This window comes from Pontiella agarivorans, assembly GCF_034531395.1.
In the GTDB taxonomy this organism is placed as follows: Bacteria; Verrucomicrobiota; Kiritimatiellia; order Kiritimatiellales; family Pontiellaceae; genus Pontiella; species Pontiella agarivorans.
Window position 1 is genome coordinate 1 of the sequence record NZ_JARVCO010000002.1, and the last position, 57,671, is coordinate 57,671.

41 protein-coding genes (1 of these 41 running past the window's edge) are annotated in these 57,671 nt (G+C 51.4%); 37 read left to right on the top strand and 4 right to left on the bottom strand.

The window, feature by feature from the left end:
• From P9H32_RS00025 to P9H32_RS00090, 14 genes are all read left to right on the top strand, one after another.
• Window positions 1-508 (top strand): hypothetical protein (locus tag P9H32_RS00025; RefSeq protein ID WP_322606802.1); only part of this gene is annotated, 508 nt, incomplete at its 5' end.
• A gap of 128 nt (window positions 509-636) precedes the next feature.
• Window positions 637-2,196 carry a sulfatase family protein gene (locus P9H32_RS00030; protein ID WP_322606803.1) on the top strand — a complete coding sequence of 520 codons (1,560 nt, stop codon included), beginning with the start codon at window positions 637-639 and terminating at the stop codon, window positions 2,194-2,196.
• A gap of 21 nt (window positions 2,197-2,217) precedes the next feature.
• Complete coding sequence (locus P9H32_RS00035) at window positions 2,218-3,681, top strand: sulfatase family protein (RefSeq protein WP_322606804.1); 1,464 nt, start codon at window positions 2,218-2,220, stop codon at window positions 3,679-3,681.
• A complete protein-coding gene (locus P9H32_RS00040; protein WP_322606805.1) occupies window positions 3,678-5,165 on the top strand; it encodes a sulfatase family protein in 1,488 nt (495 codons plus the stop codon). The genes P9H32_RS00035 and P9H32_RS00040 overlap by 4 nt, the downstream gene beginning before the upstream one ends.
• A 43-nt stretch (window positions 5,166-5,208) precedes the next feature.
• The gene (locus P9H32_RS00045; protein ID WP_322606806.1) at window positions 5,209-6,726 is read left to right on the top strand and encodes a sulfatase-like hydrolase/transferase; all 1,518 of its coding nucleotides are present in this window, start codon (window positions 5,209-5,211) and stop codon (window positions 6,724-6,726) included.
• Window positions 6,727-6,769: 43 nt separating this feature from the next.
• Window positions 6,770-6,979, top strand: a complete 210-nt coding sequence (locus P9H32_RS00050; RefSeq protein WP_322606807.1) for a hypothetical protein — start codon at window positions 6,770-6,772, stop codon at window positions 6,977-6,979.
• Between the two features lies 1 nt (window position 6,980).
• On the top strand, window positions 6,981-8,546 hold the full coding sequence (locus P9H32_RS00055; protein ID WP_322606808.1) for an alpha-L-fucosidase: 1,566 nt from the start codon (window positions 6,981-6,983) through the stop codon (window positions 8,544-8,546).
• 115 nt (window positions 8,547-8,661) lie between these two features.
• Complete coding sequence (locus P9H32_RS00060; RefSeq protein ID WP_322606809.1) at window positions 8,662-10,221, top strand: sulfatase family protein; 1,560 nt, start codon at window positions 8,662-8,664, stop codon at window positions 10,219-10,221.
• Between the two features lie 11 nt (window positions 10,222-10,232).
• A complete protein-coding gene (locus tag P9H32_RS00065) occupies window positions 10,233-11,792 on the top strand; it encodes a sulfatase family protein (RefSeq protein ID WP_322606810.1) in 1,560 nt (519 codons plus the stop codon).
• A 26-nt stretch (window positions 11,793-11,818) separates the two neighbouring features.
• A complete protein-coding gene (locus P9H32_RS00070; RefSeq protein ID WP_322606811.1) occupies window positions 11,819-13,285 on the top strand; it encodes an arylsulfatase in 1,467 nt (488 codons plus the stop codon).
• A 134-nt stretch (window positions 13,286-13,419) separates the two neighbouring features.
• Entirely contained in the window at window positions 13,420-15,090 is a 1,671-nt protein-coding gene (locus tag P9H32_RS00075) for a sulfatase family protein (RefSeq protein ID WP_431311687.1), read from the top strand.
• A gap of 79 nt (window positions 15,091-15,169) precedes the next feature.
• On the top strand, window positions 15,170-17,269 hold the full coding sequence (locus tag P9H32_RS00080; protein ID WP_322606813.1) for a glycoside hydrolase family 2 protein: 2,100 nt from the start codon (window positions 15,170-15,172) through the stop codon (window positions 17,267-17,269).
• 5 nt (window positions 17,270-17,274) lie between these two features.
• A complete protein-coding gene (locus P9H32_RS00085; RefSeq protein ID WP_322606814.1) occupies window positions 17,275-19,569 on the top strand; it encodes a carbohydrate-binding protein in 2,295 nt (764 codons plus the stop codon).
• Between the two features lie 122 nt (window positions 19,570-19,691).
• Window positions 19,692-21,581: an arylsulfatase gene (locus P9H32_RS00090; protein WP_322606815.1), complete on the top strand. Its 1,890-nt coding sequence runs from the start codon at window positions 19,692-19,694 to the stop codon at window positions 21,579-21,581.
• Window positions 21,582-21,786: 205 nt separating this feature from the next.
• Here P9H32_RS00090 and P9H32_RS00095 read toward each other — a convergent pair whose 3' ends face one another.
• Entirely contained in the window at window positions 21,787-22,596 is an 810-nt protein-coding gene (locus P9H32_RS00095; RefSeq protein WP_322606816.1) for a helix-turn-helix transcriptional regulator, read from the bottom strand.
• A gap of 182 nt (window positions 22,597-22,778) precedes the next feature.
• Between P9H32_RS00095 and P9H32_RS00100 the strand changes: the two genes are divergently transcribed.
• The 8 genes from P9H32_RS00100 to P9H32_RS00135 all read left to right on the top strand — a co-directional run bounded on the left by P9H32_RS00100 (window position 22,779) and on the right by P9H32_RS00135 (window position 31,816).
• Complete coding sequence (locus P9H32_RS00100; protein WP_322606817.1) at window positions 22,779-23,798, top strand: L-idonate 5-dehydrogenase; 1,020 nt, start codon at window positions 22,779-22,781, stop codon at window positions 23,796-23,798.
• On the top strand, window positions 23,795-24,748 hold the full coding sequence (locus P9H32_RS00105; protein WP_322606818.1) for an aldo/keto reductase: 954 nt from the start codon (window positions 23,795-23,797) through the stop codon (window positions 24,746-24,748). Before P9H32_RS00100 ends, P9H32_RS00105 begins: the two co-directional genes overlap by 4 nt.
• A complete protein-coding gene (locus tag P9H32_RS00110; RefSeq protein WP_322606819.1) occupies window positions 24,721-25,599 on the top strand; it encodes an amidohydrolase family protein in 879 nt (292 codons plus the stop codon). Before P9H32_RS00105 ends, P9H32_RS00110 begins: the two co-directional genes overlap by 28 nt.
• Window positions 25,586-26,341, top strand: coding sequence for an SDR family NAD(P)-dependent oxidoreductase (locus P9H32_RS00115; RefSeq protein ID WP_322606820.1), 756 nt, complete (start codon window positions 25,586-25,588; stop codon window positions 26,339-26,341). Before P9H32_RS00110 ends, P9H32_RS00115 begins: the two co-directional genes overlap by 14 nt.
• A 19-nt stretch (window positions 26,342-26,360) precedes the next feature.
• The gene (locus tag P9H32_RS00120; protein ID WP_322606821.1) at window positions 26,361-27,038 is read left to right on the top strand and encodes an RraA family protein; all 678 of its coding nucleotides are present in this window, start codon (window positions 26,361-26,363) and stop codon (window positions 27,036-27,038) included.
• Window positions 27,039-27,040: 2 nt separating this feature from the next.
• Window positions 27,041-28,156, top strand: coding sequence for an enolase C-terminal domain-like protein (locus P9H32_RS00125; protein ID WP_322606822.1), 1,116 nt, complete (start codon window positions 27,041-27,043; stop codon window positions 28,154-28,156).
• 28 nt (window positions 28,157-28,184) lie between these two features.
• Window positions 28,185-29,909 (top strand): sodium:solute symporter family transporter, encoded by a 1,725-nt coding sequence (locus P9H32_RS00130; RefSeq protein ID WP_322606823.1) that lies wholly within the window; start codon window positions 28,185-28,187, stop codon window positions 29,907-29,909.
• A 281-nt stretch (window positions 29,910-30,190) separates the two neighbouring features.
• Window positions 30,191-31,816 (top strand): glycoside hydrolase family protein, encoded by a 1,626-nt coding sequence (locus P9H32_RS00135; RefSeq protein ID WP_322606824.1) that lies wholly within the window; start codon window positions 30,191-30,193, stop codon window positions 31,814-31,816.
• A gap of 172 nt (window positions 31,817-31,988) precedes the next feature.
• Here the strand turns inward: P9H32_RS00135 and P9H32_RS00140 are convergent, their stop codons facing one another.
• Window positions 31,989-34,055, bottom strand: a complete 2,067-nt coding sequence (locus tag P9H32_RS00140) for a serine/threonine-protein kinase (protein ID WP_322606825.1) — start codon at window positions 34,053-34,055, stop codon at window positions 31,989-31,991.
• Window positions 34,018-34,617 (bottom strand): RNA polymerase sigma factor, encoded by a 600-nt coding sequence (locus P9H32_RS00145; protein ID WP_322606826.1) that lies wholly within the window; start codon window positions 34,615-34,617, stop codon window positions 34,018-34,020. The genes P9H32_RS00140 and P9H32_RS00145 overlap by 38 nt, the downstream gene beginning before the upstream one ends.
• Window positions 34,618-34,920: 303 nt before the next feature.
• On the opposite strand from P9H32_RS00145, the gene P9H32_RS00150 reads away from it, so the two are divergent.
• The 15 genes from P9H32_RS00150 (at window position 34,921) to P9H32_RS00220 (ending at window position 57,296) form a co-directional block, all read left to right on the top strand.
• Window positions 34,921-37,083, top strand: a complete 2,163-nt coding sequence (locus tag P9H32_RS00150; protein ID WP_322606827.1) for a DUF4838 domain-containing protein — start codon at window positions 34,921-34,923, stop codon at window positions 37,081-37,083.
• A gap of 476 nt (window positions 37,084-37,559) precedes the next feature.
• Complete coding sequence (locus P9H32_RS00155; protein WP_322606828.1) at window positions 37,560-39,005, top strand: sulfatase family protein; 1,446 nt, start codon at window positions 37,560-37,562, stop codon at window positions 39,003-39,005.
• A 121-nt stretch (window positions 39,006-39,126) separates the two neighbouring features.
• Entirely contained in the window at window positions 39,127-40,626 is a 1,500-nt protein-coding gene (locus P9H32_RS00160) for a sulfatase (RefSeq protein ID WP_322606829.1), read from the top strand.
• 44 nt (window positions 40,627-40,670) lie between these two features.
• Window positions 40,671-42,026 (top strand): sulfatase family protein, encoded by a 1,356-nt coding sequence (locus P9H32_RS00165; protein ID WP_322606830.1) that lies wholly within the window; start codon window positions 40,671-40,673, stop codon window positions 42,024-42,026.
• A 1-nt stretch (window position 42,027) separates the two neighbouring features.
• On the top strand, window positions 42,028-43,545 hold the full coding sequence (locus tag P9H32_RS00170; RefSeq protein ID WP_322606831.1) for an arylsulfatase: 1,518 nt from the start codon (window positions 42,028-42,030) through the stop codon (window positions 43,543-43,545).
• A 10-nt stretch (window positions 43,546-43,555) separates the two neighbouring features.
• Window positions 43,556-44,953, top strand: coding sequence for a sulfatase family protein (locus P9H32_RS00175; RefSeq protein WP_322606832.1), 1,398 nt, complete (start codon window positions 43,556-43,558; stop codon window positions 44,951-44,953).
• Between the two features lie 24 nt (window positions 44,954-44,977).
• Complete coding sequence (locus P9H32_RS00180; RefSeq protein WP_322606833.1) at window positions 44,978-46,399, top strand: sulfatase family protein; 1,422 nt, start codon at window positions 44,978-44,980, stop codon at window positions 46,397-46,399.
• A gap of 453 nt (window positions 46,400-46,852) precedes the next feature.
• The gene (locus P9H32_RS00185) at window positions 46,853-47,140 is read left to right on the top strand and encodes a hypothetical protein (protein ID WP_322606834.1); all 288 of its coding nucleotides are present in this window, start codon (window positions 46,853-46,855) and stop codon (window positions 47,138-47,140) included.
• Window positions 47,141-47,611: 471 nt separating this feature from the next.
• Entirely contained in the window at window positions 47,612-49,042 is a 1,431-nt protein-coding gene (locus tag P9H32_RS00190; RefSeq protein WP_322606835.1) for a sulfatase family protein, read from the top strand.
• Window positions 49,043-49,052: 10 nt separating this feature from the next.
• Window positions 49,053-50,582 (top strand): sulfatase, encoded by a 1,530-nt coding sequence (locus P9H32_RS00195; RefSeq protein ID WP_322606836.1) that lies wholly within the window; start codon window positions 49,053-49,055, stop codon window positions 50,580-50,582.
• A gap of 57 nt (window positions 50,583-50,639) precedes the next feature.
• Window positions 50,640-51,605, top strand: coding sequence for a family 43 glycosylhydrolase (locus tag P9H32_RS00200; RefSeq protein WP_322606837.1), 966 nt, complete (start codon window positions 50,640-50,642; stop codon window positions 51,603-51,605).
• A gap of 2 nt (window positions 51,606-51,607) precedes the next feature.
• Window positions 51,608-53,017, top strand: a complete 1,410-nt coding sequence (locus tag P9H32_RS00205) for a sulfatase family protein (RefSeq protein WP_322606838.1) — start codon at window positions 51,608-51,610, stop codon at window positions 53,015-53,017.
• A 118-nt stretch (window positions 53,018-53,135) separates the two neighbouring features.
• Window positions 53,136-54,185 (top strand): glycoside hydrolase family protein, encoded by a 1,050-nt coding sequence (locus tag P9H32_RS00210; RefSeq protein ID WP_322606839.1) that lies wholly within the window; start codon window positions 53,136-53,138, stop codon window positions 54,183-54,185.
• Between the two features lie 223 nt (window positions 54,186-54,408).
• On the top strand, window positions 54,409-55,632 hold the full coding sequence (locus tag P9H32_RS00215; RefSeq protein WP_348534446.1) for a DUF6786 family protein: 1,224 nt from the start codon (window positions 54,409-54,411) through the stop codon (window positions 55,630-55,632).
• Window positions 55,633-55,739: 107 nt separating this feature from the next.
• Window positions 55,740-57,296 carry a sulfatase gene (locus P9H32_RS00220; RefSeq protein ID WP_322606841.1) on the top strand — a complete coding sequence of 519 codons (1,557 nt, stop codon included), beginning with the start codon at window positions 55,740-55,742 and terminating at the stop codon, window positions 57,294-57,296.
• A 146-nt stretch (window positions 57,297-57,442) separates the two neighbouring features.
• Here the strand turns inward: P9H32_RS00220 and P9H32_RS00225 are convergent, their stop codons facing one another.
• On the bottom strand, window positions 57,443-57,671 hold the 3' portion of the coding sequence (locus P9H32_RS00225; RefSeq protein WP_322606842.1) for a response regulator transcription factor. It continues 416 nt past the right edge of the window; 229 of the gene's 645 nt are visible here — the last part of the coding sequence; its start codon lies off the right edge, out of view — the gene reads right to left on this strand; the stop codon is at window positions 57,443-57,445.

Genomic DNA, 57,671 nt, shown 5'->3' on the forward strand with positions numbered 1-57,671 from the left:
ACTGTTTGGTCACGGCGTTGTGAATTATACGATCAATGAGGATAAAACCCTGACCATTGACCTTCCTGAAAACGCGCCGAATCCGAACTGTAACGGCTTTAAGATCAGCAATATGAAACTCAGCTGGCAGCCGTTTGGGCACTATCTGATTGCGAATGCCACGCGTATTGATGTGTCGACGTTGAAGAAAACCCACAAGGGCGAACTCAGTGTAAACTTTACTGCGGGGCCGATTAGTCCGGGCAGCATTCTGATCGGAAGCAAGGTGGATGCACAGGGTACGATTACGCTGTTTGACGGGGATAAAAAACTGACGGAAGCGGCGTATTCCGTAAAAGCCGGGCAGAAGGTCGAAGTGGGCAACTTCAAGTTAAAGCTGCCTCATCGCGTAGCAAGCAAAAGCTTCCGCATGGTCCTGACAGGGATCGATAAGGATGCGGTAACGGATCTTGCTGTGGGCATTCAGCGTGATCACACCATTCTTCAACTGGGTGGCGGATATTTTTGACGGGCTGTACTACAATATTTCGTAGTCTCTGCTGTGAAAAGACTACGATACCTCTGTTTTGCTTTGGAGGAGGTCTCGTGTTTCACTCTTGGTGTTAGATTCTGAAAATAATGCGAAAGTGAATCGTGATGAATAAGCAGTGGCTGTTTTTGGTTTTTTTGGGGGTTTGTGCACAGGGAATTGCGGCAAGTAAGCCCAATATTGTCTATATTCTGGCTGATGACATGGGGCCGGGGGATGTGTCCTGTTATAACGCAGAGGGTAAAATTCCGACGCCGCACATCGACCGCATGGCACGCGAAGGTATGAAGTTTATGGATGCCCATACCGGTTCCAGTGTCTGTACGCCGACGCGTTACGGGATTATCACGGGGCGCTATTGCTGGCGGACCAGGAAGAAGGAGGGCGTGCTGGGGGGGCATTCGAATCCGTTAATTCCGCAAAGCCGCGAAACGGTCGCGTCATTTCTGAAAAAAGAAGACTATGCAACCGCGATCATTGGCAAATGGCATTTGGGCATGAGTTGGGAAAATGATGCGGCTCCCAATGCCAAGCGGGTAACGGCAAAGAACGTGAAAAACCCAAAAGCGCCAATTAAAAACGGACCGACGACGCTGGGGTTTGATTATTATTTCGGACTTTCCTCCTCGCTGGATCATGACCCGCATGCCTATGTGGAAAATGATCAGTTGCTGGGAGAACTGGAACTGGAAACCGGCAAACGTTATGGGCCGGAAATGGTGGCTCGCGGGTTGCCGAGCGGGCATCCGGGCTGGTGCGCAAAAGGATTTAAAAATGAGATGGTGCTGACGGATCTGGCGCGGAAAACGGACGAGTGGATCACGGCAAATCGCGACCGGCCCTTTTTCGTTTATCTGGCGCTCACCTCTCCGCATATGCCGATCTGTCCGCGAAAGGAATTTCAGGGAAAAAGCGGGATCGGGAAACATGGCGATTTTGTGATGGAGACCGACTGGGTGGTTGGCGAAGTCCTGAAAACATTGGATAAACTGAACCTCGCAGAAAATACGCTGGTGATCTTTACCTCTGACAATGGCACCAGCGGAAAGGCCGGAATTCCCAATATGGAAAAGCTGGGGCATTTTCCCAGCGGAATTTATCGGGGCCAGAAAAAATCTATTTTTGAAGGCGGGCACCGCATGCCGTTTGTTGCCCGTTGGCCGAAAACCATTAAACCGGGGACGGAATCGACAGATCTGATCTGCACGACCGATCTGCTGGCTACGCTGGCGGATCTTGCCGGGAAGACGCTGCCGGATGATGTGGGCGAGGACAGCGTCAGTTTTCTTCCGGCATTGCAGGGAAAACGGATCCCGGGTGCGCAGGAACGATTGGTGGTGCACCATGATTCGGCGGGATATTTTGCGGCTCGCAAGGGGAAGTGGAAGCTGGTTCTGGATGCTTATAACGGGAAAAAAACGGGGACGATTAAAGGAGCTCCTATCAAAAACGAGTCCCGTACCATGCTTTTCGATATGAATGCTGATCCTCGTGAAACGGATAATCTGATCCAGCAATATCCGGAGGTGGCCGAGGCGTTGAAGAACGAGCTGGCCGGAATCATTCAGGCCGGGCGCAGTACGCCCGGCAGCGCCCAGGCGAACGATCCGTTGCGCAAGGGGGAATCCTGGAAACAGCTTGAGTTGCTAGCGGAGTATTTGAAGTAAAAAAAAGGATGTTTCTGAAGTATGAAATGGATAAAGCTAATCAGCACAACCTTGTTGCTCGCTGGTGCGGTACAGGCGGCAAACAGGCCGAATTTCATCATGATGATGTGTGATGATATGGGCTATGGTGATGTTGGTTTTAATGGCCATCCGTATGTCCAGACTCCGCATCTGGATAAATTGGCGGCGGACGGGGCGAATCTGACGCATTTTTATTCCATCGGCCCGGTCTGTTCCCCGACACGGGTTTCTTTAGTGACCGGCCGCCATCATTATCGGATGGGCGTTTTCAGTGCCAACCGCGCGCATCTGCCGAAGGAAGAATACACGATTGCCCGCATGCTGAAGTCGAAGGGATATACCACCGGGCATTTCGGCAAGTGGCATATGGGCACGCTCAGCCGGGAAATTTCGCCCAAGGGAAAGGGACGTAAACCTGAGCTGAACTATGCCCCGCCGTGGGAGCGTGACTATGATCACTCCTTTGTGACCGAAGTGGCCGTGAAAACATGGAATCCGACCGAGGGCCGCCAGGCACCGAACAATTTTTATTACGAAGACGGAGTGGTAACCACTGAAAATCTGCGTGGCGGCTCATCACGCATCATTATGGATCGCGTAATTCCGTTCATTGATCAGGCTGTCGAAAGCGATACGCCGTTTCTTTCGGTCATTTGGTTCAACGCGCCGCACAAAGATGTGGAGGCCGGGCCGGATTATCTGAAGCGTTATGAAGGTTTCGGCGGTGCTGCGCATTATTTCGGCTGTATTTCTGAAGTGGATGATCAGGTTGGGCGCCTGCGGGCCGAGCTGGAACGGCTGGGTGTTGCCGATAATACGGTGATCTTCTTTACCAGCGATAACGGGCCGCTGGGCGGAGTGTTGAAGTCGAAGGAAACCTACGGCAAAAGCAAAAACCGGCTGACGGGTAATTCAGGCGGGTTCACCGGCGGCAAGCGTGATGCCACAGAAGGCGGTGTGCGTGTTCCGGGGCTGGCCTGCTGGCCGGGACAGATTGAGCCGGGAAGCGTGATCGATGTTCCGATGTCGGTACTTGACTATCTGCCGACGCTGGCCGGAGCTCTGGAGGTTGAGTTGCCGCAGGATCGTGTGCTGGACGGTGAAAATGTCCTGCCGATTCTGCGTGGCAAAAAGCAGGTGCACGACAAGTCGATCCCGTTCCGTTATGAAAATGATGCCTGGATCGTAAAGGGCAAAATGAAGCTGATGATTCAGTCACCGACGGATCCTTCCAAGGATCGTATGTTTGACCTTTCAACGGATAAAACGGAGGCCGATAACGTCTTGAAACACTATCCGGAACAGGCAGCCGAAATGCGCAAGGAGCTGCTGGCCTTTCTGGATTCGGCAAAGTACAGCCATGCCGGAAGGGAGTACGGTACGGATTTCCGGCCGGTGGAGGAGTGGCATGCTTTGGGGATGTTGAGCCGTAAGATGAAAAAGAAAGCGAAGGAAGAGCAATGAATCTTTTAAAAAAGTATCTCGTCGGGGCCGTCGTGGGTCTTCTTCCAATCATTGGAAATGCGGAGAGCCGGCCGAATATTATTTTCCTGATGTCGGATGACCAGAGCTTTTATACCCTGGGCTGCTACGGCAATCCCGATGTGCAGACACCGAATCTGAATCGGCTGGCTGCGGATGGTATGGCATTCGATCGGCACTATGCCACGACAGCGATCTGCATGGCCAGCCGCGCCACGGTGATGTCGGGGATGTTCGAATTCAAGACCGGCTGTAACTTTATGCATGGCGATATGATGGAGGATATCTGGAAAAAGTCCTATCCGATGCTGCTGAGGGAGGCGGGATACCGCACCGGGTTTGCCGGAAAATTCGGGTTCAGCATCCGGAAAAATCTGAAAAGTAAGGCCATTAAAAATCTCGATCAGTATTTTGATGTCTGGGCCGGGGGACACGGTCAGACCAGCTATAAGACCGCAGCGAATGAAGGGCTTAAAAAATATGTCAATGAGTATCCTCACTCCACCTTGGCATATGGCGCATTCGGCCGTGATTTCATTAAGGAATCCGTCGGAGGAGAGCAGCCGTTCTGTCTTTCCATCAGCTTCAAGGCACCGCATCGGCCGGCAACACCCGATCCGCGGTTTGATGAAATCTATAAAGGGAAAACGTTTACAAAACCCGGCAATTTCGGGCGTGAAAACGGGGCGCATTTTTCCAAACAAAGTCAGGCCGATCGGCAGTATGAGCGGTTCCACAGCTGGAACTACGCAACGAAATATGACCAGGTCATGGCGACGTACCATCAGCAGGTATATGCCATAGATCAGGCGGTTGGTATGATCCGCGAGGCCCTGCAAGAGACCGGGGCGGATAAGAATACGGTGATTATTTATACAGCTGATAACGGGTATTTCTGCGGTTCGCATGGATATGCTTCCAAGGTGCTTCCCTATGAGGAGGCTTCGCGCGTTCCCCTGATTATCTTTGACCCGCGTGAGAAAAACAGTGGAAAACAACTTCGGTCGGGTTCGCTGAGCGGGCTCTGCGATATTGCGCCGACACTGCTGAAACTTGCGGATTTGCCGGTGCCCGATAATATGGATGGCCGCGACCTGATGGAGCTCTACCGCGATCCGTCCGCAGAAATTCACGATGCGCTGCCGCTGATTAATGTCTGGAATGAACCGGCAACCCATGCGCTTTCCGTAGTGACCAAAGATCAGAAATACATTTACTGGGGCTATGCTGGTGACGGCTATGCGGTTACCGAGGAACTTTATCATCTGGGAAAAGACCCGCTGGAGCTGGTGAACCTTGCCGCCAATCCGGAAAATTCAGATATGCTGAACAGTATGCGGAAAAAATACGACCGTTTCCTGGATCAGTGGAAAGCGGAAGCGGTTTCTTATAACGATTATGAACGGTTTGGAACCCTCTTCGATCGCAAGGTTGAGTGGAAAGAAAAAGCAAAGTTGCTGGACTAATCTGCAAAAGGCACGAGGCCGTTTTATGAGCAATACGAAATTCATGAAATTTAATATCCTGGCAGGTTTATTTGCGGGAGTCGCGAGTTTGATGGCTCCTGCGTCGCACGCTAAGCGCGCGGTGATGGATAAGCCGAATTTGCTGATTGTGGTGACCGATGAGCACAGCCTGCGTACGTTGACCATTTACAAAGAGCTGTTGATCGAGCGCGGGCAGCCGGAACGGGCGAATCCGTGGGGTGTGATTGATGGGTTCTGCACGCCGCATATCGACCGGATCGGGCACGAGGGTGCCGTGTTGACTAGCATGTACGCGAGTGCTCCGTCGTGCGCTCCTTCCCGCAGTTCTATGTTTACCGGGAACTTTCCGCATACGGCCGGCGTGCCGACAAACGGGAACGGTATTGCTGAGGATTCGCAGACCATCGCGAAGGTGCTTCGCAAGGTCGGTTATAAAACCGGTTATGCGGGGAAGTGGCATCTGGAAGAAGGCGATCCGCAACCCGGCTGGTCTCCGGCGAAATCTTTTCATGGGTTTGATGACAACCGTTATATGTTTAACAGTGGTCACTGGAAACAGCTCGGATTCGAAGCCGACGGAACGACGGGGTGTGTGCCGATAAAAAACGGGAAGAAGGCCGTTCAGTCAGCGACTGAAAAAACGTATACCACCGACTGGCTGACGGATCGGGCGCTGGAATTTATTGAGGAGAATCAGGAAGACCCGTTCCTGTATGTTCTGAGTATTCCTGATCCGCATACGCCGGATACCGTGCGGGCACCGTACGATACGATGTATGACCCTGCCGCGTTTCATATGCCGGAGAGCTTTACGACTACCGGGATGCGTGACGATTTCTATCCGCATTGGATTCGGACCAAACAGCGGCTCCCTGAAGGAACCACGGCGGAAAGCATGCTGCCAAAAGTCGCGCAATATCACGGCATGGTGAAGTGCATTGACGATAACGTCGGCCGCATTCTGAGCAAGCTGGAGAGCACGGGGATTCTGGATGATACCATTGTGGTTTTCTCTGCTGATCACGGTGAAATGTTCGGTGAATTCGGGCATCAAAATAAAGGGGTTCCGTATGAAGGATCGGCCTGCATTCCGTTTGTAATCCGCTATCCGAAGCGGATCGCCGCGGGAACGGTGGTGGACAAAGCAGCAAATACGGCTGACTGGATGGATACATTTTTATCGCTGATGCAGGTGGGCGCGTCCGACTTTGATCCGTCCACGACTGAGGGGCGTAATGTCGCGCCGTTGCTGACCGGCGGCGGGGCGGATTTTGAAGATATGACGATTTCCCGGTTTCAAACGTGGGCGGCGGCGATTACGGATCGGTATAAGCTGATTTTTGATACGAGCAAGACGCAGCCGTGGTTGATTGATCTGGAATTGAATCCGGGGGAGAGTCGGAACTATATCGACGATCCGGGCCACCGGGCGGTGGCGGTTAAACTGGCGAAAGAGCTGCTGGCATATGGTCACCGTACTAAAGATGATCTCGTTACGGTGAAGCTGGAGCCCCAAATTCAGAAGATTATTAAGCGCTGATTTTTCCGATGATTCCGCAATGTCGCAGAAAACGAGAAAAGTGATGAATAAGAACGTATGCATCCTGTTGATACCAGGATCGGCGGAGCTGTCTGCTGCATCTGAAACGTTGAAGGGCTTTCTGCGCCAGTGGAAAGCGGAGGCGGTTTCGTTTAATGACGATGAGCGCTTCGGCTCCCTGTTTGATCGTGTGGTTTCCAGGAAAGAAAAGGCCATGTTGCAACAGGTTCCAATCGCTGGAAAGAGGCCCTGATATGAAGTCAACGGTTGTTAGAACGCTTCTGCTTGCGGCATTGCTGAATGTCCCTTCTTTTGCGGAGAAGCAGTATGATGCAGACTGGGCGGATTTGAATCGTCACGAAATCCCGGACTGGGCGCTGGACGCCAAGTTCGGCATTTATGCGCACTGGGGGCCTTATTCGGTGATCGGTTCATGGGAAGACAATCCGACCGTGCCGCAGGATGGAAACTACTACACGGTCGGCTATCGGGGAATTTACAGCCGTAATGCCGACGATCCGCGTCGTGTGGCGTTTGAGAAACGCTATGGTTCTGTGAAGGACGGCAATGGATACCGTAAGGTATGCGAGGACTTTACGGCCAGGGAATTTGACCCGGTTCAGTGGGCCGAGCTGGTTTTGGAATCAGGGGCCAAATATGCCGGGACCTGCGCGGTGCATCACGATGGGTATCTGATGTGGGACAGCGCGATTACGGACCATTGCGCCGGTAAAACCGGTCCGAAACGCGATCTGATAGCCGAGCTCTTCGCTGAGCTGGAAAAGCGCGATATCAAAACGATTGCTTCATTTCATCATGCTCGAACATATAAATTTTTCAGCGGCTGGCAGAAAAATTTTTCAAAAGGGACGGAGTATGCCGGGGTGGATCTGCTTCAGCCGGATGCGGGGGATTATTACTGGTTTCTCGGCGAAGAGCAGCAGTTTGCTGAAAAGCGGCTGGCGATCACTGAAGAGTTTATCAATAAATACCACCCGAGTGTTATCTGGTTCGATGGCGGGGCCAAAGACAACCCGACGGATATTCTGGCCACGTTTTTCAATATGGGCCTGCGCGAAAATATCGAGACCTGTCTGCATAACAAAGACCGGCAGTTCGGCGATACCATGGGGGTCTATTCCTATGAACGCGGCTATCTCCGCCCGCCGATGCTGACCCATCCCTGGGAAGACGATGCAACGTCATCGGTGAGCGGCAGCTGGTGCTGGTGGCACGGCTGCACCTATAAGCCGGCCAGTGACTTGATCCTGCGCCTTTGTCATTTGACCGCCAATAACGGTGGATTGCTGCTTTCGCTGAATCCGCGGGCCGACGGATCGTTTGATCCGGAAATGGTCGAGCAACTCAAAGGCATTGGAAAATGGCTGAAACAGAATGGCGAAGCAATACACGGTTCCAGACCCTGGAAAATCCAGGGGGAAGGGCACGTGGATCGTACGGATCTGCGCTACATTTGGACGGAAAAAATGCCGCATCGTTATGCCACGCCGGATGTAAGCAGGTTTGATCACACGGATGTGCGCTTTACAACGCAGGGCAATACACTTTACGCCATTCAGCTGGGCATTCCGTCAGAGGGAATAACACGTATTAAATCGCTTTCCTTTAAAAACAGGGTGGGTTCCGAAAACCGCATTTCGGCTGTTGAACTGGTGGGCCACGGTCCGGTGGCGTTCACGCGGACTGATGATGCGCTTGAAGTTGCTTTGCCTAAACAGCTGCCTAACGACATTGCGCTGGTTTTTAAAATTTCAGTCAAAGGGCAGCTGGAGCGCCTTCTGTATCAGGGAAAACGATAAACCTGTTTCTGGGGAAGAAGAGAACCGAAAAAATAGAAGTCAGCAACATCCTTTCGGGGTCAGAACCGGGGATGAACAGAGCTGATCTGTGAATTAAATTCGAAGGTTGAATGTTATGGGAATCAGTAAATTTTTTGTGATGGCTGTGATTGCCGGTATGGTTGGATCGGCTCAGGCTGCTCCGCCGAATATTGTTTATATTCTGGCCGACGATATGGGGCCGGGCGATGTGAGCGCTTATAACACGGCCGGCAAAATCCCGACGCCGCATATCGATCGGATTGCGCAGGAAGGGGTCCGTTTTACCGATGCACATTCGAATGCGAGTATCTGTACGCCGACGCGATATGGAACGATGACCGGCCGCTATACGTGGCGGACACCTAGGAAAGAGGGCGTGGTTGGCGGATATACACCGTTAATGATTCAGCCGGGCCGCATGACTGTGTCCCTGTTTTTGAAAGAGCAGGGCTATCGGACGGCGTGTGTCGGCAAATGGCACATGGGCTTGGACTGGGCGTTGAAGCCTGGCGCAAAAGGGATGAAAGGAAAAAAGATTCCCGGTAAGTTTGTCGATTTGACCCGGCCGATTACACGGGGTCCGCTGGATGTGGGCTTTGATTATTTCTTCGGGCTGACCGGATCCATGAATATGTTCCCTTATGCGTTTATCGATGGTCGGAATTTACAGGGAACGTTGGAGTACCTGCCGGATATGGATGCGGTGAATGCACGGGGATTTGAAGGGGCCAAGCCGGGTTGGGGCGCAAAGGAATTTGACCGCGAAAAGACACTGGGAATTTTGACGAAGAAGGCCTGCAGCTGGATTCGCCAAAATGCGGAGAAACCGTTTTTTCTCTATTTTCCGCTGACCTCGCCGCATTCGCCGATTGTTCCCAGTGAAAATTTCAAAGGAAAGAGCGGGCTGAATGGGCACGGCGACTATGTGCTTGAGACCGATTGGGCGGTGGGGCAGGTGTTGAAGACGCTGGACGAGTTGAATCTGGCGGAGAACACCCTCGTCGTCTTTACATCGGACAATGGTACGTCACCGCAGGCGGGACTGAAAACGATGCAGGCGAAAGGCCATTTTACGGAAATGCAGTATCGCGGGTTGAAGGGGACCACGTGGGAAGGCGGGCACCGTGTGCCGTTTGTGGTGCGTTGGCCTGCAGGCGCGAAGCGCGGAATCGTGTCGGAACAGCTGATTTGCTCCACGGATTTACTGGCAACGTGTAACGCGCTTTTGGGGAAGACGCTGCCAGCCGATGCGGGGGAGGATAGTGTGAGCTTTCTGCCGGCATTGAAGGGCGAAAAAATTCCGGGTAACAGCTCCCGCATGATCGTGCATCATTCGGATAAGGGCTTTTTTGCAGTTCGTAAAGGGAAATGGAAGTTGCTGCTGGATGATCGGGGCGGCTCGAGTCGCAAAAATCCGAAAGATCAGCCGGTTGTAAATGCTGAAGAGATACTCCTGTTTGATATGGAACTGGATGAAGAGGAATCGACGAATCTTTCGCGGCAATATCCGGAAGTGGTTATGCAGATGAAAAAGGAGCTGGCTTCGCTCATTCGCACGGGCCGCAGTACCCCCGGTGCCGCGCAGCCGACGGATTATGCGGATCCTTCGGTGAAGTGGAAACAGCTGGCTCCGATTCGTGAATATTTGAAATAAGGATGAATGAAATGAAGATGAAAGTTACAGCAACGGCCGTACTTTTTCTGATGGGCGCGGCGCAGGCCGTTCCGCCGAATATTGTTTATATTTTAGCCGATGATATGGGGCCCGGGGATGTTTCCTGTTACAACGCGGAGGGCAAAATTTCGACGCCGAATATCGACCGTCTGGCGCGGGAGGGTATGAAATTTATGGATATGCATACCAACTCAAGTGTTTGTACCCCGACTCGATATGGCATTCTGACGGGACGGTATGCATGGCGCACATCGCAGCTGAAAATGGGTGTGCTGAATGGATACAGTCAGCATTTGATTGAGCCGACGCGCGAGACTGTGGCATCCCTGCTGAAAAAGCAGGGATATGCGACCGCATGCATCGGCAAATGGCACCTGGGTATGGATTGGCAGCAGACGCCGGGGAGTCATTTGACCGGCAAAAAAATCTCCTGGAAAAAAGTGGACCCCAAGGCTCCGATAAAAAACGGCCCGAACAGCGTTGGCTTTGATTATTTTTACGGTATTTCCGGCTCCTTGAATATGAGTCCGCATGCCTATATCGAAAATGATCGGATGCAGGGCGAAATCGAGAAGTTGGCCAAAATGGATGACGTGAATGCGCGCGGATTTACGCAACCTTCAACCCCGGGATACGCCGCCAAAGAATATGTCCAGCAAGAGGTTGTTCCCCGGTTCACGCGCAAGGCTACGGATTGGATACGGGAAAACAAGGACGGACCGTTTTTTCTGTATTTCCCGCTTCCGTCGCCGCATTCCCCTCTGGTTCCGAATGCAGCGTTTAAGGGGAAAAGCGGACTCAATCTGCATGGCGACTTTTGTCTGGAGACCGACTGGGCCGTGGGCGAAGTCCTGAAAACACTGGACGAACTCGATCTGACGGATAACACACTCGTTGTGTTTACCGCGGATAACGGAACCTCGCCGCGAGCCGGATTTGAGGAGCTGGCCGCCAAGGGGCATCATCCCAGCTGGATCTATCGCGGCATGAAGGGCACCACCTGGGAGGGCGGGCATCGGGTGCCGTTTGTTGTGCGCTGGCCACAGCAGGTTAAAGCGGGGGCGGTGTCTTCTGCGCTGATCTGTTCCACCGATTTTTTTGCGACGTGCGCCGAGCTGACCGGAGTGAAACCAGCCCCCGATGCCGGAGAAGACAGTGTCAGTTTTCTTCCTGCGCTTCAAGGCAGGCCGCAGCCGGGAAGTGACGACCGGTTGGTGATACATCATTCAGATAAAGGTATTTTTTCGATCCGGCGCGGAACGTGGAAAGTGATGTTTGATGCGTTTGGCGGATCGGGACGATATGATCCGCGGGCGAGTGAGCCGATCAGGAATATTGCCAGTCTGCAACTTTATGATATGGCCTCGGATGCGACTGAAAATGTCAATCTTGCGGCGCAGTACCCGGAGATTGTTCAGAGTCTCCGTAAAGATCTGGCGGGGATTATCCGGCGAGGCCGCAGTACTCCGGGGCCGAACCTTCCGAGCGATTATAACGATCCAAACGTTGCGTGGCCACAACTTGAGCCGGTCCTGAATGAGTTGAAATAAGTGGGCATGAATAAGGAAAAGTGAATATGAAGACAGGATATTTTGTACTCGCCGCCACATTGTTTGCAGGGGCCGTCGCTGCGGATTCTCTGAAGAATGCGCGGCCGAATATTATTTTTGTGATGACGGATGACCAGGGGTCAAATCTTTCTTTTATGGGACATCCATATATTGAAACGCCGCATATTGACCGGTTCGCGAAACAGTCGCTTTATTTCAAGGAATATCACGTCAGCCCAAGCTGCGCGCCAACGCGCGCCGCGCTGATGAGCGGGCGTCATGAGTTTCGAAACGGCGTCACTCATACCGTACATGAACGGGAGCTGATGGCGCTTTCAACAACCACGTTTCCGCAGTTGTTGCAACGTGCGGGATATACTACCGGTATTTTCGGGAAGTGGCACTTGGGGGATCAGGAGGCCTATCTGCCTGTAAACCGGGGATTCGATGAGGTGTTGGTCCACGGTGCCGGGGGAATTGGGCAGGCCTATTCGGGAAGTAATTTTGACTTTCCGCCGAATCGGGGAAAAGGGTCGAAGGCAAAATATTTCGATCCGGTTTTGCTGCATAACGATACCATTGTTCAAACAAAGGGATATTGCACCGATCTGTTTTTCAACGCCGCGCTGGGCTGGATTAAAAAGAATCATGAGGCGGATAAACCGTATTTTGCATATATCTCTCCAAACGCACCGCATTCTCCGTTGATTGCTCCAAAAGAATCATATGATCGTATTGCAAAGCGTCACCCGGAGTTGAAGAAGGTGTCGGGCCGGTATGCGATGATTGAGAGGATCGACGACAACTTCGGGCTGATGATGAAGAAGCTGAAGGAATGGGGTGCGCTGGATAATACGCTGATTATTTTCACCACGGACAACGGGGCGCCGTATCGGGGTCCGGAAAGCAACGAATTCAATGCGGGCTATAAAACCGGTAAGGGAAGTCCTTATGAGGGCGGGGTTCATGTGCCCGCGTTCTGGTACTGGAAAGGGGTTCTTCAGGGAGGGAAAACCGTGGATGCACTGACGGCGCATATTGATTTGTTTAAAACGTTCTGCGACCTGGCCGGGGCGGAAATTCCGGCGGATATTCAACCGTTGGATGGCCGCTCGCTGTTGCCGCTTTTGGAAAATCCGGATGCCGAATGGGAAAAACGTCAGTTGTTCACACATCGTGGTCGATGGGACAAAGGCGCAAAACCGGAACGCGATGCCAACTGGGCCGTGAGAACCGAACGCTGGCGACTGGTCGGCCGGGAACTCTATGATATCGCGCATGATCCCTATGAAGATCAGGATGTTTCGGCGCAATACCCGGAGGTCGTCGAGCAGCTGAAAAATGCCTACTACAAGTGGTGGGATGAAACCGTGCCCTACATGATTAATGAAGATCGCGAGTGTGAGTTGGAGGATCCGTTGGGCAAGCGCTATTACAAGCAGCTCGAGGAGCGCGGTATTCCGGATTGGGTGCCGTACGATCTGGACCTCTGATTGAAGTCGGATTCCCTCTGAGCAAGACCTGAGACCGTGTTCTGAGACGTGATGGGATCAATTAAATTTTAATATTGAACGGCGGGCCTGAACTGATCGGTGAACCGCTGAATAGAATGAGATGTAAGGAAATGATGATGAATACTAAAATGAATATTTTTTCTGCGATGATGGGAGTCGGATTGCTGGCCGGTGCCGCCGGTGCGGCAGAGCTGTCGAAACCGAATATTCTGTTTGTGATGTCGGACGATCATACCTCGCAGGCCATTGGTGCGTATGGTGGCCGTTTGGCGGTGCTGAATCCGACGCCGACGATTGACTCGATTGCGGAAGAAGGCATGGTGATGGAAAATGCATTTTGCCAGAATGCGATCTGCACGCCGAGCCGCGCCAGCATCATGACCGGACAAAGCAGTGCGGTGAATGGTTGTCCAACCTTGGCTGACACGCTGCCGGCCGAGCGGCAGTATCTTCCGATCGAACTGAAAAAAGCCGGATATCAAACCGCAGTGATTGGCAAGTGGCATCTGCATGCGCTTCCTGAAACGTTTGATTATTATAAAGTGCTGCCGGGGCAGGGCCGTTATTTCGATCCAATCTTTTTCGAACTGGGTGCCACGGGCGTGAATAAATTCCGTAGAAATGTTTATGAGGGTTCCGTGAAAATGACGGGGCACTCTTCGGATTGTATTGCCGACTCTGCATTGGATTGGTTCAAAAATAAACGGGATCCCAAAAAGCCGTTTTACCTCAGTATGCACTTCAAGGCGCCGCATGATTATTTTCAGTATGCACCGCGCTATGAAGACTATCTGGCGGATGTCACTATTCCGGAACCGGAAAATATGCGCGACCGTAAAAACCATGGTTCCATTGCCACCCGTGGCGATCAGGACGAACTGGTTCCATACATTGGAACATCGGTTGGGCGGCGCAATCCGCGCCGGAATTATTCCCAGGCGGAGGGTCGGGGCAAGTGGGCGAAAAAGCTGGATCAGTCTCGCAGTGATGAAGAGATTCTGGGGGACACCTATCAGGAATATCTGAAGGCATACCTTCGCTGTGTTAAAGGCGTCGACGATAACCTGAAACGCGTTGTGGATTATCTGAAGGCCGAAGGACTTTATGACAACACGATTATTTTCTACACCGGCGACCAGGGATTCTACCTCGGTGAGCATGACTACATTGATAAACGCTGGGCCTATGAAGAATCGATGCGTATGCCGTTCATCGTGCGTTACCCGAAGCAGGTAAAAGCCGGCCGTTCAGACGCCATCGTTGAAAACATCGATTATGCCCCGACGATTCTTGACTTTGCAGGGGCTGAAACGCCGGATTATATGCACGGGCGGAGCTTTAAAAAGATTCTGGAAACGGGGACGGCTTCCAAAGACTGGAAAGATTCCGCCTATTATCACTATTGGATGCACATGGCCTCGCACGATAATCCCGGTCACATTGCCATTCGCACTAAACGCTATAAACTGATTCTGTTTTACGGCGCACCGATGGATTCCGATCAGGCCGAAACTCCGCCGGCCTGGGAGCTCTATGATCTCAAGAATGATCCGACAGAAGATAATAACGTCTATGACAATCCGGAATATGCCGGCGTCATCGAAAAGCTGAAAAAGAAGCTTAAAACGCGTCGTGCTGAACTGGGCGAGGACGATCCGAAATTCCCCTTCAATGCTGTGATCAATGAATTCTGGGATTACGATCAGGCGGATCGGGCGAAGGCGATTCAGCTTTCACACACCTATCGTCAGCAAAGAGCTGCTGAAGCCAAAGTGGAAAAATGACATGGAGTCAGTTCAAGCCGGTTTTTGCAATTAGAGTTGTAACGGGACAGCGAACGAGCTGAATTATAAGGCGAAAATGATGAATGGTGTGAAAACAGCGTTGGCGGTTTTATGTGTTGCTGCCCAGATTGCAGCGGGTACTGAAAGCAGGCGCACGATTATTTCTCTTAATGGAACCTGGCAGATTGAAGAGACTGCTTCGCCGGATGTCCTCCCCGAAAGCTATTCTGGAACTGTTCCGGTTCCGGGACTGATTGATATGGCGGGGCCGACGCCGTTTGAGGACGTTGGATATGAGACGGCATACAAACGCTATTTCTGGTATCGCCGCGAGTTCACGGTGGGGGACAGCATTCCGGATACGGCTTTGTTGAAAATCAATAAAGCCAAATTTATTTCCCAGGTTTATGTGAACGGAAAGTTTGTGGGCGAAAATCCGCATAATTTCACGCCCGGAATTTTCGATGTCAAACGCTGGCTTAAAGCGAAAAAAACGAATGAGCTGGTTGTCCGGATCACGACCTATGAAAACACACCGCCAACCATCATGAACGGGTTCGATGCGGAAAAGAAACGCTACATTCCCGGAATCTATGACGATGTGAGCCTCATCCTGTCGGGGCAGCAATTTATTGAAAATGTGCAGGTGGTACCCGATGTGGAACATAAGGCTATGCGCGCTGTGGTTCAGCTCAAGAGCGGGGCGGGAGAGGCTGCCGTCACGTACCGTATTCGTGAATGCAATTCCGGGAAGGTTGTGGCATCCGGAGAGGCCGACGGACTCGATTTTACGGTTCCGATTCCCGGTTGCAAACTCTGGTCTCCGGCAAGTCCGTTTCTTTATACGCTGGAGCTGGAAACGGAATCGGACAGTTATTCAACGCGTTTTGGAATGCGCAGCTTCCGACTGGATCATAAAACCGGAAAGGCCTATTTGAATGGTAAGCCGTTCTACATGCATGGAACCAATGTGTGCATTTTCCGCTTCTTTGAAGATCCGGACCGCAACGGGCTTCCCTGGGATGAGGCCTGGGTACGGAAACTCTTTCGCAAGATGAAAACCATGCATTGGGATTCGATCCGCTTCACCATCGGATTCCCGCCGGAGCGCTGGTATGAGATTGCCGATGAAGAGGGCTTTCTGATTCAGGATGAATATCCGATCTGGTACAACAACGAGCGCAGGATTTCCCTGTTTAAAAAAGATCTGTCGCTGATCCATGTGGAGTTTGAAAAATGGATGCGCGAACGTTGGAACCATCCGTGTGTGGTGATTTGGGATGCGCAGAATGAAACCACAACGACAAAGACCGGTGACGCCATTCGAAAGGTCCGTCATCTGGACCTTTCCAACCGTCCGTGGGATAACGGGCGGGGGGCGCCGGTGGATATCAATGATGTCGCGGAAGTGCATCCCTACCTCTATAATAAATTCCGTAAAGACGAGAATCCTATTCCCGAGGAAGGGCTGCTTAAATACGCCCTGTCGACCGTTCGGATTCCGGACAACGGTCCGGCCCAGTTTACGCCTCCTGTTTCGGGAGCGGAACAGTATCCAAATCCTTTCATCATTAATGAATATGCCTGGCTCTGGATCAACCGGAACGGTACACCGACCAGCCTGACCGAGGTGCTGTATCCGAAGGCATTCGGAAAACTGACTAAGGAACAGCTCTATACCACCTACGCGCGTCATCTGGCCATGAAGACCGAGTATTGGCGGGTGCACCGGAAATGCGCAGGTGTTCTGCAGTTTTGTGTGTTGAGCTATTCCCGCCCGGAGGAACCCAAGGGAGAGACGAGTGATAACTTTGTCGATATCAAAAATCTCATTTTTGAGCCGACGTATGAACGCTATGTCAAAGATGCCTTTTCGCCGGTTACCCTGATGATCGATTTCTGGGAGTCCGAAGTCTCCAAAGACCGGGACGAAGAAATTCGGATTATGATCATCAACGACACCTATACCGATTGGGCGGGAAAGTTAAAGCTGACACTGAGAAACGCTGAAGGGGTTGTATTCAAAAAAAGAAAACGGGTTGAAGTCGATGCGCTGGGTAAAATTTCAGTGTCCATCCCGGTGCAGTGGGGTGTTGAGCCCGGAGCCTGTTCGTTGACGGCTGAATTGAAGTACAACGGGGACAAGGTTCAAAGTATTCGGGAATTTGAGGTTCGCTAATAGAAATGCTGAAAATGATGATGAAGGCTGGTTTCAGGATTTTACTTGCGGCATGGGTTGCAATCCCGGCTGCGGCGAAGGAGTTTCACGTTTCCAAACGAGGAGATGACCGTTCCGCCGGGAGCTTGCAGGAACCGCTGTTGACCATCGCTGCCGCCGCCGCGAAAGCACAGCCCGGCGATACGGTGATTGTGCATGAGGGGGTGTATCGCGAGCGGATCAATCCGCCGCGTGGCGGAGTGTCGGATGCCCAGCGAATCACATATCAGGCATTTTCCGGGGATAACGTGGTGATTAAAGGTTCCGAAGTGATTTCGGATTGGACGCAGGTTGAAGACGATGTCTGGAAAGCGGTGATTCCGAATTCATTTTTCGGCGATTACAATCCGTTTGCGGATGTGCTTTCCGGAGACTGGTATGTTGACGACAACTGGGATCACCATCAGGGGGCAGTTTATCTGAATGGAGATTGGCTACATGAAGCGCGGAGTCTGGACGATGTCATGCAACCGGTGGGTGCCGTTGCGGATCGATATTCGCCGACGTGTGTGCGGCACTTTTTCGGTAGAAAGGTGACCGACTTTCTGCGCTTGAAAGAGATCGCCTTGTCGAATGGCGTGTCGATTGATGTGTTCGATTTTATCGGCGCGTCCGGCGTGGACCAAGTGGTTGATAAAAAAGAGAAGAGCACGTTCTTGGGTAACTTTCATCCGGGCGATTGGGTACTGTATGACTCCGTGGATTTGACGGGGGTGGATCAGATTGAATTGCTGGCAACCACCGAGCGGCACGGTGCGATCGTGGAGGTACGTTTGGGTGGACCGCGAGGTAGGTTGATCGGAAGTGCGCGTTTGCCATCCGTTCGATTCTGGAGCCAGTGGTTTACGTTGCCCGTCTCTTTGGAAAACGTTTCCGGAACCCATGATGTATGCATGGTCTGCCGTGATCCGCAGGAATCGGCGTGGGCGGATATCCGCCTTTGGTACGCGAAGGTTGATGAAACGAAGACAACGATCTGGGCCCAGTTTCCGGGAAAAGATCCGAACCGGGAGCTGGTGGAGGTCAACGCGCGCCGGACGGTTTTTTATCCGGATAAACCGGGGCGGAATTATATTACGGTGCGCGGTTTTACGCTGGAACATGCGGCCACGCCGTGGGCGCCGCCGACGGCTGAGCAGGTCGGGTTGATCGGCACGCATTGGAGTAAGGGCTGGGTGATTGAGGATAATACGATCCGCTACGCCACCTGCACCGGCGTGACACTTGGTAAATTTGGCGATGAGGGTGACAATCAGGCGGAGTCGGCGCCGGGCTACGTCGAAACCATTAAACGCGCACTTTCCAAGGGTTGGAATAAAGAATCGGTGGGGTCTCATCTTGTGCGGAATAACCATATTTCGCATTGTGAACAGGCTGGCATTGTCGGGAGTATGGGTGCGGCTTTCAGCCGGATTGAGGGGAATCATATTCACGATATTCATGTGAAGCGGCAGTTTTGGGGCGCAGAGATGGCGGCTATTAAGTTCCACGGTCCGATCGATACGCAGATTATCGGCAACTATATTCATCACAGCGAAAAGGGCATCTGGCTGGACTGGATGACACAGGGTACGCGCGTCAGTGGAAACCTGCTGCATGATAACCCGACTTGTGACTTGCATCTAGAAGTGAATCACGGGCCGTTTCTTTTTGATAATAATATTTTTCTGTCGGAAGTCTCTCTGTGGGACTGGTCGAATGGCGGGGCCTATGTGCACAACCTGTTTGCAGGAACAATTCAGCACCGTTCCATCACACGCAACGTTCCCTATCATCCGCCACATAAAACCGACATTGTGGCACTTAAGGCCAATCCGGGAGGAGACAGCCGGTTCTATAACAATATATTTGCAGGACGTCGTGGAACGGATTTGCCGTATGGGTTGAGCGTTTATGCCGCTGCCAGGCTGCCGATGTTTGTGAAAGGCAATGTTTATTATAACGGAGCACAGCCATTCCCCGGTGAGCAATGCAGTCATGTCGTTTCGGCCTTTGATCCAGAAATGAGGGTTGCTCAAAAAGGCGGAACCGCCGTGTTTAACTTTCGACTGGATGATGCATTCGGTTCGGTGGAAACGCAGCCGGTTGATACTGAAATGCTGGGCAAGGCGCTGATTCCGAATCAGGGATTTGAGCATCCGGACGGCTCTCCGATTACGATCGATCAGGATATTCTGGGTGAAGCTCGTAACCGGAAGCACCCGGCTGCGGGGCCGTTTTCGATTTCCAGGCCGGGCAAACATTCGGTGCGGATGAACTGAAGGTTTATCCGTCGAAAAAAAGAAGTCGAAGTGATTTAAGACAGTGCGGAAAAATCCATCGGGTGGTTCGGCCAGTGCAACAGGCTGACACGGAAAATGGAATGTTGATACAGGAGAAAAAAATGAATTGGAAAATAATGATAGGTTTGGGGCTTTCGGTGGGGGCTCTGGTAGCAGGCAGCTACGCGGAAAAGCAACCGAATGTGATTATTTTGTTGGCGGATGACCAAGGCTACGGCGATTTGTCGTGTCATGGAAACCCGGTTTTGAAAACACCGAATCTGGATAAAATGCATGCCGAATCGGTTCGGTTTACAGACTTTCATGCCTCGGCCATCTGTACGCCGTCGCGTGCTCAGTTGATGACCGGAATTGATGCGGTGCGTAACGGAGCCTACAATTACGGTTTCGGAAAAACGCAGATCTTTGAAGCCATTCCGGCGGCGGATGGCAGCGAGCATGCAGTGCATCTGATGTCTGATTATTTTAAGGCAAACGGTTATCGCACCGGGCTGTTTGGAAAATGGCATTTGGGCGATTTCTACCCGTATCGTCCGCAGGATCGCGGATTCGAAGAGGTCTTCAGTTATCCGGGAGCTTCGGTGTGGCAGACGCCGAACCACTGGAATAATGATTGTTTTAACGATGTCTATTTACACAATGGCGAACCGGTTCAAACAGAAGGCTATTGCACCGATGTTTGGTTCGACAAAACGATTTCGTTTATTGAAGACAACGTGAAGGCTGAAAAGCCGTTTTTCGTCTATCTGCCGACGAGCTCCATGCATACGCCGCAATTTGTGCCGGAGAAATATATTGAGCCGTATAAAGATCAGGATGAGTTGGTGGCTTATTTCTTCGGCATGGTAGCCAACTTTGATGACAATGTGGGTCGTCTGGATGCTGCGCTGCAGCGTTTGGGGGTCAGAGATGATACGATCGTAATCTATATGAGCGACAATGGCGGAACGCTGGGGAACGACGTCTATAACGCCGGCATGACCGGTAAAAAATGCCAGATCCAGGACGGGGGGCATCGTGTGCCTTGTTTTGTGCGCTGGCCGGCCGGCATTCCCTCGCCCGGCAGAGATGTGGATGATCTGACCATTATTCAGGATATTTTACCGACACTTATCGACCTGTGCGGTCTCAATATGCCGTGGCCGCAGAGCTTTGATGGAGTCAGCCTGAAGGAAGCCATTCTGGCCGAAAAACAGGAGCTGGGTTCGCGCATGTCGGTGGTACAGTTTTCCACGAAACGCGTGGGGCTGAAGGGCTATTCGGTACTGTGGAATAAATGGCGTCTGCTCGATGAGACCGACGGGGTTCAGCCGGGCGAAGAAATCAAACTCTATAATGTCGCCAATGATTCCGCCCAGAAGAACAATGTGGCCAATCAGCATCCCGAAGTGGTCAAGGAGATGCAGGATTATTATATCCAGTGGCGTAAATCGGTTGAGCCGTCGATGGCAAAGAATTCCAAAATAACAATTGGATATCCGGGGTTTGAATCGCTTGAGCTGACCTGCTTTGACTGGCTGACTGTTGACGGGAAAGGCAATCCGTCCCAGCAGGTTGATGTTCGTCTGGGTATGGAAATGCACGGGGCCTGGAATGTTTATGTTGAAACGCCGGGGAAGTATGAGCTGACATTCCGCCGCTGGCCGAAGGAAGCGAATACCGAAATCAGTGGTGGACTTCCGCCGCACGTTTCTGACTTTTCAAAAGAAATGGGTCGTACTGATGAAGTTCCGGTTCGTGGGAAATACCACAATTGGAAAACCATTGTTCCGGCGGGGGTTTATCCGGCGGGTGAAGCGCTGCCGATTACAGAGATTCGTTTGAGTTGCGGTGAAATCAACAAGACGAAAGCGGTAAAGGCCTCTGATAAAGCCATGCGTTTTGTGGTCGATCTTCCGGCCGGACCGATTCGGCTTCAGGGCGATTTTCTGGACAAGCAGGGTGAAGTCGTCTGCGGCGCATATTATGCAGATATCAAACTGATGGACTAGCCGCGTGATTATTCGGGGAGCCGCCACATAGTGCAGGCTGTATCAGTAGAGCCGCCACTATGTGGCGCTGGGCCTTTGCGGTCTTCCAGGATGCTTTGTGCCCTTTGTGTTTAAATCCATCTATCCCGGTGGGATCGAATCAGGTCTTGGTGTTGATTTGAAATCGAGGTTTTTCAGGTCCGATTCGTTTAAATCAGGACCGCATTTACGGTCCTATTCGGGAGGCCTGTGTGCGGTAGCTGGAAGGCGATATTCCTGCCATCCGTTTAAATGCTTTCGAAAGATGAAAGGCATCGTAGAACCCCAGTGCATCAGCAATCTGTTGAATGGTTTCATTGGTTTCCCAGAGTAGTAGCTGAGCCTGATTGATGCGCCGACGCATGATGTAACGCTGTGGTGATTCCCCAAAGAAACGCGTGAATTTTCGAGAAAAATAGGAGGGCTCTAAACTGGTTAGGCGGGCCAGCTCTGCCACACTGAGTGGATCAGCTAAAGTTTGCTCGATCGCTTTTAGCACCGGCTGAAAGCATTGCTGCTGTTTCAGCTTTAGCTGAATGGCCTCGGAATCAATGGTATCCATGAAGAAGGCCAGTAGCTGCATCAGAGTTCCGTTGGAATAAAATGCCTTACCTTTTCGATCACTTTGCTGCGCCGAAAAAAGATCAAGAAACATTTTTTTACATTCCATTTGATTGTCAGGAATCAACTTCCGCTCACAGTCAATATAGGCAAATAGGTCTATTCCGCCGAGCAAGGTGGCCGAGAATCGTACCCAATGGATCACGACCTGCTTCTCACACGAATACTCAAAGCTGTTGTTTGAGGGGATCAGGTGTAGTTCTTTTGCTCTGAGTGGCCTGTCCTGATTATTGTAGTGTATATGACCGGATCCCGATTCAATCCAGTACAAACGGGTGTAGGGGTCCGGCATTTGAATGCCCCTCCATTCGGTGCCTAGTTCGGACCGGTCTCCACCAACAATATCGATTTGAATGGTTTTTAATACATCGAGCATCTGTCCGGATCCTGATTCTGTGAAATTAAGCATAGCGCAGGGTTAATGTCAGATTCATACATGTATATCTCAGGTCTGTCCATTGAAACATTCTTCCTGATACGATTAGATATTTAACTGCCTCAGAATAGTTGAGGAGAGGATCTGAACCGTTGTTGAGGCCCCGTCAGGAGAAATAGAATATGGATATGCAAATATGGAATCTACATGGCGCACGTGATTTGCGTCTGGAAACGGTCGCCCTTCCTGTTCCGGGAAAAGGGCAGGCTCTGGTCCGTGTGGAACGCACGGGTATCTGTGGTTCTGATTTGCACTATTTTATGCATGGCCGCTGCGGTTGTTTTATTCCCAAGAATCCCTTTGCTCTCGGGCATGAATTTTCCGGAACCATCGAGGCTGTCGGAGAGGATGTACATCGTGAAATCGGAGAACGCGTTGCCGTCGACCCTTTACAACCGTGTTGCTCCTGTTCGTTTTGCCTGACGGGTCGTTACAACTTATGCCCGAACCGTAAATACATCGGTTCCGCCTCCACCATTCCGCATCAAAATGGTGCATTTGGTCAATTTGTTGTTGTGAAGTCGGAAAATTGTCTGGAATTAGACGATAGGATTTCCTTCGAAGAGGGCGCCATGCTTGAACCGCTTTCAGTGGCATTGCATGCGCTTAAGCAAAGTGGGGGTGTGACAGGCAGGCGTGTATTAATTAGCGGCGGCGGGCCGATCGGTCAGCTGATTGCTTTGGCCGCCCGTGCGTGGGGTGCTCTGGAAGTGACAATGAGTGATCCCCGTTCGTTTCCTCAAAACTATGCACTTCAACACGGGGCAGATCGGTCCATTGATCCAACGGATGGAACACCTGCCGACATAGACTTTGATATCGTGATCGAAGCATCGGGGACAGCACCCGCTTTGAAGAGTGCGTTTGAATGGGTGCGGCGCGGGGGAACCATTGTGCAGGTCGGGACGCTCCCCGATCAGGTTGAACTTCCGGCTAATCTGATTATGGCGAAGGAACTGACCATCCGTGGCTCGATCTATTCGCTCAATACTTTTGCACTCGGTATGGAAATGATAGCCTCAGGACGGATCAATGTTATGCCGCTGGTTACGGCTTCAGTTCCGTTCGAAAATCTCCCCGAGGCTCTTGCGCTTGCGGAGTCCAAAGGAGAGCATATGAAAATTCAGGTGATGTACTCATGAAAAGACGACCACTTGGCAAAACGGGAATGGATGTTTCCATTCTAAGTTACGGCGCGTCAGCTCTTGGAAGTGTTTACCGCGAGATTAACGACGAGGAAGGAATTCGCGCGGTACATATGGCTTTTGACAGAGGTGTAAACTATTTTGATGTGGCACCTGCTTATGGAAACCTCAAGGCGGAAGTTGTGCTGGGAAAAGCATTGGCCGGTTTGCCGCGTGATCAATACCTGCTCTCAACCAAGACGGGGAAATGGTGCTCCTATGATGGGGTCGGCGATCATATCTACGATTTTTCAGAGGATAGAATACGCGCGTCCCTGCAGGAAAGTATGGATCGGCTGGGTACGGACTACCTCGATATCGTGCATCTGCATGATATCGAATACGATCGCGGTTGCTACATTGATCAGGCGTTGGGAGAGGGGCTGACTGTTCTCCAGGAATTGAAGAAAGAAGGAGTGATTCGTGCCGTCGGAGTGTCCAACTATGATATGGCCGTTTGGCATCAGGTTCTCGCCCGGGCAGAGCTTGATACGATCATGGTACATAATCATTATTGCCTGAATGATACCTTGCTGCTGGAGCTGTTTCCGGAAGTCAGGAAACAGGGGATCGGGATCATTAATGCCTCGCCTTTTGCCAGTGGTCTGCTTACTCAGCGCGGCCCGGCCGATTGGCATCCGATTGGAGAAAAGGAAAAGGCGATTTTTCGCAAAGCAGTTAAGTTCTGCGCCGATGCGGGAAGTTCCATCGAAGAAGTGGCAATGCCCTTTGCGCTGGGGAACGATGAGATTCCGACGACATTGGTGAGCACGGCCTCCGCCGATCGGATGGCGCAGAACCTTGATTGGTCTGAACTGCCGTTGAACCCTGCGTTGGTTGAAGACGTGCAACAGATACTCGCTCCGGTCATGAACCGGGATTGGGCTTTTGCAAAACACTGTACTTGAGGAATCTTTTTTTGAGAATAGATGCACATCAACATTTCTGGAAATACGATGCTGAAATCCATTCATGGATGGAGGGTCCCTGGGCGGTTTTGCGTCACGACTTTCTGCCGGCTGACTTTCAGCCTGTTCTTCAAGAGTCAGAATTTGATGGAAGCATAGCCGTACATGCTTCGCAGACAGCTAGCGAAACGCATTGGCTTCTGGAGCAGGCGGAACAGCATTCCTTCATTCTTGGAGTCACGGGATGGATCGACCTGCTTGGTGATGTGTCAGCTCAACTGACTGCGTTACCCAATTCCGGGAAGCTGCGGGCCCTTCGTCATTTTTTACAATTCGAAGAGGAAGCATTTTTTCAAAATGAGACTTTTCGTGAAAACCTCCGTCTGCTGGGCGAAAAAGGGCTTCCCTTCGAACTGCTCATCACGCCCGACCAGTTGCAGACGGCCACGGAACTCGTTCAGGCCTGTCCGGAAACCACGTTTGTGCTGGATCATCTGGCAAAACCAGACATTGCCGGAGGAGAGTTCGCGTGCTGGCAGACGGGATTCGGGAAATTGGCGGCGTGCACGAATGTCCATGCAAAGGTCAGTGGGCTCGTAACGCAAGTGAATTGGGAAAGCTGGAAACCTGCTGACTTGATTCCCTATTTGGATGCCGCTTTTGATGTATTCGGCCCGGAACGCTTAATGGCCGGTTCGGACTGGCCCGTTTGCAGCTGCACTTCTTCCCACGCAGAAGTGATGAACATTTTAAAGAACTACATGAAAAATTATTCAGAAAAAGATCAGGCTGCTGTCTTTGGCTGTAACTGCGCCCGAATATATGGAATCGAAGAATATGAATCAGTTTAAATTAGATAATGAGCGCGCATTGATCACAGGCGGAGGAAGCGGCATCGGCCGAGCCATTGCCGAATCTTTTATTGAAGCCGGTGCCGAAGTGGTCATCACGGGACGCCGTGCCGAGCTGTTGGAAGAAACGTGTTCGGAACTGGGGGCTAAATCCGCCTATTATGTCAGCGATGTAGCCGATTACGATGCGAATGCCAAACTGCTTGAACGAATTGAAAATGAACTCGGTCCTATTTCAATTCTGGTCAACAATGCGGGAGTTCATCAGAAAAAGGATGCGTTGGAGACCTCGGAAGAGGAGTTTGAACAACTCATGTCGGTTCATGTTACCGGCGCATTTTCGCTGGCACGTCATGCGGCCAAAGGCATGATTGAACGTGGGCATGGCTCCATCCTCTTTATCGCCTCCATGAGCTCCTTCATGGCTATTCCGTCGATTGTGAGTTATAGCAGCGCGAAGACTGCTGTCTTAGGCACTATGCGGGCGTTGGCCGCGGAATGGTCCGCTCAGGGGGTGCGAGTGAACGCCATTGCTCCGGGCTGGATTGAAACCGCCATGTCCCGCAAAGCGCTGAACAACGCGCCGGATCGTAAGCGCAAGATTTTGGAACGTACGCCGATGAATCGGCTAGGGCAGGTAGAAGAGATCGGCACTGCCGCCACCTTTCTATGTTCACCCGCTGCGGGATTTATCACAGGAGCCTGCCTCCCGGTAGACGGTGGTGCCAGCGTCGGATTTTAACGTTTAAGAGGAATAATCGATGGAAAATATTAAAGTAGAATGGGCAAGCGATGAGGCCCTGTTTGAACTGATGAAGCACGAGCTCTATACACCGGTGCTCGGGGATATTCTGGATGATCTCGGGAACTATCATCATTTCCTGCCACAGCCGGTGCAACCGGCGCGTGAAGCCATGAAAATTGCAGGGCGTGCCATGCCGGTGGTTCAGGCTGATGTATACGGGCCACAGGAAAAACCGTTCGGCCTGTTGACGGAAGCATTGGATCAGTTGGAAGCCGGCGAAGTGTACATTGCCTCCGGTGGCGATATGCGCTGTGCGTATTGGGGCGAAATTCTCACGGCAACGGCGCGAATGCGCGGTGCCGCCGGAGCGGTCGTCAACGGATTCCATCGGGACACTCCGCAAATGCTGGAGCAAAATTTTCCGGTTTTCAGCCGCGGGCGCTATGCCGCTGATAGCGGGGTGCGGACCATTATTCAGGCTTACCGCGTACCGATCGAAGTCGGCGGGGTTTGGATTAATCCCGGTGATCTGGTTTTTGGTGATCTTGACGGGGTGTTGATTATTCCGAAAGAAATTGAGACCGAGGTGGTGTGTAAGGCGTTGGAAAAGGCGCGCGGCGAAAAAATGGTGCGCAAGGAAATCGAGAACGGCATGTCGAGCACCGATGCGTTCGCTAAATACGGAATACTCTAACGATGAAGATCACTAAAATAGAAACCTGGGTTTGCGAGCGGCCGGATAACTTTTTTGACAGTGCTCGTACGGGACGCAGCCCGATGCGCTGGGACGTGGTGGTGCTTAAACTGCATACGGATACCGGACTCCACGGAACCTGCACCTTTTTCGGGGCACGGTCGGGCAGGATTACAGAAGCCATGATTCACGACATCATTGTTCCGGTGGTTCTTGGGCGTGACCCTACGGACCGCGAAACGATCTGGCATGAATTCTGGAATATTGATCGTCATGGAGCTTTTTTTCCCGTATTTCTACCGGGCCCAATTGACGTTGCACTATGGGATATCTGTGCCAAAGCGGCGGGTCTGCCGTTGCACCGTTACATCGGCAGCTATCGTACCAGTCTGCCGGTCTATGCCAGCAGTCTCTTTCTGCCAAGTACAGAAGCATATGTGGAGCAGGCGCTGGACTATCAGAAACGCGGCATAAATGCCTATAAGGCTCATCCACCGGGACCGTGGAGAAAGGATATGGAAGTTCATCAGGCGCTGCGCGATGCGCTGGGAGCTGAAGCGGTGTTGATGAGCGATCCTGTTGCCGAATATACCCTGGAGGAGGCCATCCGCGTTGGACGCCATTTGGAAGAGCTGAACTATCACTGGTTCGAGGAACCCTTCAGGGACTTTGAATTGGAAAAATATCGTAAGTTGTGTAATGCGTTGGATATTCCGATTGCGACGACCGAGACCACGCGCGGCGGCCCGTGGGGCGTGGCGCAGGCCATCCAGCAGGGGGCGGCGGATATTGTGCGTGCCGATGTTTCCTGGAAAGGCGGCATTACCGGTACGCTGAAAGTTTGTCATTTGGCGGAAGCCCACGGCCTGCCGTGCGAGATTCACACCACGACAATGGGGCTGATGGATATGGCCAATCTCCATGTTTCCTGCGCTGTGCGTAATTGCGAATATTTTGAGCTCTTTGCCCCTGAAGATCGATTCCAGTTTCCAATGAAGGATCCGTTGCCAGTGGATAAAAATGGACGAATTAATGTTCCGGAAGGGCCCGGCTTAGGTATGGATCTGGATTGGGATACTGTAGACAACTCAGCAATCAGCTATAAATCATTCATCTAAAATTCATAAATAGAACAAAGGGACGGGCATGTTAAATATTTTGGATTTCGGAATTTTGATCGGATACGTGCTGATGGTTATTGGTGTCGGATGCGGCGCGGCCTGGTTTCAGAAACGCAAAGCGGCGCGGCTGGGGAAATCGCAGGATGACGGGGCTTACTTTCTGGCAGCCCGCACGCTGGCCTGGCCGATCATTGGACTGTCACTCTTTTCCACCAACATTTCCACGGTGCATATTGTCGCGCTATGCGAGGAGGGCTTCCGCAGCGGGCTTGCCTATGCAAACTTTGAACTGGCGGCCGTTTTCACGCTCGTCATTCTGGCCGTCTTTTTTGTTCCGTTCTATCTACGTTCAAACATCACTACGTTGCCCGATTTTCTTGAAAAACGGTTTAACCGTAATTGCCGGGATTTTCTCGCGTTCATCTCAATTATCTCCGCCATCTTTATTCACATTGGTGTTTCGCTCTATGCCGGTGCCGTGGTGATCAATGCCATGCTCGGTCTGGGCACAGAGGTTGCGCAGTTGATGCCCACGATGATTGCGATCGCCGTAGCGACAGGACTCTATGTCGTGGTCGGCGGTCTGCTGGCGGTTACATTGACCGACGCGATTCAAACAACGACACTGTTGGTTGGCTCTGCCGTTGTTACCTATTTTGCCTTCACGAAACTTGGTGGATGGAATGCCCTGCACGACTCGGTGGGGCCGCATATGATTTCTGTACTTCGTCCTTCCGGTGATTTCAGCGGGATGCCGTGGCACGCCGTGGTATTGGGCTATCCGGTAATCGGAATCTGGTATTGGTGTACGGACCAGACGATCGTTCAGCGTGTACTCGGTGCCAAAAATGAAGATCACGGAAAGGCGGGCGCTTTGTTTGCCTGTTTCCTTAAACTGCTGCCCATGTTTCTTTTTGTTCTGCCCGGTCTGCTTTGCCTCGCACTGATCAATAATGGCCTTCTCCCGGAACTGGCAGATACTAAAGAAGCATTCGCTCATATGGTGATGAATCTGCTTCCTGCCGGAATGAGAGGGCTCATCGTTGCTGCGCTGCTGGCGGCGCTCATGGGCACAATTGCCGGTGCGCTCAACTCCATTGCGACGCTGTTCGCATTTGATCTCTACAAACGGTTTAAGCCCGGGACGTCCGATAAGAAGCTGGTCCACATTGGACGGGCCGCTACCATCGGCGGTGTGATTCTCGCCATTGTGTGGTCTCCAATCATTGGACAGTTCGATTCCATCTACGGTGCCATTGCTTCGATGATCTGCTACATCTCACCGCCGATCACCGCCGTCTTTATGATTGGTATCTTTTGGAAGCGAGCCACCGCAAAGGCCGCAGCCATTACGTTATGGTCTGGTTTTGCCATGGGCATGATTGTATTTGCACTCGACCTCTTCAAAGAACATACCGGCTGGAGCATGCTCTTTATGCACGCGGCCGGTATGCTCTGCGGAATCTGTATATTGGTTATGATCGTGGCTTCTTTGCTCGATAAAGATACGAACACCGAAGCGAACCTTAAATTGGTGTGGGATTCCCCGATGACTCCGTTACGCATCAAAGGTGCGCCCGGCCTTTTAAACTATAAGTTCCTGTCCATTTTGGCGCTGGTGGTGGCATCGCTCATCTATTTTGTATTCCGTGCTCCATCCGCAGAAAAGATCAATGCATGGAAAATAGCCAATCCCGAAAATGCCGCTAAGATTGAAGCACATATACATCCGGCACCTGAGGCTCCGTAAAGGTATTGACCAATGCGTATTACATCTATCTCCGGTAATTATATGGATTTTAATGTTCTGAATGCCATGCACAGTGAAATGGGTTTACGTAAAAGGAGAAATTTATGAGCCGAATCAAAATTAAATCTTATAGGAAGCCTGCTTACAGTTGGAGTGGCAGTCTCTCTTTGTGTCTATAGGGTAGAATGCAGTGCAATATGTATAATTTTATAAAGAAATAATGGGAGTTAACGATGTCTGGTATTAAAAAAATGCGATCAGTTTGTTCAGTTATGGCTTTAGTGGCTATATTCTGTGGGCAGGCCGACGGGCAAGTGGTGGATCGGGAACGTCCGGCAGAGTGGAAAAACTTAGTTCCGGGTGCTCAGTTTAAGGATCATATCCTGCCGATGCCGGTGCGGAAGGGGCTGACTTCCAACTGCTGGGGCGGTGAGAATGTGACGCCGCGTGATATTGATAACGGGATCGAAGATCCTGAGTGGACCTATTGGGGCGGCGATGCCCATAAGGACGAAAACGGACTGTATCATCTGTTTGTGACCCGCTGGCCGGAAAGTCATCGTGATGGACATTTCGGATATTTCGATTCCGAGATTGTTCACGCTGTTGCTCTGGATCCGATGGGGCCGTATCGGTATCAGGATACGCTGGGCGAGGGTAATAATCCGGAGTTACTGATTCCGCCGAAAATGAAGAACGGAAAATATGTCGTTTATTCTGTGTATGGCCGTTATTTCATTTCCGACAGTTTGAACGGGCCGTGGAAACGTCGGGCCTATGATTTTCACAAGCGCGAACGCTATGTGTTTAACGGCTATTTGAACTTTTCTTTTGCGCCGCGTGATGACGGTTCGTATCTCGCGGTGTCGCGCCGCGGTCATATCTGGGCGAGCCCGGATGGGGTGGAAAACTGGTATAACACCTCCGCAGAATCGGTGTATCACAAATTGGAGGGAATTTTTGAAGATCCCGTTCTGTGGAAGGACGATATTCAATATCATATCATCGTGAATGACTGGAAGGGGCGGATCGCATACTACCTGCGCTCCAAAGACGGTTTCCACTGGAAGCCGGAAGCGGGCGAAGCGTACGTTCCGGGGATTTCAACGTATGAGGATGGAACGAAGAGCGAGTGGTACAAATATGAGCGCATTCGTTTTTTGTTTGATGAGCAGCAACGCCCGTCGATAGTCTTTTTTGCCGTGGCAGATTGCATTAAGCATGATGACCTGGATAACGATAACCACAGCGGAAAATTGATTGCTTTGCCAATGCGTAAAGCCCGCCTGTTGGAGATGTTAAACACCTCGCCCGTTACCGCGACTACGCAGGAAATTCGGGTGAAGGTTAAAGCTGAAGAAGGTTTCAATCCCCATACGGATCTGGATTTGGCATCGCTTCGTTACGGATCGTCCGATGAGGTTAATTTCGGGCGCGGCAGTCAGCTGGTCCGCAGCGAAAAGTCGGGCGAGGATTTGATTCTCGTCTTTAACGGAAAAGATTGTGGTTTTACGGCGGAAAACTTTGCCGGCAAGTTGCTGGGTAAAGATGCCGCGGGCGAGCTGATCTTCGGTTGGTCTTCGCTGCCCGGCCCAAAAGAACAGGTTCAGTATTTGTCGACTTTGTCGCCCAAGTTTGAATTTACCAATGATGGACTGGTTGCCTATATCGAGGTTCAGAATTTCGGCGAGCTTGTTTCAAAGCCATCCAGCGTTCGCCTTCTGCAAGGGGACGAAGAAATCGGACTGGGCTCGGTCCGTCCACTCAAGCCCTTTGAAACGTCGATTGTTCAGGTGAAGGTCAAAAAGAGACTGAAGCCCGGCAGTCAATCGAAGTTTACCGTGACGGTTGAGAGCGAGGGATATCCTTCCGAATCCTTTACGAAAGCGGTTCGTTTGCCGTTATAAATCAGAGTGGGGCAAAGGCCGGTCGCTTTATGTCAGATTCGGCTTTTTGCCCTTTTCGGCATCTGTGCCGCTCATCCTTTGGATGGTGCGTGAAGTTCTGGAAGTTATTGCTTTTCCACCTGTTTGTGCAGGGGATGGTTCACCGGATGAGAAGCCCGGTTGCAGAGGCGCATCATTTCTGAATAACGACGTTCAGCCATTCAGAAAGGGCTGAAATTTGTTCCGGAGTGAACTGGCCGGGCGAGATGATGAGGGTTTTGAGGCGGGGAAACATTTCTTCGGTGGGCGGTGTGGAGATCAGGGTGCCGCTGATATTGAACGTTTCCAGCAGGAGCAGATGCTGGAAATGTGCAAGGTTGTAAGCGTCTGTGTTGCTGATATCGAGGGATCTCAGTTTGATGTAGGAAAGAAGGGATCGATCTTCGAAGCGCAGAAAAACGCCCAGAGTGGTGAGGTTTTTTCCGCCGAGTTTCAGGTGTTGGGTTTTGGGGGTGTAGAAGAATTCAATATCAGACCACTCCGGGTTGTAAAAATGAACGACCTCTCTGACTACGCGTTCGTATCCCTTTTTATTTTTCCGGATTGCGGCATCATAGATCAGTATTTTATTAACTAGTCGATAGTTGCTGAAACCAACTTTGCGCGCAGATTTGATGACTTCCACCAAATCATCTTCCGATGGATTTTTTAAAAACCGGGGGTCATTCGCATAGATTGCGCAGAGTTCAGCGAGGCCTTGCGGTGCAGGTGTTCGGAGGTTGGCCAGGCACTTCGCCGCTTCGGTGAAATCGAGTTTAATGATTAACGTGTAAGCCTGATTGATTCGAACCTGGTTATCGTTCGGGTTTTTCTGCAGGAACTCATTCTGGGATTTAATCTGTTCTTCGAGTGCCCGTTGGGGTTTCTGATAAAAATAGGAAAAGCTGCGGAGCTGATTCATATTGCGAAGGGAAGAGAAATAATCCTCATTCAGTTCGCTGAGGGCCTGTTTTTCCGCTTCATAGAGCTGTAGCGCCTTCTTGGCCCGAAATTCAGATTTTTCTGCCCGAAGCCGGGATTGCAGTTCCATTTTTCGACTTTCAATCAGGTGGAAAATAAAAATGGATGTGCAGAGTGCGAGTGTAATGAAACTTGCCGTGATCACGAGGCACAGCTTGCGGTTCCGCAGGAAGAACAGGCCCGCCTCTTTAAAGAATCCGGTTTCCTCGGCGGCGGGAGAATACCCGTTCTGATATCGCCGGATATCCTTTAAAAGATCGACTACAGAGGCATAGCGAGCATTCGGCGATTGCATGGTGCACCGGGAAATGATGGCTTTAAGCGGTTTGGGAATGTGGCGGTTATGGCGAAGCTTTTCCTGCAGATCACCGGCCAAGGTGTGTTTCATGATTTGATCATACGAACCGCCAAAGGGCGGTTTTTGTGTCAGTAGAAAATAGAGAATACAGCCCAGACCGTAGATGTCGGTTTGAATGGTTTTCGGCTCATCCTGCCGGATTTGTTCCGGCGCCATATATCCGGGAGTTCCTTTGATCTGCCCATGGATGGTCCCGGTTTGCTTAGTGGACTCATTGTTCAGATCCCAACTGCCGATTTCCGGTTCCGGGGTGAGATCTTTTTCTGAAAATTTGGCTAAGCCCCAATCGCAAACCACCACGCCGCCGTACTGACCGATTTGAATGTTATCCGGTTTCAGATCGAGATGGAGGATGCCTTTGGAGTGGGCAAAGGCAATGGCCTCGCAAATTTTTGAAAAGGTTTCCAAGGGTTGGAAGTTGGAGGGAGCTGAGAAGATCTGAGCAAGGGATTGCCCGGATTTTAAATCCATCGTGAAGAACGGGCGCCGATCTTCATTCACGCCCAGGTCATGAATGCGAATGATATTGGGGTGATCGAGTTGGGCGGTAATCCAGGCTTCATGAATAAACGGGTCGAAGTATTCCTTGGGGGCATCGTCAACCAGAACGGCCATGGCGACTTCGCGCCGGGTGAGGCGGTCGTAGGCTCGAAAGATTTTTTTCATGCCTCCCGCAGCAATCTCTTCGATGAGGTCATATCGTTTATCTTCGCGTTCAATTGAGGCGAATGAGGGGTTGAGTTCATCCGGACCAAGAGCGCTTAAATCGTCGGTCAGATCATACAGGACTTTAAAGGCCTGATGGCGTCCGGGAGAAGACGCGGCATTGGAGGAATCGGCCATTTTAAAACTCGTACTGTTTCCGCAGGTGTTGAATTTCACGGAGAATCCGGGCCTTTACCCGCTTGCGGGAGGAATAGACTGTTTCTACGGCAATGTTCAAGCGTTTCGCTGTATCCGCCGCGCTGACTCCATCCATTCCTTCTAAAAAGCACTGGATGGTTTTTTTGCCGAAAGCGTCTTCAATGCGTTTAAGGGCGAGCATGGACAGATGTGCTTTCCACTCTTCATCGATCATCTGATTGAGCTCTGTTTCAGAACAAAGTTCACTCACCTGTTGCGCTTCATGGTTGAGGATTATTTCCTGTGCTGAATTAACTTTTTTACGCCGGGAAAAATAGTCGGATGCCTCGTTGCGAACCACCGTTCGGAGCCAGGTTCTGAATTTTCCTTTATCTTTTTTATAGCAGTCCAGCCGTTTCCAGAGGGTGATCAAAACCTCTTGAGTCATATCTTCAAAATCGGCAGAGGGAATCCGGATGCGGTTCAGCAGATAGATGATAAACGGCCGATAAACAGCAGTGAATTCGGTCCAGGCTTCCTCGTCGTCGCGCTTGAGGGCCCCTTCAAGTAGGGTATACCGAGTCTTCCACGTGTTATCCATTCTTCTCCTTTGTATATATGAGAGTGAATATAGGCGAAAATACCTGTTTTTTCCGAGTTTTATTGGCGTAATTAAACAATTAAAAAAACGGATTTGAATGCACCGATAAGGGGATGGGCGGAGGTATATCATATAGACGGCTTTCTCTCTGGAGAATGTATGGGGTGGCCTCGTGGGCGGATCGTGTCGTTCGAGCAGATGAACAGGAGAGGATTCTGTTGACTCACTTCTCACCTGAAACGGCAGAGTAAGGCTCCGTCGACTCAGCAAAAATAATTAAAAAAAATGCGGCAGGGAAGTGTAATGCAACTAAATTTGAAGAAACGAAATTTGCTGATTTTCAGCGCGTTGCTTTTGGGGAGTGGGATTGCTGCGGCAAATCAGATTGAAATGCATCTGAAGTGTCCGGCTCCGCCCCAGGAGCAGGTCCTTTGGGATGACGCTGATTCGTCGGATGATACGGCGTGTACGGTTGCTTTTGCCGCCTCTGAACTGCAGTACTATCTCCGGTTGATCACCGGGGAGACTTCAAATTGGGCGATCGTGAACGATGAACCGGGTGACGATCAAAAACAGATCGTATTTACCCAGCTTGACTCGTCTGACACCAGCGAGTTGCTGGGGGATGAGGGTTATATTCTGGTGACGAAAAATACGCAGGCCGGGTGGCGCGCGGAAATCAAATTCGCTCATCGCATCGGAGCCCTCTACGGAGCCTACGATCTTCTCCACCGACTGGGCGTCCGGTGGTTTGCTCCCGGCGAGGCGGGGCAAATTGTGCCGCAGTCCAAACTGGAAACCATTCCTGAAGTCAACGCGGTTGAGCGTCCGGACTATCTCCTGCGGGGCTTTCACGCGTGGGAAGACCGCGGCGGGACGGACTTCCTGCTTTGGATGGCGCGCAATCGACTGAATTACTGGTGCATCGAGGAATCAAATAAGCCTCTGATTAACAAACTGGGGATCCAGCTTGCGGGCGGAGAACACCTGCTTCATGACTGGTATCTGGGGGCATTCAATGCGTATCCGTATAATCATTCCGGGTTTGATGGAGACGAGCAGCTTCCTGCAGATCCCTATCAGGTGAGTCCGTCGTTCCTCGGCGATAAGAACGCGGACGGGCGGCTTAGTTATTATGAAGCCCATCCGGAATGGTTTGGACTCAATAAAGGAAAGCGCGTTCCGGGACCGAACTCACCGACGGGAAAAGGGCGGCGGCACGGGGTCAACTTCTGCACCTCGAATGCGGATGCGCTGGCTGAGTTTGTAAAGAATGCGGTAACGGATTTCGAAAGCGGACGTTTGAAAGATGCATCAATTGTCAATGCCTGGTTGCTGGACAATGCGACCTGGTGTTCCTGCGAGGAGTGCCGAAAACTGGGGACCCCGACCGATCGCAATCTGTTGGTGATTTATGCAATGGATCAAGGCGTCAAAACCGCTCAAAAAGAAGGACGGATTCATCGGCCGATCCGCTTCCTTTTTCTAACCTATAATGATGTGATTGATCCTCCGACGCGCCCATTGCCTGCCGACTTTGATTATGAGTCCTGTATCGCGACTTTTTTCCCTATTCGCCGATGCTATGTCCATGATCTGCAGGATACATCGTGCGACATCAACACCCGTTTCGATGAGATTTTTAGAGGATGGGTTTCTTCGCCTGATCGTTTTTACAAGGGGCAGATGTGCGTCGGGGAATATTATAATATCTCCCGGTTTAAGTGTTTGCCGATGTCCTTTATGAACACCATGACGCCTGATATTCCGTATTATCATAAATTGGGGGCACGTTATTTTCACTACATGCATGTCTCAACTGAAAACTGGGGAAATAAGGCGCTCACAAACTGGCAGATGGCGCGGCAGTTGTGGGATGTCGACTCGGATGTGGAGGCGCTGTGGACGGATTATTTTTCAGCTCGGTATGAAAGTGCTGCAGACGATATGCGGAACTTTTACGAAGGGCTGGAACCGATGTTGAGCAATATCACCTTGCTGAAATATACCACCGGCCCCGCCATGGAAAAGGGAGGCAGGAATGCGTTTTCTGCAGGCTCTCACTTGAGCTACGATCAGCCCGGTGTTGCACCCAGTTTACTGGAGATGCGTGAAGCAGGATATCGATGTCGTGAACTCATCGATCGTGTACAGGCGCAAGAGCTGACGGAACCGGTGCGCCGTCGTATTGAAGAAGATGAACGCATGTTTGTTTATGGGGAACGCACGCTGGAGTTCTACGACTTGGCCGAGCAGGGATTTCGAGCCGTGCGAGAAAAAAATAAACCGGAGGCCGAACGCATTTTGAAGCGTTTAAAGGTTGTTGAAAAACAGTTGAAAGACGACACGGTTTCCGCGTCGAATGCCGGCGAGCATGCCAGCTCACCGAACGCGTTGGATGCAACGTACGGACGCCGTGCAGTCAAGACGCTGGAACGGAAAATGAAGGTTTTTGATGAGGGGTAACGTGCGTTTATATCGATTTCTATTCCGCTTGGGCGTGTGCGCTGTAGGGGCATTACACGCAGAAGCGCAAGCAACATAAGCTCCGGTATCTCGCCCCAGCATCATCTACATTCTTACCGATGATCGAAGATCCGTGGGCAGAAGGACATTCGGTATTCGCCTGTTTTAAGAAGGCCCAAACGGTCCGCACGGATACCCATCGACTGGTGTTGCATAACGATGGCTTTGTGGAATTGTACAATCACCGCACGCCGGCAAGCAGGGTATATCGGGTATTCCACGTGTTATCCATGTTGTTCCTTTGCATGTACGCATTGAATATAGGCGAACTCCGGAGCTTTTCCAGTTTTCTTGGCGTAATATGAATTCTGAAATTTTCGTGCACCGAAGGACGGTTGGATAGGGGTATAATTTATAAATGGATCCTCTCCATCCCGCCCTCGGGATTGCCAGAGGAATTGTGGCAGGAGATTGCGGTGAGAAGTTCAGTTCTGTGTATTTTATTGTTTGTCGGATTGTCGGTTGCGGCACGTCCTAATGTGATCATTATTTTAGCGGATGATCAGGGCTACAACGATTTGGGGTGCTACGGCTCGAAAACGATCAAGACTCCGCGCATTGATCAGATGGCGCGGGAAGGGATTCGACTGACCGACTATTATGCGGCGGCACCGTTGTGCGGACCGAGCCGGGCGGCTTTGCTGACCGGCTGTTATGCGCAGCGCTTGGCGGAATACGGAAAAGAAAAGGAGTGTCATACGGTCATTGATTCAGGTGAAGTATTGATTTCCGAGCTGCTCCAATCGGCGGGCTATAAAACCGCCTGTATTGGAAAGTGGCATGTGGCCGGCAGTAAAAAGACCTGTATAAAGACGGCGAAAAACGGGAGCGGGCTGGAGCGGTATTCTATGGCCCGCCCGGAAATTATGCCGATGCAGAAAGGATTCGATGTCTACTTCGGCACGCCATATAGCAACGATATGGATCCAACGGTGCTGATCCGCGGTAATGAGATCGTGGAAGAGCTTGGACATGGAGAAAAACAGGCCGGTCTGTCAACGCGCTACACCGATGAGGCGCTCAGTTTCATTGAATCGAATAAAGATGCGCCCTTTTTCCTGTATCTGGCCTTTAATATGCCGCACAAACCGCTGTGGCCGGGTAAAGAATTTGAAGGCAAGTCGGCTTATGGGCGCTACGGGGACTGCATTGAGGAGATCGATTGGAACACCGGGCGCGTGCTTGATAAGCTGACGGAATTGGGGATCGATGAGAATACTTTCGTGGTGTACATGTCGGACAACGGTCCGTTTAAAGCGCATAAGGCGGGCATTCCGAAATTCCTGAAACGGGTACCCGATGCTTCGTACATTCAGGGCGGATGTGCCGATCCGCTGAAAGGACATAAACTCACGTCCAATGAGGGGGGACTGCGCGTTCCGGCCATCATTCGCTGGCCGAAAGGAATTTCGGCCGGGCGGGTGAGCAGTGAATTGGTTTCTGCGATTGATCTTTTTCCGACGATTGTCCGTCTGGCCGGAGCAACGCTTCCGGACGATCGGGTGATCGACGGCGTAGATTTGACTGAATTTCTGACGGGAAAACGCGTTCAGTCCGGGCGGGACCATTTCTATTATTATAAATGGCTTTATCTGTATGCCGTGCGTGACAGCGAGTGGAAATTGGTGATGCCGCGCCCGGCAGTCTATAAAGATATGGCCTGGTATTGCCGCGGCCAGGAGGCCGTCAAAGAACCGACGCTTTACAACCTGAAAAAGGATATCGGCGAGACGGTCAACGTTGCCGCACAGCACCCGGAGGTGGTCAGCCGATTGATGAAGGTGGTTGAGCAGGCTCGGGAAGATCTCGGCGACCGGGCGACCGGACTCGACGGTTCAGGAATCCGACATAACCATAACTAGGTGAAAACAAATGAAATCAAGAACATGCTATGTTGATTTGACGGACACTGACTACGAAAGACACCGGATACCCGAAAGGGGAACGGGCGGTCATTTTTTGTGTATCAGGTGCCTTTGGGGGTTGAAATTTGCTGTGACGGTGCTCATCGTTCTTTCTGCTTTCACGGCTTCAAGTTTCGGCGAGAACCCATCGCGCCCCAATGTATTGTTTATTCTGATCGATGATTTCGGGTGGAAGGATGTTGGCTATAACGGCAGCACATTCTATGAAACGCCGCAAATCGATAAGTTGTCGAAAGAGTGGATGCGGTTTGATTCCTGTTACACGCCGAGTCCGATGTGTTCTCCGACCCGCGCCAGTATTCTGACAGGTAAAAATCCGGCGCGGCATGGCATTACGCAATGGCTGCCGGGGATTGATCGGGCCTATGCGCGGCGGGGGGATACTCCTCGTGTGTATTGCCCGGGGCCGCAATCTCCGACGATTAAGGAAAGTGAAGTGACTCTGGGTGAAGCATTTCAGGAAGCCGGGTACGAAACGGCGTTTTACGGTAAGTGGCATATGGGGGATTTTCCGTTGAGCGGCGGTCCGAAAAATCATGGGTATGATTCGCAGGTCGCGGTGATTGAGCGGAATGGATGCGCTCAGTTTTCCTTTAAGCGTTATTTCAAGCAGGCAAAGCCGGGGCAGAGTTTTAATGATGCTCTGACGGATGCGGCGATTGATTATGTGACGGCCAAAAGGGATAAGCCCTTTTATCTGCATTTGTGCCATTTTGCCATGCATCTTCCAATTTCCACGTCGCCGGAATTGCGTGCAAAATTTGAGGCGAAAAAGAACGCATTGGGCCTGACCACGGCTGAGACGAAACTGGATGATTATGCTCATCATCCGTGGAAACTTCAGCAGGACAGCGCTGAGTATGCAGGTGAGTTATATAATCTGGATTCGAATATCGGCCGGTTGGTGGATGCGCTGAAGAAAAGCGGGCAGTATGAAAATACGATCATCGTTTTCACCGGGGATAACGGTGGCCGTACGTCCACAAAGAGTGAACATGCGACGGCTGTGGCTCCGTTGCGCGGTGGAAAAACGTATGTGTTTGAGGGCGGTTTGCGGACGCCGACATTAATCTATTGGCCGGGGCATACGAAGGCCGGGATGCATACGGATACGCCGATCAATAGTATGGATTTTTATCCGACGCTGCTGGAGATGGCGGGCCTGCCGCTGAAGCCGGAGCAGCATCTGGATGGGCTCAGTATCGTACCGTTGTTTAAAGGTCAACCCGTGGAGCGTGGTGCGCAATATTGGCATTTTCCGCACTACCAGAAGGACGGCAGTTATCCATCCAGTGCGATTCGCGTCGGCGATTATAAACTGATTCATAATTATCATCATGACGATCTGCTCCTGTTCAAGATTTCGGAAGATCCCCATGAAACTAAAAATCTAGCGAAGTCGATGCCTGAAAAAGCGGCGGCGCTGAATAAACAGCTGATGGACTATTTGAAAGAGACCGGGGCCTATCTTCCGCAGCCTCCGACACCGGAGCAGCGAATGAGAAAAAACAAGTCCAGAAAGAGTAAGAACAAGAAGGTTGAAAATCCCATAAAATGAGAGACAGAAGGATGAACTATTTTTTAGCGTTATGGATTGGATGCGTGTTATGGACAGCTTCTGCTGCTGAGCGTCCAAATGTTGTTTTGATTATGGCGGATGATGTCAGTTGGACGGCTTTCGGAAGCTATGGCAATGAAGATTGCAAGACGCCGGTATTGGACCGCATGGCCGAGCAGGGCATTCGTTTTACGCAGTGTTACGGTACGCCGATCTGCACGCCTTCGCGGGTGATGTTGATGACTGGAAAGTATAATTTCCGAAACTACACGCATTTCGGCTATATGAGTCCAGATGAAAAAACGTTTGGGAATCTGTTGCAGGATGCCGGATATAAAACGGCGATTGCGGGTAAGTGGCAGCTGAACGGCCTTTATAATCAGAAACCGGGCTGGGATGACCATACCCGTCCTTTCAAGGCCGGGTTTGATGAATATTGTCTGTGGCAGCTTACAAAAGGTAAAAAAGGGGGCGCGGGGGCCGGTGAGCGTTTCTGGAGTCCGCCGATCGAGCATAACGGGACGTTCATCTCCTCGAAGGAGAATGCGGGTAAATACGGGCCGGATATTTTTGTCGATTTTATCTGCGACTTTATGGAACGCAGCGTGGCCGAGGATCAACCCTTCTTCGCGTATTATCCGATGGTGTTGGTGCACAGTCCATTTGTGCCTACGCCGGATACTATCGGCGATGCGCCTCGAACACAGAAGGCGAATAAGGCCAGGAGGGGATCGAATGAATTCCCGGCCATGGTGAATTACATGGATCAAATCGTCGGCCGGATTTTGGAAAAAACAGAGGCGTTGGGTATCGCAGAGAATACACTCATTATCTTTACCGCAGATAACGGAACCAATACGCGAATTACCACGCGGTGGAACGGGCGGAAAATCAAGGGTGGCAAGGGCGGTATGACGGATACGGGGACGCATGTGCCGCTGATTGCTTATTGGAAGGGGCATACACCGAAAGGAAAAGTACTGGATGATCTGGTGGACTTTACCGATTTCTATCCGACGCTGGCGGAGTTGGCCGGTATCGGGTTGGACGGGAGCGATCCGTTTGACGGCACGAGTTTTCTGCCGCAGATTCAAGGGTTGGAGGGAACGCCGCGAGATTGGGTGTTGTGTCACTATCAACCGTACTGGAACAAAGAGCCGGGCCAGTTTGTGCGTACGGCTGAATATAAGCTCTATGCGGATGGCCGTTTTTATAAGCCGGCCGAAGATCTGGACGAGAAGAACGATCTGGCTCATTCGCTGAAGAGTGAACGGCAGATGGAGATTCATCGCCGCCTGCAGTCGGTGCTGGAAACGGCACCGCCTGCTCCGACTGAATGGGGTTCAGTGAATACAAAAGAGGAAGACCGTGTGATCTATCCTGAGTGGAGAACGCTTTAGTATGAAACTGCGTATAACATTGGTGGCGGCTCTGTCGGCTGTAGGGATTCAGTTGACCGTTCCGGCCGCGAATCAACCGAATATTATCCTGATTATGGCGGATGATATGGGATATTCGGATATCGGTTGCTATGGGGGAGAGATTGATACGCCGAATATTGACCGTTTGGCAGCTGAAGGCATGCGGTTTCGTCAGTTCTACAACAATGCCAAATGTACGACGACGCGGGCTTCATTGATGAGCGGGCTTTACCCTCAGCTGGATAAAAAGGGAAAACCGTTTCTCTCCGACGACATGCTGACCTTGCCGCAGGCGATGAAATTGGCGGGGTATCGTACGATTTTGAGCGGAAAGTGGCATCTGGGAAACAGCAGCGGCCACCTGCCGATCGATCGCGGATTTGATGAAAGTTACGGTCTGTTTGACGGCTGCTGCAACTTTTTTGATCCAGCGCGTCCGATTCCGACATCAAAGAAAAAAAAGGTCCGTTGGTTTGGTCGGAACCGGACGCGGATTACCGAGTTTCCCGCCGACTTTTATGCGACTGACGCATTTACCGATCATGCGCTGAATGAGATCCGCCAGGCGGTTGCGGCGGATCAGCCTTATTTCCTGCATCTGGCATATACCGCACCGCATTTTCCGCTGCATGCCAAACCGGTGGATATCGAAAAATATAAGGGGCGGTATGCGGCCGGTTGGGCGGCGCTGCGCAAGGAGCGTCATCAGCGGATGATTGAGCTGGGAATTATTGCTCCGGATGTAAAACTTTCCGATGCAGATCCTGAGGCGACTGCGTGGACCGGAAGGGCCGAAGATCAGCGATTGATGGAGGTCTATGCGGCGATGATCGACTGCATGGATCAGAATATCGGTCGGGTATTAAGCCTGTTGGATGAAACGGGAACGGCCGAGAATACCGTAATCTTTTTTTTGTCGGATAACGGTGCCAGTGCCGAAGATTATGATGCGGACTACGTGAAGGGGGCCGAGATCGGTTCGGTTGATTCGTATCGAGTGGTCCATCCGAGCTGGGCGAATGCGCAGAATACGCCGTTTCGCAAATTTAAACTGAATGGGCATGAAGGCGGCATTTGTACGCCGTTTATTGTCCGTTGGCCGGGCAACGTTCAGGCGGGCAGCTGGAATGATTCGGTGGCACACATCATCGATATTGAGCCGACTTTGATGAAGCTTGCCGGACTGGATCCGAATACTGATGTTCCTGCCGGTAAACGTCCGCTGGAGGGTGAGGTTTTTCTTGCTGCATTTTCCGGTGAACGGATTGAGCGGAGCAAGCCCTTCTTTATGGAGTTTAAGGGTAATCGTGCCGTTCGGGATGGCGATTGGAAAGCGGCCTATTTCAACAAGACGAAGAAATGGGAACTGTTCAATCTGGCACAGGACCGTTCGGAGTGTGTCGATTTGGCGGCGGACTATCCTGAAAAACTAAAAGCGTTGACAGGCGCCTGGGATCAGTGGGCTGAAAAGCACGGCCGCACCGGGAAAAAGAAATAATAGACGCATCGTGAAAAAATATTGGAATTCAGGTTGGGTTTTTGCGGGGCTGTTGGTGCTTGGATGCGGGATAGTTCAGGCCGCTCCGCGTAAGCCGAACGTGATCATTATTCTGACGGACGATCAGGGGTATGGTGATTTGAGTTGTTACGGCTCGACGAAAATCAAGAGTCCTAATCTGGATCGGTTGGCTGAAGAGGGGCTGCGGCTGACGGGTTTTTATTCGGCCTCCTCCATTTGTTCGCCCTCGCGGGCCGCGCTTTTGACCGGTCGGATGCCGAAGCGAGTCGGTGTGCCGGATGTCTTTTTCCCGTATTCCAACGACGGATTGCCTGAAGAGGAAATTACGCTGGCGGAAATGCTGCGGGCGCAGGGCTATCGCACGGCGTTAATCGGGAAGTGGCATCTGGGCCATCAAAAACGATTTTTGCCGCTGAATCAGGGCTTCGATTCCTACTTTGGGATTCCGTACAGTAACGACATGTCGGTTTCCGCTGATCTGGAAATTTCGCCTCACGTGAAGCTGAACCAGGGCTATACGATGGCTAAATTGGAGCAGGACTGCGCGACGGTTGAGAAAAACTACAAGAAGCTGAAAAACAGGGTGCCGCTGATGCGGGATAATCAGGTGGTTGAATATCCGGCCAACCAGGAAACGTTGACGAAGGTTTATACGCAGGCGGCCGTGGAATTTATTCGGTCTGCTTCTGAACAGCAGCCGTTTTTTCTCTGTCTCGCCCACAGTATGCCGCATCGTCCCTGGCACATTGAAAAGCAGTACCAAGGCCAAAGCGGGGGCGGTCTGTACGGCGATGTTATCGAACAGCTGGACTGGAGCGTGGGTGAGGTTGTTGCGGCACTGAAGGACCAAGGGCTCGATCAAAACACTATTGTCTTTTTTACGTCGGATAATGGCCCGATCGCCAGCGGCGGTTCAGCCGGGCCCTTCAGCGGCACCAAGGCCTCGACCTATGAAGGCGGGCATCGCGTGGCGGCCATTTTCTGGGGGCCGGGGTTGATTCCGCCGAACCGGGTGAGCGACGTCCTGATGACTTCCATGGATATTTTCCCGACTCTGGCGCATTATGCCGGTGCGTCATTGCCGGGCGATCGCATCTATGACGGCGTGAATTTTTCGGCGCTGCTGGAAGGGCGGGAGGCATCAGCGGCTCGGTCTGAGTTTGTCTATTATGTGGCCAAAACGGAGCTGGTTGACGGGATCCGTGTCGGCGATTGGAAATATCTCCTGCGCGGAAAAAGAAGGCCGAAACCGAAGGATATCAAACCACAGCTTTTTAATCTAAAAAATGATCCAGCTGAACAGAATAATCTGATCGGCCAAAATCCGGAAAAGGCGCAGGAACTTGCGCAAAAGATGAAGCAATTTGATGCGCAGTTTAAACCGTAATCGCGGGGTTGTAGGGAGAAGGGTGTGAATATTCGGGTTGCCGTGAAAGTTTTACTGATCAGTGCATTGTTGTTTGCGGGCGGGGCACCGGAAGCGGTTCCGGTTGAAAGGCCTAATGTGATCCTGATTCTGGCCGATGATATGGGCTATGCCGATATCGGCTGTTTCGGCTCCACCAAAAACCGCACGCCGGTGCTGGACCAAATGGCGGAAGAGGGGATGCGCTTTACCTCTTTTAATACGCATGCTGTCTGCGGGCCGAGCCGCGCGGCGATTATGACGGGATGCTACGCGATGCGTGTGGCAGAAACTAAAAATCTGAAAAGGCATCATCCGGATATTCACCGCGATGAAATCATGATTCCAGGATTGCTGAAGCCCGCGGGGTATGCCACAGCCGCGATCGGTAAGTGGGATTTGAACGGGCATAAGAAGGATTATAAATCCAAGGTTTATCCGAGCGATTTTGGTTTCGACTATTCATATGGTCGCCTGGTCGGGAGTAAAGGCCGGGTTTATGAAAATGGACTCGTGACAAAATCGATTCCGTATAGGGCTTCGACCGAGAAGTATACGGATCAAGCTTTGGCGTTTATTGAGAATTATGCGTCACAACCTTTCTTCCTGTATTTGGCGCATGCGATGCCGCATGAACCCGTTCAGCCCGGGGTTGCCTTTGAAGGGAAAAGTGCAAACGGCCGCTATGGTGATGTGATCGAGGAACTCGACTGGCACATTGGTCGTATTATGACGCGACTGAAGGAACTGAACCTTGATGAAAAAACCGTTGTGATTTTCTGCTCGGATAATGGACCGTGGCCGTATTGGACCGGTCCGGAAGATTCCGGTGAAACCGGGCCGTTGCGCGGTCAGAAGACCGAGACGTGGGAGGGGGGCGTACGTACACCATTTATTATCCGCGCTCCCGGTTTGGTTCCGGCGGGGAGGGTTTGCAACGGCATGATCGGAGATATTGACATTCTGCCGACGTTGGCCGCCTTTGCCGGGGTGGAGGTGCCGCACGACCGCATCATTGACGGGCTGAATATGAAGCCGTTGATGACCGGAGCGGTGACGGAGAGTCCGCGCAAAACGCGCTATTTTTATTACGACAGTCATCTGCAGGCGGTTCGATACGGAAAATGGAAACTGATTCTGAAACGGCCAGCCTGTCCCCCCTGGTTGCATGATCAGGGGTTAGGTAAAAATTTCCGCGGGCGCGATGTCGAGGCTGTCGAGGTGCCGCAACTCTATAACCTGGAAGAGGACCTCGGGGAAACAGAAGATCTCGCGGAGCAATACCCGGAAGTTGTCGGGCGCCTGTTGACAATAGCTGCTGCGGCACGGGCGGATGTGGGCGATTACAATCAGGTTGGCGCTGGCGCGCGTTTTTATGATGCAACAAAGCCCCAACGTCCCGATGCCGAAAAATGGGAGGATGAATAAGTCGGAGTATCCTGTTGGTTTCGGATAATACGGCGGCCTTGCTACGGGGCCCTTGTCAGGATACTCCGGAATAAAACCGGCGCGGCAGGTTTTCCGAAGATTAAAACAAGAGAGAGCATCGCAGCAGTGTGCCGCCGAGTATGCCGGAGTGGTTTAGAATGGAAGAAGATGCACCAGGAGTTGAGGAAAAAATCCGCATTGTCCGGGGAATATACGCATTTAGCAGAGAGTCCGGAGCACCGGCAAGTCGCCGAACACTTCAAGACCGGGATGGAGAAGAAACTGAAGACAATACGTGGTAACGATCTTTCTCGAAAAAAAGAAGGTATCCAGGATGCAGTTACGCCGTAATGAGAAGGTGGCTGCTTGTTTCGGGAAATATAACTATCCCGCACCGTGCTCCGGTTGCGCTATGAGGATGCGCTCAAAACAGCCCGGCGGGCCGAGAGCGCCATGACTGAGGAACAGGCGCGTTTTTTCTACGATAATGCCATGTATGGCATGCTGATCGATTTTCGCCCGACGCAGGCGGCCGTGTTGGCCTGGGAGGCCGCAGAGTCTGGGTCGGAAGTCCCGCTGTTGAAGGCGATGGATAAACTTGAGTTGCTGGAGCAGGAAACGCTCAAAGCTGAATTTTATCCATTTGAAAACTGGTATCGGGAGACCTGGATTCGCAGACGACCGCGCTTTTATAATATCCATTACAGTTATCATAAATTACGTGCCTATCTTGAACGATAAAGTAACGGGGAATCTTTTTTCAGAAAGGAGATTTCCAGAGGTTGGAATTAGGAATAGGTAAATTCTGATCCAGAACGATCTTTTCATGCTTCAGCGGGGACTGATGGTCCCTGTAATCTCAAATATGGTTCCTTAGAAGTAACCCTTCCTTTACAAGCGGGGCTGGTACACAGCTTGAGCGGCAGTTTGCAGCTGAGTAAACAGGAAGAAGAATAGGTAACTTCCCGCAGTGTCGTTATTCGAAACAGGGAGCGAGACACATTCTGTTTCGTTGATGAGTCATTTTCATTCAGAGAAAGCGGTGCCTGTGCCGCAAGTTTCTATTTCCGCACTCCAGCTTGTTTACTGCACCCTTCGCATGCGGTGAATTTTTCTCAAGAAATGGCTCCCGCGTGCACCGAAGAGCTCTTGGGCACAGGTATAACTTTATAAATACGCCTCTCTGATTCAGGAGTAGGCGGGGAGGTTGTGGTGAAGGTTTTTGTTTATTGTGCATTGTTGATGGTCAGTATTTCGGCCATTGCGCGCCCGAATATCATTATTATTTTAACCGATGATCAGGGCTATAATGATTTGGGATGTTATGGATCGGAAACCATTAAAACGCCGCGTATTGATCAGATGGCAAAAGAGGGGATGCGACTGACGAGTTTCTATGCGGCCGCTCCATTGTGCGGCCAGAGTCGGTCGGCACTGTTAACCGGATGCTATTCCCAGAGATTGGCCGAATTGGGGGATGAGAAGGAGTTTCATACCACCATCAGTCCGGAAGAAATTTTACTTTCTGAAGTATTGAAAAAAAGCGGGTATATAACCGGCTGCATTGGAAAATGGCATCTTGCCGGCACTCGGCGAAATTGCATTAGTTCGTCAAAAAAAGAGGGCTTCGGTTTAGTGCACCCCGAAATTATGCCGATGCAAAAGGGCTTTGATTCGTATCTGGGGATTCCTTACAGCAACGATACTCCTCCCATCGTTTTAATGCGGGGCAATGAGATTATTGAAGAGCTGGGACGTGGCGAAAAACAAACGGGGATCACGACGCGCTATACCGATGAGGCCTTGAGGTTTATCGAGGACAATCAGCAGGGTCCCTTTTTCCTTTATCTGGCGCACAACATGCCGCATGCGCCTCTTTGGCCGGGCAAAGATTTTGAAGGTAAATCGGAGTATGGCCGCTACGGGGATTGTGTGGAGGAGATCGATTGGAATACGGGGCGCATTCTGGACAAGCTTAAGGAATTGGGGATCGATGAAAAGACCATCGTAATCTACATGTCGGATAACGGCCCGTGGCTCCGGAAGCCAAAGGATAAAGGGGCGTTACGGTTTGTTCCGGATGCATCCTATCTCCAAGGGGGGTGCGCAGATCCGCTTCGGGGATCGAAGATGACCACTTATGATGGCGGACTGCGTGTGCCGTGCATCATTCGCTGGCCGAAGTCGATTGCTGCCGGCCGGGTTAGCGACGAATTGGTTTCTGCGCTCGATTGGTTCCCGACGTTGGCCCGTTTCGCGAATGCTCAAATCCCGACGGACCGAACGATTGACGGGGTGGACCAGAGCGCATTTTTGACGGGGAAATCCGAGCATTCATCGCGTCAGGATTTTTATTATTACAAATGGCTGCATTTGCATGCGGTGCGTTCCGGTGATTGGAAACTGGTGCTTCCGCGCGAAGCTAAACCGGCGGATTTGGGATGGTATAATAAGCATCAGGAAGCTGTCACCGAAACGACGCTTTATCATCTGAAAAAGGACATTGGAGAGACGACGAATGTTGCAAAGCAAAACCCGGAAGTGGTCAGCCGTTTAATGAAAATTATTGAAAAGGCACAACGAGATCTCGGCGACCAAAGCCGTGGAATCGACGGGCAGGGCATTCGTCATACGAATAAATAGGAATCTGATTATGAAAATAAAACTGAATATACTGATTACGGGTTTGCTGATTTTTTCTGCGCAAGGGAAGGTGGATGATTCACCCCGGGAGCGTCTGGAAAAACCCAATATTTTGTTCATATTGATTGATGATTTCGGCTGGAACGATGTCGGTTATAACGGCAGTACGTTTTATGAAACGCCGCGGCTCGATCAATTGGCAAGCGAATGGATTCGATTAGACTACTGCTATACGCCGAGTCCCATGTGTTCGCCGACGCGTACGAGTATTCTGACTGGAAAAAATCCGGCGCGTCACGGGGTGACCCAGTGGTTGCCGGGGCGCGATACCTTTTATGGGTTACCGGATCAAACGGCGAACGTGTATTGCCCGACCCCGTTATCGAAAGGTATCAAGGAGAGTGAGGTAACACTGGGTGAGGCTTTCCAGTCGGCAGGGTATGAAACGGCGTTTATGGGTAAATGGCACATGGGAAAATTCAAGGTAACCGGCGGGCCGGCCAATCATGGCTATGCCTTCACACAAGCGGTGATTGAAGAAAATGGTTGTGACATGTTTTACCCTTTTCGCGGGCATCCTGAATATTTCCCCAATGCTAAAAAGGGCGATAATTTTACTGATTTGCTGACGGATGCGGCGATTGATTTTGTGACGGCCGATCGGGAGAAACCGTTTTATCTGCATTTATGTCATTTCGCGATGCATCATCCCATTGGTTCGAAGCCGGAGCTGCGCGAATATTTTGAACAAAAACGGGCGGCGTTACCGGTATTGGAAAATGATCGGATTCAAACAGACCATATGCATAAGCCGCAGAAATTCCGACAGGATGATCCTGAATATGCCGGAGAGTTGGCAACGCTGGATGAAAATATCGGACGTTTAGTTGATGCTTTAAAAGCCGCGGGGCAGTATGAAAACACGATCATTGTGTTTACTGGAGATAACGGCGGGCGCACTTCGTATCATCGGGAGCACCCGACATCGGTACAACCGCTTCGCGCCGGTAAAACCTTTGTTTATGAAGGCGGACTGCGTACGCCGTTACTGATTCATTTGCCAAAATATTCAGGAACAAAGACGATTGATGTGCCGGTTTCGAGTATGGATTTTTATCCCACGTTGCTGGATCTGGCAGGGTTGCCGCTGAAACCGGAACAGCATCTGGATGGGGTGAACCTCGCTCCTCTGTTTGATGGAAAGACGATTGAGCGCGAACCGTTTGTTTGGCATTTCCCTCATTACCAGCATGAAGGTTCCTATCCGTCCAGCGCGATCCGCATGGGCGATTATAAACTGATTCATGATTATTTTTATGACGACGAGCAGTTGTTTGATGTGGTGAATGATCCGTATGAAAAAAATGATCTTGCTGCACGGCATCCGGAACGGACGAAACGCATGAAGGAGCAGTTGATGGCCTATTTGAAAAATGCGGGAGCCTATCTTCCGGTGGCACCCACTGCTGCTGAAATTGAATCCATGCGTCTGGGCGCGATCAAAGACGCAAAAAAGAACCGTCGGAAAAAAAAGAAGTAACGTCAGCGCGATCTCATAAATTCAATGTCGAAAAAAGGAAACAGGGGAATTTAAAATATGAAATGGATGAAACCGGCAGTGGTATGGGCTCTTTTAACCGCGGCAGGAATGGCTGGCGTTAAAGAAGTGGGTTTTACGACGTCTCCGGCATTTAATATCGGCGTGGAAAAGGGCGTTATGCGCCGCGATCCGAGCGATATTCTGAAAGAGAACGGCCGGTATTATGTTTGGTACACGAAGGGCGATAAATTTGCGGGGTATGATGCGACGATCTGGTATGCCACCTCGCTGGATGGTCACACATGGACGGAGCAGGGCGAAGCAATTGCCCGTGGTGCGGAAGGAAGCTGGGATGAGCAGAGTGTCTTTACGCCGAATATTCTGAAAGCCGAGGGAAAATTCTGGTTGTTCTATACAGCGGTTCCGAAACCCTTTCTCCGGGAGGAAACCAAGACTGCGATCGGGGTGATGGTTTCTGATTCTCCGGATGGACCATGGGTGCGGTGCGGCAGTAACCCCGTGCTGAAGGCCAGTGAAAATCCGGAACTGTTCGACAGTTTTCGCGTGGATGATTCCTGCCTCGTTGTACGGGATGGCAAATACTGGATGTACTATAAAGGCCGTCAATGGGGCAAAACCTCTGCACAAACAAAAATGGGTGTAGCCATTGCTGACAAGCCCGGAGGTCCCTATGTGAAGCATAAAGCCAATCCGCTGATTCAGGGCGGGCATGAGGTGATTGTCTGGCCATACGGCAGCGGCATTGTGGCACTCATTGGACACCGTGGCTCCAAAGCGGTCAGGGAAACACTGCAATACGCCGGTGATGGAATTTCGTTTAAAAAGCTTTCGAGTCTGGAGGGCATTCCCTGGGCGGGGGGGACCTATCGTCCCGAGGCCTTTACGGATAGCAATCAGGGGCGAATGATTGAATGGGGGTTGCAGATTGCCAGGAAGGAAGGCGAACTTCCTTTTCTGGAACGGTTTGACTATAGGTGGGCCGAGTGCGCACCGGAGGAATAATCATGAATGGTTGCCTGATTAAATCGGTGGGAATTGTCCTGCTTGGAATCCTGTGTGCCGGGGCGGTTTCCGCAAAAACTCAGAAACCCAATTTTGTTGTGATCTTTGTTGATGACATGGGGTATGGCGATATCGAACCGTTCGGCTCGAAACAGAATAAGACGCCGGAGCTTAACCGAATGGCTGAAGAGGGTATGAAATTCACTTCTTTTTATGCTGCGGCGCCGCTCTGTTCTCCATCCCGTGCCGCACTGATGACGGGATGTTACCCGAAACGGGTTGGTCTGGATGTCGGCTCAATTCATGCGGTGCTGTTGGCAAAAGATGCCCACGGTCTGAATCCGTCGGAGAAGACGATTGCTGAAGTGTTGAAGGACGAAGGGTATGCGACGGCTTGTATCGGTAAATGGCATCTGGGCGATCAGCCGGAATTTATGCCGAATAATCAGGGGTTCGATACCTATTTCGGTATTCCGTATTCAAATAATATCTGGCCTTTCGAGAAGCATCCAAAGGGAGCGCCGGCCTATCCGCCGTTGCCGTTGATGCGGAATGAAAAAATCGTTGAGATCGTTGAGGATATGGGCGATCAGGCTCAGCTGTGCCGTCGCTTTACGGAAGAAGCCCTGTCATTCATTAAAGAAAACAGGGATCAGCCGTTCTTCGTCTACCTTCCGCATACCTCTGTTCATCATCCGCGAACTGCGCCGGTTGAGTTTCTGAAGCGTGCGGGCAAAGAACAGAATCTGGATGAAGAGAGAATGTTGACGGATAAAAAGTATGCCATGAATCAGCGGCTTCGGGCTCAGGTGGAAGAGCTCGATTGGTCCACAGGCCAAGTGCTGGATTGTATCCGGGATCTGGGATTGGCAGACAATACGCTGGTGATCTTTACTTCGGATAACGGCCCGTCGGCCGGAGGTTCCAGCGGCCCGCTGAAGGGAAATAAAGGAAAGAGTTTTGAAGGCGGTATGCGTGAACCTATGATCGCCTGGTGGCCGGGAACCATCCCGGCGAATACGACCTGCGATGAGGTGGCAACCGTGATGGATTTGCTGCCGACGTTTGCTGCGCTCTCTGGAGGGGCGGTGCCCCGCGACCGTATTATTGACGGGAAAAATATCATGCCGCTTTTGCGCGGCGATGAGGAGGCCACGTCACCCTACCATGCATTTTTTTATCACCGGCGTGATGTTCTTGAGGCCGTTCGTTCCGGGGAGTGGAAGCTGACGGTCAAAGGCGAACTTTATAATCTCGATGAAGATATCGGCGAACGGAATAATGTTGCGGCTCAGCATCCGGAAGTGGTGGAGCGGTTGCGTGGTTATTTGGCTGCGTGCCGTGCTGATCTGAATGATCCGGATCATTGTCGTGCGGTCGGGCATAACAGTAATCCGCAATACCTTGAATGAACCGCACATGTTCTCAGTTATGGAAGGGGGGCTGCAAAAAGTGCAAGGCTCGCGCAAAACTAAAACCCCGGATATCTGCTCTCTCACGGCAATTCATTTCAGGAGTGAAATTTAAAATATGAAATGTCTAATACCGTACTTATTGTGGTCTCTATTTCTGATTTCCGCCGGTCGGGTGATTGCCAGGCCGAACGTCCCCCGGGACGTTGAGAGTTTTGCCGAAAAACTTATTCCCCAAAAACGGATTCTGAATTTGATGGATGAAGGCTGGCGGGTATGGGGCTGTGCTCCGATGTATGGTCCCGAAGGAAAGGTGCATGTGTTTTTTGCACGTTGGCCGAATAAGGAGGAAGGATTCAGCGAGCACCAGTGGGCGGCCGAAGGCCAGATTGTGCATGCCATTGCGGATCATCCTTTGGGCCCCTATAAGGTGCTGGATATTGTCATTGAAGGACGCGGTGGCGATTGCTGGGATGCGACGGGGGTAATCAATCCGCAGATTCATAAGATCGATGGAAAATATGTGCTGCTTTATACGGGGGCCCGGGACGGGGATATTGCCACGCAGGGCGTGGGTATGTTGACAGCTCCGTCGCTTTATGGTCCGTGGAAAAAGATCAGTGATAAAAAGGCGCTGGTTGAAACCTCGGATGATCCGAATGCGTTTGACAGCATGATGTGTAACAACCCGGCCCTGATTAAGACGCCGGATGGACGGTATTTTATGTATTACAAAGGGCGTTCCATGGCTGATCTTGAAAAGGGGAAGGCCAAGCGCCGCATCGGACTCGCCATAGCCGATCAATTGGAAGGTCCATACGTCAAATATAAGGGCAATCCCGTCTATAATCCGTCGCCCAAAAATTGTGAAGACCCCTACGTTTGGTTTGAGGAAGGGACGTTTAAAATGCTGATGGCTGATAAGACGGTGATTGAGCGTCATGCCGGCATATATCTGGAGTCATTCGATGGTATTCATTGGTCGGATCCGGTGAAGGGTTATCCCAGTCCGATGACGCTGTGCGGAAAAAAGCAGCGATTGGAAACGCCGATGCTTTTGATGAAAGACGGGCATCCGGAATACCTGTTCTGCAATCGTGGAGAAGCGAATGACGACCCCGTATACAGTGGATTTGTATTCAAAGTTGAACGTGCCGGAGGGCAATAATGTTGCGTTTGAAAATATCAGTTTAATCGTGGCTTTCACCGTTGTCTCATCTTTATTTGCGCGTTCGCCCGATATTGTACGCATTCTTGCCGATGATGGCCTATTTTGACCGGGACGGTATGGGGCCGGCCCAGACAAAGAGGAAAAATAAAAAAAGAAGTAGGGAATAAGGAGACCGATTATGAACACACGAATGAAACCGAATGCCTGTTGTGTGAGTATCATGCTTCTTCCGGTTTTGTTGCTTGGGTGCGCGACTCAACCAGGAGGATTTACAGATGATGTGGCGTTTATGAAAAAGCATACCGAGATCATTCTTCTGAAAAAGGGCAAAGCCGCGGTTGCGGTGGCCCCTGATTATCAGGGACGGGTGATGACCAGCGCGATCAACCGGAAGACCGGCGATGGATTTGGCTGGATCAACCGACCGGTGATTGAAACGGGCGTGCTGCCTGAAAGCGAGCGCAAGGGGAAACTGGAAGAGCATATTCATATTTTCGGCGGCGAGGAGCGTTTTTGGCTGGGGCCGGAGGGTGGACAGTTCGGGTTCTATTTCAAGCCGGGTTCGGAGTTTGTATTTGAAGATTGGACGACGCCGGCGGCGATTGATACCGAACCCTTTGAGTTGGTCGTGAAGTCGGCCGATCGCGCGGTTTTCCGGCGTGACTGTGAGTTGACAAATTATAGCGGTACAGTTTTCACGATGGGGATCGAGCGTACGGTTCGGCTGCTGGATGCAGATGCCGTGGAGGATTCCATTAATCAATCCGTGCCGCAGGGCGTGGAGTTTGTCGCCTTTGAAACAGATAACCGTTTGACCAATCGGGGAAAAACAGCGTGGAAGGCGGAAACCGGTTTGCCATCGATCTGGCTGCTGGGTCACTTCAGTCCTTCGCCGAGTACCACGATTGTGATTCCTTTTGAGTCGGGGCCTGAACGTGCATTAGGGCCGAAGGTGAACGGCACCTATTTCGGCAAAGTTCCTCCGGAGTATTTGACCGTAGAAGATGATGTGCTCTTTTTCCGGGGCGACGGTACGCGGCGCGGTAAGATTGGCGTCAGTCCGGAACGTTCAAAAGGCGTGGCCGGGAGCTATGATGCCGAGGGACAGGTCTTGACGCTTTTGACCTATAATCAGCAGGCGGCTCCGAATGGATTTGTGAACTCCATGTGGGAGTTTCAGAAAGAGCCGTACAAAGGCGATGTAATCAATTCCTATAATGATGGATCGCCGGCACCGGGTAAGCCGCCGCTGGGCCCGTTTTATGAACTGGAAACTTCTTCGCCTGCGGCCGCTCTGAAACCGGGTGAAACGATGCAGCATATTCAGCAGACCATGCATTTCCATGGTTCGGAAGAAGCGCTGGAACCATTGGCCCGCAATATTCTTGGGGTTGGGTTGCAGGATATAAAAACGGTAAATCAAACGGGATCGAACAGAAAATAGGTGAGTTTGAGTTCAGGAATCGACGTTGATTGACGTCATTATGCGGCTGAACGGCGGTTGTTGATTCGTCTTATGGCTTACTGGCTTCTGAGAATAAGGGAAAATAAATGAGAAATAGACTGATCGTGCTGGTGAGCATGCTGGCGGGACTCGCTGCGGCTGAGCGGCCCAATTTTCTGTTCATTCTGGTGGATGATCTGGGCTGTCGGGATCTGGGCTATGAAGGCAGTACTTTTCATGAAACACCGAATATCGATGCGCTGGCGGCATCCGGCATGCGGTTTAATCAGGGTTATGCGGCCTGTTCGGTGTGCAGTCCTTCGCGCGCGAGCATTATGACCGGGAAAGCCACGCCGCGTCATGGAATTACGGATTGGATCGGTTCCGAAAGCGGAATGGACTGGGATCGGGATGATCAGGTGCTGCCGGCAGAATATGTGTGGAACCTTCCGAAGGAGGAGATCACAATTGCCGAGGCGATGCGCGACGCCGGATACGAAACTTTTTTCGCCGGGAAGTGGCATCTCGGAACCAAAGGATCCTGGCCGGAAGACCATGGGTTTATGACGAATATCGGTGGCTGGGATAAAGGGTCGCCGCGGCGTCACTATTTTTCTCCCTACAAAAATCCGGCATTGGAAGATGGTCCGGCGGGCGAATCGCTGACGGAACGGTTGGCACGGGAAACGGCTGAATTTATCGAGTCGCGCCCGGATAAACCGTTTTTTGCGTTTCTGTCTTTTTATGCCGTGCATGGGCGGATTCAAACTACGGAAGAACTGTGTCGGAAATATCAGAAAAAAGCGGCGGCCATGGGGCTGACCGAAAACGATACCCGCTTTAAATTTGATCGGCGTTTGCCGGTGCGGCAGGTGCAGGATAACCCGATCTATGCCGGGTTGGTGGAAAGCATGGATTCCGCGGTCGGACTGGTGATGAATACGTTGAAGAAAACCGGGCTCGATAAAAATACCGTGGTGATTTTCACTTCTGACAATGGCGGCGTTTCATCCGGTGACAGTTATTCAACGAGCCTGCTTCCCTTTCGCGGGGGAAAAGGTCGTCAATGGGAAGGCGGCATTCGTGAGCCGTATCTGATTTATGTGCCGGGAATGACGCATGAGGGAGAGGTTTCGGAAGAGCCGGTGATTGGAATGGATTTTTATCCAACCATTCTGGAGTTGGCCGGACTCCCGCTTATGCCGGAACAACATGTGGATGGCGTCAGTCTGGTTCCGTTGTTGAAGGGGGAGTCTATTGCGGATCGGGATTTGTTCTGGCACTACCCGCATTACGGGAATCAGGGGGGCGAGCCGTCATCAATCATTCGTTCCAGGGATTGGAAATTAATCTATTACCACGAAGACGGGCGGTGTGAACTTTATAATCTGAAGAACGATATCGGGGAACAGACCGACCTTGCCGCGCAACAACCGGAGCGGGTGGCTCTGTTTCAAAAGAAGCTGAATGAGTGGTTGGCGGAAACCGGGGCAAAGTTTCCGGCCCGTGATCCGCGTTTTACGCAGGAAGCATTTGACGCAAAAATTGAAACAGCCCGGACTTCGTTCATGCAGGGACTTGAGAAGGAGCACGCAGCTTGTCTGGATGAAAACTGGGCGCCGGATGAAGGTCCGTTGCCATGGTGGGGCAGTAAGGGGAAATGACCCTGCCAGAGTGTGCTCTTTCGAGCGTATTTTTTATGGCGGAGCAAAGCGGTAAGGACGGTCACCGTAAAGGGTGATTGATGAGATCCCAGGACTTAAGAGGAGTGTCTTTCACATGCTGATGTCTTGTGTGTTGACCGCCTGTATCAAATTAGTCCTTTACGAATGGCGGCGGCGACGGCGGCGGCGACATTGGGCACCTGCATCTTTTTGTATATCCGTTCTGTCTTTTTGGAAACAGAGCGGTAACTCAGGTTCAGGCGTTCGGCAATTTCTTTCTTGATATACCCCATTGCCAAAAGTTCCAGCACTTCCAGTTCGCCGCTGTTTAAAGGGTTTTTTACGGGAAGTTTGTCGGAACTTAACGCGTTAAAA

Excerpts from the sequence above, each read along its gene's own strand:
- P9H32_RS00035 (WP_322606804.1), top strand. The coding sequence starts at position 2,218 with ATGAAATGGATAAAGCTAATCAGCACAACCTTGTTGCTCGCTGGTGCG.
- P9H32_RS00095 (WP_322606816.1), bottom strand. The coding sequence starts at position 22,596 with ATGCTCGATGTATTAAAAACCATTCAAATCGATATTGTTGGTGGAGAC.
- P9H32_RS00075 (WP_431311687.1), top strand. The coding sequence starts at position 13,420 with ATGATGAATACTAAAATGAATATTTTTTCTGCGATGATGGGAGTCGGA.
- P9H32_RS00130 (WP_322606823.1), top strand. The coding sequence starts at position 28,185 with ATGTTAAATATTTTGGATTTCGGAATTTTGATCGGATACGTGCTGATG.
- P9H32_RS00090 (WP_322606815.1), top strand. The coding sequence starts at position 19,692 with ATGAATTGGAAAATAATGATAGGTTTGGGGCTTTCGGTGGGGGCTCTG.
- P9H32_RS00080 (WP_322606813.1), top strand. The coding sequence starts at position 15,170 with ATGAATGGTGTGAAAACAGCGTTGGCGGTTTTATGTGTTGCTGCCCAG.
- P9H32_RS00100 (WP_322606817.1), top strand. The coding sequence starts at position 22,779 with ATGGATATGCAAATATGGAATCTACATGGCGCACGTGATTTGCGTCTG.
- P9H32_RS00210 (WP_322606839.1), top strand. The coding sequence starts at position 53,136 with ATGAAATGTCTAATACCGTACTTATTGTGGTCTCTATTTCTGATTTCC.
- P9H32_RS00150 (WP_322606827.1), top strand. The coding sequence starts at position 34,921 with ATGCAACTAAATTTGAAGAAACGAAATTTGCTGATTTTCAGCGCGTTG.
- P9H32_RS00030 (WP_322606803.1), top strand. The coding sequence starts at position 637 with ATGAATAAGCAGTGGCTGTTTTTGGTTTTTTTGGGGGTTTGTGCACAG.
- P9H32_RS00060 (WP_322606809.1), top strand. The coding sequence starts at position 8,662 with ATGGGAATCAGTAAATTTTTTGTGATGGCTGTGATTGCCGGTATGGTT.
- P9H32_RS00040 (WP_322606805.1), top strand. The coding sequence starts at position 3,678 with ATGAATCTTTTAAAAAAGTATCTCGTCGGGGCCGTCGTGGGTCTTCTT.
- P9H32_RS00145 (WP_322606826.1), bottom strand. The coding sequence starts at position 34,617 with ATGGATAACACGTGGAAGACTCGGTATACCCTACTTGAAGGGGCCCTC.
- P9H32_RS00050 (WP_322606807.1), top strand. The coding sequence starts at position 6,770 with ATGAATAAGAACGTATGCATCCTGTTGATACCAGGATCGGCGGAGCTG.
- P9H32_RS00065 (WP_322606810.1), top strand. The coding sequence starts at position 10,233 with ATGAAGATGAAAGTTACAGCAACGGCCGTACTTTTTCTGATGGGCGCG.
- P9H32_RS00215 (WP_348534446.1), top strand. The coding sequence starts at position 54,409 with ATGCTTCTTCCGGTTTTGTTGCTTGGGTGCGCGACTCAACCAGGAGGA.
- P9H32_RS00105 (WP_322606818.1), top strand. The coding sequence starts at position 23,795 with ATGAAAAGACGACCACTTGGCAAAACGGGAATGGATGTTTCCATTCTA.
- P9H32_RS00200 (WP_322606837.1), top strand. The coding sequence starts at position 50,640 with ATGAAATGGATGAAACCGGCAGTGGTATGGGCTCTTTTAACCGCGGCA.
- P9H32_RS00170 (WP_322606831.1), top strand. The coding sequence starts at position 42,028 with ATGAAACTGCGTATAACATTGGTGGCGGCTCTGTCGGCTGTAGGGATT.
- P9H32_RS00195 (WP_322606836.1), top strand. The coding sequence starts at position 49,053 with ATGAAAATAAAACTGAATATACTGATTACGGGTTTGCTGATTTTTTCT.
- P9H32_RS00115 (WP_322606820.1), top strand. The coding sequence starts at position 25,586 with ATGAATCAGTTTAAATTAGATAATGAGCGCGCATTGATCACAGGCGGA.
- P9H32_RS00125 (WP_322606822.1), top strand. The coding sequence starts at position 27,041 with ATGAAGATCACTAAAATAGAAACCTGGGTTTGCGAGCGGCCGGATAAC.
- P9H32_RS00185 (WP_322606834.1), top strand. The coding sequence starts at position 46,853 with ATGACTGAGGAACAGGCGCGTTTTTTCTACGATAATGCCATGTATGGC.
- P9H32_RS00045 (WP_322606806.1), top strand. The coding sequence starts at position 5,209 with ATGAAATTTAATATCCTGGCAGGTTTATTTGCGGGAGTCGCGAGTTTG.
- P9H32_RS00085 (WP_322606814.1), top strand. The coding sequence starts at position 17,275 with ATGCTGAAAATGATGATGAAGGCTGGTTTCAGGATTTTACTTGCGGCA.
- P9H32_RS00120 (WP_322606821.1), top strand. The coding sequence starts at position 26,361 with ATGGAAAATATTAAAGTAGAATGGGCAAGCGATGAGGCCCTGTTTGAA.
- P9H32_RS00205 (WP_322606838.1), top strand. The coding sequence starts at position 51,608 with ATGAATGGTTGCCTGATTAAATCGGTGGGAATTGTCCTGCTTGGAATC.
- P9H32_RS00070 (WP_322606811.1), top strand. The coding sequence starts at position 11,819 with ATGAAGACAGGATATTTTGTACTCGCCGCCACATTGTTTGCAGGGGCC.
- P9H32_RS00055 (WP_322606808.1), top strand. The coding sequence starts at position 6,981 with ATGAAGTCAACGGTTGTTAGAACGCTTCTGCTTGCGGCATTGCTGAAT.
- P9H32_RS00220 (WP_322606841.1), top strand. The coding sequence starts at position 55,740 with ATGAGAAATAGACTGATCGTGCTGGTGAGCATGCTGGCGGGACTCGCT.